This window comes from Ancylobacter mangrovi, assembly GCF_024752355.1.
GTDB classification, from domain to species: Bacteria; Pseudomonadota; Alphaproteobacteria; order Rhizobiales; family Xanthobacteraceae; genus Ancylobacter; species Ancylobacter mangrovi.
In genome coordinates this window covers 57672-113690 of sequence record NZ_JANTHZ010000004.1, presented here as the reverse complement: position 1 = coordinate 113690, position 56019 = coordinate 57672, and the positions used below count along the sequence as shown (strand labels likewise).

Here is a 56019-nt window from a genome sequence, read left to right as displayed (position 1 = left end):
CGACGATGGCGGTGGTGAAGACGACGAGGCTGGCGTTGATCAGGCCGTAGCGCACGCTCGGGAAGGTGATGGTCCAGAAGACGCGCCAGCGCGAGGTGTTCAGCGTCTCCGCCGCCTCGTAGAGGCGCGCATCCGCCGTCGCCAGCGCGGTCGTCATGATCAGCACCACGAAGGGCAGGCAGTGGAACACCTGCGCCATGATGATGCCGACCGGCCCGTAGATGCTGTGGCCGAACATCAGCCATTTCAGGTAGCCCTGATTGCCGAAGATGTAGATCAGCGCGATCGCCGGCAGCAGCGAGGGGGCGAGGATCGGCAGCAGCGCGATGCCCTTGAACAGCCCCTTCAGCGGCATGCAGCTCCGCGTCAGCGCGTAGGAGAAGAAGAAGCCGAGCGGAACCACGATGGCGACGGTCAGCACCGCCACCCACAGGCTGTTGAATACCGACAGGCGCAGGATCGGGTCCTGGGCGTAGCTGATGAAGTTGGCGAGGCCGACGAAGTTGCCCTCGTGGTCCTCGAAGCTCTGCGACAGCAGCGCGTAGAGCGGCAGCACGATGATGACGAGCGCGACCGCCAGCATGAGGGCGCCGACGAGGAGCCGGACCACGTGCTCCCAGTCGATGCCCGGGCGGAAGGATGTGCCGTGATCGGCGGCAGCGCCGTGGCGGGTGGCGAGGTCCGTCATTGCCGCACGCTCTCCCGGACCTGGCCGGACTGGGAGGCCGGGAACACGGCGAAGCGGTCCTCCGGCAGCGCAACGCCGACGCTCTCGCCGATGGCGACCGGCATGTCGGCCATGTCGCGGCTGGTCAAATCGACCGAGATCTCGGCGTCGCCGAGCGCGGGAACGACGAGGGTGGCGCGCCAGAACGAACCGAGGAATTCGAGCTGCATCACCCTGGCGGGCAGGGCGTCGGCGGCGCCGGCGGCCTTGAGACGCATCTGCTCGGGCCGCAGGCAGGCGATCACCTCGCCCTGGTTCTCGGGCGTGTCGTAGAAGGCGGGCATCGCGAAGCTGAGGCTGCCGATGCTGAGTCGCCCGCCGCCGACGCGCCCCGGCAGGATGTTCATCTTGCCGACGAAGCCGGCGACGAACAGGCTGCGCGGCGTGTGGTAGACCTCGGTCGGGGTGCCGATCTGCTCGACCTCGCCGTCGCGCATCGCCACCACCCGGTCGGCCATGCTCAGCGCCTCTTCCTGATCATGCGTGACCATGATGGCGGTTAGGCCCAGCCGGCGCTGCAGGTCGCGGATCTGCTGGCGCAGATGCACGCGCACCTTGGCGTCCAGCGCGCTCAACGGCTCGTCGAGCAGCAGCAGGCGGGGCGAGGGGGCGATGGCGCGGGCGAGCGCGACGCGCTGCTGCTGGCCGCCGGAAAGCTGGGCCGGATATTTGCCCTCGGAGCCCTTCAGGTCGATCAGCTCGATGAGCTCGTTAAGCCGGGAATCGATTTCCGCGCTGCGCATGCGCCGGTTGCGCAGGCCGTAGACGATGTTCTCCCGCACATTGAGGTTGGGGAACAGCGCGTAGGACTGGAACAGGATGCCGAACTGGCGCTGGGCCGGTGGCAGGTCGGAGATGTCCTGGTCGAGGCTGTGGATCATGCCGGCGTTCTGGCGCTCCAGCCCGGCGATGATGCGCAGCAGGGTGGACTTGCCGCATCCGGACGGGCCGAGAAAGCAGATGAACTCGCCCGCCTGCACGTCCAGCGTGACGTTGGACAGGGCCCGGAAGCTCCCGAAATGCTTGTCGATGCCGGTGATGCGCAGGAACGGGGCGGCGCTCGCGGCGCCGTTGCCGTTATGCGTGAGATGCGCCGCGGAGCGTGAAGTATCAAGCATGGCGAACGGGCTCTTGGAGGATGGAGAGGATCGCGAAGGTGCGGCAGGGGACCGGTCCGGCAGCGGATTCGTGCCCCCGCGCGGATGGGCGGCCGGCGCCGGGCGACGCATGACCGGACCTTTCCGGGACACCCGCGGGCGCCTTCGAAAATGACGGGGGCTGGAATGTTTCGGCGAACGGGGCGCACGCGTCCGCTCGTCCGCACGGCTCTCCCGGCTGGGACATGGCTTCCTCCTGGTTCGCGCCGCCTTGTTGCCGGGTCCCGCATCGCGGCGGGCCCGTCGGCGACGTCATATGCCTGCCGTGGCAGGTCGATTTTACGGAACGATAAGCCCAGCCACCGGACGTGGCAATAACGAAATGAAACGGTTCATCACCTAATTGCGAGTCGCCGGACAAACGTCCCCGCCGGGGCCACCGGCGCAAACGGGCCGTGCGGCGCCCTATCCCACCCGGGCGGCGGGGCAGGCGGGCGGGGCGCAGGAGCCGCGGATGATGAATTCGTGGCTGACGATGGTGCGCTGGCGCGAGGGACCCTGGCGCCCCGCCAGATGCTCCAGCAGCAGCTCGGCCGCGCAGCGTCCCGTCGCCGGCCAGTCGTAGCGTATGGCGGTGATCGGCGGCTCGATCAGCGCGGCGAGCTCGGTGTCGCCGAGCGTGACCAGCGAGAGGTCCTGCCGGATGCTGAGATTGAGCAGGCGCACCGCCTCGATCACCCCGGCGAGATGGCCGCCGCTCACCACGATGGCGGTCGCCGGCGCGCGGCCGATGAGCGAGGCATAGGCCGCGTCGCGGCCATAGGGATGCTGGCGGCCCTGCGAATGGATGAGGTCGCGCGGCACCTCGGCGCCGACATCGGCGAAGGCCGATTCGAAGCCGCGCACCCGCTCGCGCCCCGAATGGGTGATCGCCGGCACGGTGATGAGGGCGATGCGCCGGTGGCCGAGGCCGAGCAGGTAGCGGGTGGCGCGGTAGGTCCCCTCATACTGGTTGGTGAGCACGCAATCGACGTCGAGGTCGATCACCCGCTCCATCATCACCATCGGCACGGAGAAGTCGCGCAACTGCGAGCGCGTCGTCTCGTCATTGTCGTCGGCGACCATGGCGAGCAGGCCGTCGACATGGCGGCGCTTGAACTGCTCGAGAATGTCGCTCTCGAGCTGGCGGTCGGAATGCGAATTGGCGAGGAAGAGCGTGTAGCCGGCGCGCGCCAGCACCGGTTCGAGCCCGGTGACGGCGGCGGCGGTGAGCGGGTTCTGGATGTCGGGCATCAGCACGCCGATGACCCGGCTCTGGCGCGAGCGCAGGCTCTGCGCCACCGGGTTGGGCTTGTAGCCGAGCTCGGCCATGGCCTGCGTGACGCGCTGGCGCAGCGCCGGATCGACATTGGCGGCGTTGTTCAGGACGCGCGAGACGGTGCCGAACGAGACGCCGGCATGCTGGGCCACATGCTTGATGGTGACGGATGCCGGGGCGGCGGACGGCTTTTTCACGGCTTGGATCGACCGGCTGACACGGGGTCTCGACGCGGCGGGTTCCGTCGCGGAAAGCCTACTCTAGGCCCGCCGGAGGGCGCGCGGCAAGGGGAGGTGGCAACCCAGGACGCGTGGCGGGGCGCGAGCGGAGGAACGCGACCGGGTGGTCTTGACAGAAGGCGATGAGGTGTCAAATCTGTCGACACTATGTGAAGAGGCGCCCGGTTCTGGGCCGCCGATACGCCAAAACCTGACGGAAGGCCGCGCCTATCCGTCGACATAATCGACCCGAACGACCCACGCCAAATGGGCGTCAAACGGGCGGCAAGAGTGCACGGGGCATGGAAACGGTCAATCTGCACGGCATCGTCGAAGGCGCGGGCGAGGGGCTCGTCCTGCTGCACCCCATCGGCCTCGACAGTTCGTTCTGGGGCGCGATGCCGACCATGCTCGCGCGCAGCCATCGCCTGCTGCGGCTCGATCTGCGCGGCTTCGGTGGTTCGCCGATGGGCGCGCAGGCGGCGCCGATCGAGGCCTATGCGGCCGATGTGCACGAGGCGATCCGCCGTCATGGGCTGGAGCGCCCGGCCGTACTCGGCCTCTCCTTCGGTGGCATGATCGCCCAGACCCTGGCGCTCGAATTTCCCGGCAGCGTCGGCCGGCTGATCGCCTGCGGCTGTCCCGGCGGCATACCGGCATCGGCGCGCGAGGCGTTGCGCGAGCGCGGGCTGGCGGCGGAGCGCGCGGGCATGGAATCCATCGTCCCGGCGACCATCGAACGCTGGTTCACGCCCGGCTTCGTCGGCAATCCGGTGGTCGAGCGGGTGCGCGAGCGGCTGAGCGGCGATTCCGTGCGCGCCTGGTCGGAAGGCTGGCGGGCGATCAGCGGCTTCGACGCGCTGCCCCGCCTCGGCGGCATCGACGTGCCCGCGCTCGTCATCGCGGGCGAGCGGGACGCGGCGACCTCTCCCGAGGCGGCCGCCGCGCTCAAGGCGGCGATCCCCGGGGCCCGGCTCGTCACCATGCCGGGCGCCCCGCACATGATGCAGCTCGAGACCAGCGGGCTCTTCACCGAGGCGGTCAGCGACTTCCTCGCCGGCCGGCCGGTCGGCGAGGCGTGACCGCGATGAGCGATCTCCTCAACCATGTGCTGACCGGCGATCGGCACGAGCCCGTGATGCTGCTGGTCCATCCGCTCGGTGCCGATCTCACCTTCTGGGACGATTTCGTCCGCGCCGTGGACGGGCGCGCGACGACGCTCGCGGTGGATCTTCCCGGCGTCGGCGGCTCGCCGGGGCCGGAGCGGCCGGTGTCGCTCGGCGAGCAGGCGGCGGCGCTGGAGGTGCTGCGGCACGAACTCGGGATCGAGCGCTTCGCGATCGTCGCCTGCGCCATAAGTGCCATGACCGCGGCCGTCTATGCGGCGGAGCATCCCGCGCGGACGACGGCGCTCGTCCTCGCCAACCCGACGCCGGCCAGCGCGCCGGGCGCGCGGCAGATGCTCGGCGAGCGCGCGCAGGCCGTGCGCGAGGGTGGAATCGGCGTCGTGCTCCCCGGTGCGGTGGAGCGCGCCTTCCTCAACCTGCCGCACGATGCGCTTTACGAGCGCTACATGAAACGTTTCTCCGCGCAGGATCCGCATGCCTATGCCTGGGCGCTCGAGGCGGCGGCCGAGGCGGATGCCTCCGAGGCATTCGGCCGGATCGCCTGCCCCACCCTGCTGGTACCCGGCCGGCACGACGTGCTGCTGCCGATGGACCGTACCGAGGCCGCCGCCCGGCTCGCGCCCGGCGCGCGGATCGTGGTCATGGAACAGGCCGCCCATTTCGTGCCCTACCAGCAGCCCGCCCGTTTCGCCGAGCTGGTGCTCGATTTCGTCGGCCGCGAGGCCATCCCCGTCCGATCTTCCGGAGCACACGCATGAGCAAGAAAGGCTTTCTCCTCGTCCTGATGCAGCCGCCGCCGGCCTTCGAGGAGGAGTTCAACGCCTGGTACGACACCGAGCACGTTCCCGATCGGCTCGCGGTGGACGGCTTCGAGAGCGGCCGCCGCTATGTCTGCCTCGACGGCCACCCGAAATATCTTGCCATGTACGACATGGAGAACGAGGCAGTGCTGGAGACCGAGGCCTACCGGCGCGTTTCCGGCGAGCGGGCGAGCCCGTGGACAAAGCGCGTCACCGGCCGGGTGTCGGTCTATCGCTCGATCGGCGAGCAGCTCTATCCGGGCGGCGAGCTCACGCGGCCGACACCGCGCAGCGTGTTGATGCGCTTTTCCGGCACCCCGGACGGTCTCGCCGACGCGGTCGTCGCCGGCGCCCGGGCCACGTTCGAGGGCCGGGTGAACACGCTCCAGCTGCGCGTCTTCGCCTATCATCGCGACGGGGTGGTCGACTTCCTCGTCCTCGCCGGCCTCAAGGTGCCAGAAGAGATCGCGCTCGACATGGGCGCCTTCGGCGAGGCCGCCGGCCATCTCGACATGGTCAACAGCTACGCGCTCTATTGAGGCGAGGCGGGGAAGCCGGCGCGCGCCGGCTTTCCTTTTATGCGCTTCAGTGCAGCACCGCCGGATCGAACGGATAGGGCACGCCGGGCCCGCCCTTCAGCGGCAGCACCACGCTGGCCGTGCCGGGCGAGCCTTCCCTGCCGTTCTGGTCCTTCAGTCCGATCTCGAGCTCGACCACGCCGTAGTCGGCGCGCCGGCGCGTGCCGGTGACGCGGCCCCAGGCGGTGAGCGTGTCGCCGGGAATGTTCATACCGCGATACTGGAAGTTCATCTTCCAGAGCCAGCCGGTCTCGCCGGCCCAGTCGACGAGGAGTTGGGCCAGCACATGCTGCTTCCAGGAGCCGTTGACGAGCACGTCGGGCAGGCCGTCATGCCCGGTCGCGTAGCGCCAGTCGTAGTGGATCTTGTGCCAGTTCTCCATCGCGGCGGACCAGCGGATGATGTGCGCCGTGGTCATCGGGCCCTTGGCGAGCACGGGGATGTCGTCGCCGACCGCGACGCTCTCGAAATACACGGGTTCGGCCATCGTCTATCTCATGATCATGGTGTTGAGCGACTTGAGCAGCGGGCGGCCGTCCGCGGTGCGGTACTCGTCCTCGATCACCACCATGACCATCGGGCCGGACTTGCCCTGCTTCTGGTAGATGTCGAGATAGGCGGAGCGGCACAGGATGCGCTCGCCGACCTTCGGGTAGCTGAAGAACTCGTATTCGTAGCCCCCGTTCAAGATGCCCGAGAGCGGCACCGGCAGCTTGGGCAGGCCCGGACGCATGGCGCGCGAGACGCCGTCGAAATCCGGGTCGCCGGCCGCCGCGAGCGAATCGTTCAGCTCGCCTGCGGGGCGGCGGAAGGCGTGCACGGCGAAGGCGGGCGGGGTGACGACGCCGCCATAGCGCGTGGTCCGCGCATGGGCCTCGTCCCAGAAGCGCGGATTGGGGTCCATCAGCGCCTGGAAGAAGCGGCGGTTCTCGCTCGCCTCCACGGGATGGGGCGCCTCGATCCAGTCGGAGCGGGCGCCGATGACGGCGCGCACCTCCGCGGTGATGTAGTCCACCAGTTCGTCGACTGCCATGGATGTCTCCTCGCCTTGCGATCTTCTTGTTGGGGCGGGCGACCCGCTGGCGGGCGCCGCCATGGAGCTGGTACTGTAGCTTCTGGTGAAACGTTTTCAATATGATCTCGCCATGGCAAAGTGGCGAGCAGCTCGACCCAAAGCCCAGCGTGTGTTGCCTGCCGGAAACCTGGCAGGGAGACGCCCGACAAAAATCCCGAGCGGGAGGAAGATTCGTGAAAATCGTTTTCATTGGCGCCTCGCACTGGCACCTCGACCTCTATCTTGTGCCGCTGCTGGAGGTGCCGGGGGCGGAGCTGGTCGGCGTCGCCGATCCCGACCCGGCCGTCGTGGTGCGGCTGACGGAGCGTCTCGGCTGCGCCGGCGACACCGATTTCCGCGCCCTGTGCCGCCGCCTCAGGCCGGACTTCGTGTTCGCGCTCGGCCGGCACGCCGACATGCCGGAGGAGGCGCGCTTCCTGATCGAGGAGGGCATTCCCTTCGCGCTGGAGAAGCCCTGCGGGCTCGACGCGCCCGCCGTCGCCGACATCGCCGCGCTGGCGGCGCAGCGGGGCGCCTTCGCCGCCGTGCCGCTGGTGTTCCGAAACGGCGACTTCGCGCGCCATCTCGAGGGGCTGAAGGCGGAGGGCGATCTCAGCTATGCGAGCTTCCGCTTCATCGCAGGCTTTCCGGCCCGCTACCGGCAGGCCGGCTGCTCTTGGATGCTTGACCCGGCGCTGTCGGGCGGAGGCTGCACGATCAACCTCGCCGTCCATTTCTTCGACCTGGCGCTGCGGCTGCTGGGCGAGGAGGTGCGGGTGCTGAACGCGACCATGGCGAACCATGCCTGGCGCGAGCGGGTGGAGGACTATTCGGTCGTCACCTTCGAGCGCGGCGGGGCGCTGTGCGTGGTCGAGACCGGCTATCTCTACCCTGCGCCCACCAGCAATTTCGACATGCACTACGCGTTGCGCTCGCCCGCGCACTACACCATCGCCCACGACCCGCAGACGGTGGAGAGCCTCGACAATGAGGGCGCCGCGCGCCGGTGGCACTCGGTCACCACCAACGTCCCGCACTACCGGACCTTCGTGTTCGACGTTCTGGAGCGCGTGCGGAAGGGCCACCCGCCGCTCGCGGACCTGTCCGACATGGTGCCGGTGATGCGGCTGGTGGACGAGGCCTATGGCAAGGCCGGCGCCCTGCCGCTGCTGCCGGCGCGCGCGTTCTGATTCCCGGCGCGAGTCTCGCTCAGCCGGCGGGCACCAGCTCGCGGCAGGATTCCCGCAGCATGAATTCGTAGGGCACGAGGGCGCGGTCCGGCGCCACGTCGCTGCCGCTGATACGCGCAATGGCGAGGCGGGCTGCCACCCGGCCGGTCTGCGCCCAGTCGTAGCGTATGGCGGTGATGCCGGGCCGCATGAGCGCGGCGAGCTCGGTGTCGCCAAGCGCCACGATCGACAACTCGTCCGGAATCGACAGGTTGAGCTGGCGCGTCGCTTCCAGCGCGCCGGGAAGCATGCCGCCGGAGACGATGAGCGCGGTCGGCTTGTCGCGCATCGACAGCACCGAATAGGCGGCGTTCACCGCATAGTCGTGCGTGTAGCCCCCCATGCGTACCAGCTCCTCGGCGAGCGGCACGTCGAGGTCGGCGAGCGCCTTCGCATAGCCCTCGAAACGGTAGCGGCCGGACATGTTGTCGGTCGGCACGGTGATGATGGCGATGCGCCGGTGGCCGAGCGCGAGCAGGTAGCGCGTCGCCCGGTAGGTGCCCTCGACCTGGTCGGTGCGCACGGCGTCGAACTCGGTGCCGATCTCGCGCTCCAGCAGCACCACCGGCATCGGCAGGCGGCGCAGCTGCTCGACCGTGCGCGGGTCCTGGTCGCGCGCCAGTATGGCGATGATGCCGTCGACCCGGCGGCGGGCGAACTCGTTGATGATGTTCTCCTCCCGCCCGCGCTCGTAGCGCGAATTGGCGAGGAAGAAGGTGTAGCCCTGCTGGGTCAGCTCCTCCTCCAGCCCGGCGACCGCCTCCGAGGAGAGCGGGTTGCGCAGGTCGGGGACGATGACGCCGATGACATGGGTCTTCTTGGCGCGCATGCCCTGGGCGAAGCTGTCCGGGCGGTAGTCGAGCGCGGCGGCCGCGTCCAGCACGCGGCGCTGCAGCGCGGGCTGCACGTTGCGCGCCTTGTTGAGCACACGCGACACGGTGCCGATCGACACGCCGGCCCGGCGGGCGACGTCGCTGATGGTCGCGCGGGCGGGCACCGCCTTGCCGGTCTTGATCTCGTCCATCGCCTCACTTCGCTCGCCGGCGCCCCGGGGCGGGCGCGAGAACGTTCCATGCTTAGCCGATTTTGCCGCGCTCCGCGATCCGCCTCATGTCGCGTGCGTGACATCGCCCGGCATGACGCCGGCACGGTATGGCAGATCGAAAATTCCGTTCGGTTAAGGGCGCTAGGCGACGCGCCGCGCGCGACGACCGTCTTGACCAGAACACGCGCGCGTCTTTAACGTCGGACTGGAAAACGTTTCAAAATAAATGCCGAAACGGGAGGATCATCATGGGTGAGCCGGTGAGCATATGCGAGGTCGGGCCGCGCGACGGGCTGCAGATGCAGAAGGCGATCATGCCGACCGCCGTCAAGATCGAGTGGATCGTCGCGCTGGCGCGGGCCGGATTGCGGGAGATCGAGGTCGGCAGCTTCGTGCCGCCGAAGCTCATCCCGCAAATGGCCGACACGGGAGAGGTGGTCGCGGCCAGCCGGACGCTGGAGGGCGTGTCGATCGTAGCGCTGGTGCCGAACCTCAAGGGGGCGCAGCGCGCCTATGAGAGCGGCGCCGACGCCATCAACGTCCCGGTCTCGGTCAGCGAGGCGCACAGCCGCGCCAACACCAACAAGGGAAGCCTTGAGCAGGTCGCCGAGGTCCGCGCCATCGTCGACTGGGTGCGGGCGCAGGAGCGGCCGATGAAGATAGATGCCGGCTGCGCGACCGCCTTCGGCTGCTCGATCGAGGGTACGGTCCCGATCGACCGGGTGGTGACGGTCGCGTCCGCGCTGGCGGAAGCGGGCGTCGACGGCATCGTGCTCGCCGACACGGTCGGCTACGGCAACCCGGCGCAGGTGCGCGCGGTGGTGCGGGCGGTGCGGGGCGCGGTCGGCGGCGTGCTGGACCGGCTTCACCTGCACGACACGATGGGGCTCGGCATCGCCAACGCGCTGGCCGGGGTCGAGGAGGGCATACGCTGTTTCGACTCCGCGCTCGGTGGGCTCGGCGGATGCCCGTTCGCGCCCGGCGCCTCCGGCAACATCGTGACGGAGGACCTCGTCTTCATGCTGGAAAGCATGGGTTTCGAGACCGGCATCGATCTCGACCTGCTGTTCGCCGCGCGCGAGGTGCTGCAGCGGGGCCTGCCGGAGACGGCGCTTCTCGGCAATGTCGCGAAGGCGGGTATCCCGAAAACCTATCATCGCGCGGCGTGACGCCTCCGGGCCGCACCCCTACATGCCGGGGACGCCGGCCTCGGCGAGGAACGGGCGCAGCGCCGGGTTGAGATTGGCCGGGCGCCAGGCGACCACATGGGCGACGCTCGGCGCATCCTCGAGCTCGCGAAAGACGACGTCCGGATAGCCGATCCGGCTCATCGACGCGGGGACGAGCGCGATGCCGAGGCCCTCCGCCACCAGGCTCACCACGGTCTGCTGAAGCTGCGCCTCCAACCGGAAGCTCGGCTCGATGCCACCCGAGCGGAAATAGCGGACGATGGCGTCGTGGAGCGTGGGCACCGCCTCGGCCGGCGCGGCGATCAGCGGCTCGCCGGGGAGGTCCTCGGGGCCGACCGCGGCCTTCCCGGCAAGGCGGTGGCCCGGATTGAGGGCGAGGCACAGCCGCTCCTCATGGAGGCGATGGGCCGCCACCCCGCGCATCGGGCCGGGATCGAAGGTGATGACGGCGTCGAACCGGCCCGCCAGCACCGCATCGACCAGCAGGCTCGGCACCGCCTCGCGCAGTTCGATCCGCACCAGCGGGTGCTTGTCGACGAAGCGGCGCGTCAGCCTCGGCACCACCGTATAGGCGGCGTGCATCATGAAGCCGATGGAGAGCTCGCCGAGCTCGCCGAGATCCGCCAGGCGCGCATTGCGGCAGGCCTGGTCATAGGCCGCGAGCACGGCGCGCGCGTCCTCCAGGAAACGCCGGCCGGCATGGGTCAGCGTGGCACGCCGCGAGCCGCGCTCCAGCAGGCGCACGCCGAGCTCCTTCTCCAGCGCGGCGATCTGCCGGCTGAGCGGGGGCTGGCTGATGTGCAGGCGCTCGGCCGCGCGCCCGAAATGGAGCGTTTCGGCCAGCGCCACGAAATAGCGCATCTGGCGAATGTCGATCATGATACCGAACGGGTATGGATCCGGCCGTCAATCGGCATTGGATGGCATGAAGCGGGTGGGCTAGTCCAATCGCGTCCCTCAACGCCCGGCCCGCACCCATGCTTTCGACGCTTATTGTCGTCCTTCCCGTCTTCGCGCTGATCTTCGCCGGCTGGCTCGCCCGCCGCATCGGCGTGCTCGGGCCGCACGCGACGACCGAGCTGAACCGCTTCGTCGTCTACCTCGCCCTGCCGGCGCTGCTGTTCGACATCATCGCCCATGCGCGCTGGGCCGATGTGTGGCAGCCGGGCTTCGTCGCCGCGTTCGGGCTCGGCAGCGGGCTGGTCTTCGCGCTGACGGTCGCGGTGCGGCTGCGGCGTCCGCGCCACCTCGCCGACGCGGCCATCGACGGGCTGAATGCGGGCTATGCCAATACCGGCTTCATCGGCTTCCCGCTGGCGCTGGTCGCGCTCGGGCGCGAGGCGATGGCGCCGACGCTGGTGGCGACCATCATCACCGTCTGCGTCATCTTCGCCGGGGCGATCGTCCTGATCGAGGTCGGGCTGCAGACCGAGAAGCGCCGCTCGCATCTGGTGCTCAAGGTTGGGCGTTCGCTCGTGCGCAATCCGCTGCTGGTCGCGCCGGTGCTTGGCGCCGTCGTCCCGCTCTGCGGCCTCGAGATTCCCGCTCCGGTGGAAAACTTCCTGAAGCTGCTCGGTGGCGCGGCCTCGCCCTGCGCGCTGGTGGCGCTCGGCCTGTTCCTCGCGGATCGGCGCGAGCATACCGAGCCGAATGCCGGCCCGGTCGCGCTGCTGGTCGGGTTCAAGCTGGTGGTCCAGCCGGTCGTCACCTGGGTCCTCGCCACCGCCGTCTTCGGGCTGCCGCCGCTGTTGACGCACACCGCCGTGCTGCTCGCCGCGCTGCCGACCGGGACCGGCCCCTTCATGCTGGCCGAGTTCTACCGGCGCGAGGCGGGCATCACCGCGAGGGTGGTGCTGGTGTCGACCATCATCTCGGTCCTGACCATCAGCGGCTATCTCGCCTTCGCCATGTGAGGGGCGGCCCGCCGGCGCTCAGGGATAGGCCTCGCGGCAGACCGCCGCGACGGTGGCGCGGAGCCAGCGCTGGGCCGGCTCGGCATCGAGGCGAGGATGCCAGATGGCGGAAATGTTGAACGCGGGCGTGCGCACCGGCAGCTCGAAGCTGCCGAGGCCGAGAAGGGCGGCATGATCGCCGGTGAGCGCGTTGCCGAGGCACGAGCGCGGCACCAGCGCCACCAGATCCGAATGGCGCGCCACGCGCATCGCCTCGGGATAGCCGGGAACGACCAGCATCGCGGTGCGGCGCAGTCCCGCCTGCGCCAGCGCCTCGTCGACAGGGCCGGCGAAGTCGCCGCGGCGCGAGGCCACCACGTGGCGGCAGGCGGCGTAGCGCTCGGCCGTCACCGGGGCGGCGAGAAGCGGATGGCCGAGCCGGGCGACGCCGACGAAGCCGTCGCGGAACAGGAGCTGGGTGCGCAGTTCCGGCGCCGAGGTGCCCAGCACCCCGATCTCCAGGTCGATCCGCCCGTCGCGCAGCGGCTCGGCGTCCTTGTCGGGCTTCGGCACGAAGCGCAGGCGCACATGCGGCGCCGCGCTCGCGATCCGCGTCGCCAGCGGGGCGGCGACCAGTTCGACGAAGCCTTCGCCGGCGCGCAGCGTGAAGGTCCGTTCCAGCGAGGCGAGGTCGAGCGCGCTGCCGGCCGGGCGCAGCACCGCCAGCGCGTCGCGGGCGAGGACGTGGACCCGCCCGCCCAATTCGTCCGCATAGGGAGTGGGAACGAGCACGCGGCCGGCCTGCACAAGCAGCGGGTCGCCGGTCACGCGGCGAAGCCGCACCAGCGTCCGGCTCATGGCGGACGGGCTGAGGCCGAGCCGGCGGGCGGCCCGCGTCACGCTGCGCTCGGCGAGCAGCGCGTCGAGCGCGACGAGGAGGTTCAGGTCGACGTCCTGCATGGCGCGGTGGTAGCGCGCCTGCGCACCGAGGCATAGCGCCGGACGCAATCATTCATTGCAGGGAATGCGTCTGGTGCATCATCGAGGCGCCGCTCATATCGGCCGCGAACCCTGTCAGCGAAAGGATCGAGGCCATGCCCCTCTCCCCCGTCACCGCTCCTTCCCCCACCATCCTCATCATCGGCGCGTCGCGCGGCCTTGGCCATGCGATGGCGGCCGAGTTCGTGACGAAGGGCTGGCACGTCATCGGCACCGTCCGTGGCGGCGCCCGTACCCTGCTGCACGATCTGGCCGATGAGAACGAGGGCCGGGTGGAGATCGAGACCCTCGACATCAACGAGCCGGGCGAGATCGCGGCGCTGCGTACCCGCCTGTCGGGCCGGGTGCTCGACATGCTGTTCGTCAATGCTGGCACCACCACGCATGAGGAGCATGTCCACATCGGCGAGGTCAGCACGGAGGAGTTCGTGCGCGTCATGGTCACCAACGCGCTCAGCCCGATGCGCGCGATCGAGGCGCTGCAGGATCTCGTGCCGGCGGACGGGCTGATCGGCGCGATGTCCTCCGGGCAGGGCAGCGTTGCCAATAATGTGAAGGGCCTGCGCGAGGTCTATCGCGGCAGCAAGGCGGCGCTGAACATGTTCATGCGCAGCTTCGCCGCCCGCGAGGCCGGGTCGCCGCGCGCGATGGCGCTGATGGCGCCGGGCTGGATCCGCACCGAGCTCGGCGGCGCCTCGGCGCCGCTCTCGGTCGGGGACAGCATTCCGAACCTCGTAAACGTGCTGCTCGCCAAGCGGGAACGGCCGGGCCTGGAATATCTCGATTATCTCGGCCGGACCGTGCCCTGGTGACGCGCCGCGCCGGGCAGCCTCCGCCGCCCGATAGCGCAACGACATAGCGGGGCGGGCGGAAGCTCGCCAGCCATCCGGAAGGTGCCCGCCGGCCGCAATTCGGTCGGCATTGCGGCGTCCTGCTGGCGCTCATCGACCGTTTTACAAGCCGTTTCGCCGTTCGCGGGAATGGATTGCGAGATGGTTGTGCCCATATTATAAGGGTGCTTATCATATGGGTGCTTCCAGCCATGGACAATGAACCGACGTTGGGCTTCCTGCTCCACGACGTCGCGCGTCTGTTGCGCAAGCGTTTCGAGCAGCGGGCGAAGGAGTCCGGCCTGACCCGGACGCAGTGGCAGACGCTTGCCTATCTGAGCCGGAACGAGGGCATCCAGCAGGGCTGCCTCGCGGACATGCTGGAGGTCGAGCCGATCACGCTGGCGCGTGTCGTCGACAAGCTCGAGCAGCGCGGGCTGATCGAGCGGCGCGCCCATCCGACCGACCGGCGGGTCTGGCTGCTCTATCTGCGCGAGGGGGCCCGACCCCTGATCGAGCAGATGCACGTGGTCGGCGACGCGACGCGGCACGACGCGCTCGAGGGCCTGTCGGCCGAGAAGCGCCGGAGCCTGGTGGAGGCCCTGTCGATGATGAAGTCCAATCTTGTCGCGGCCTGCGCCCAGACGAATGACGAGGAAGCTTTGAATGGCTGACACATCGCTCACCGAGCGACCCGCCGATCCGGCGGCGCCGGTGGAAGACCGGATCGCTGCGCCGGTGGAGCCCGACGAACCGAGCGCCAACGAACCGCGCACCAACGAGCCGCGCGCGGGCGCCTCGGCCGCTGCCGGCCCGGCCGCCGGCGCGCCGGCGAAGCCGCGCCGCTCGGCCGTGCGCCGCATCCTGTTCCTGCTGCTGCCGGTGCTGCTGGTGGCCGGCGGCTACTGGTACGTGACCGGCGGTCAGGTGGTCTCGACCGACAACGCCTATGTGCAGGCCGACACGGTCGGCATCACCTCCGACGTCGCCGGCATCGTGCATTCGATCGACGTGCGCAACAACGAGCTCGTCAAGAAGGGCCAGGTGCTGCTGCAGCTCGAGCAGGAGCCGTTCGAGATCGCGCTCGAGGGCGCGCGGGCGCAGCTCGGCATGGCGCGCAACCAGATCCTGGCGCTGAAGGCGCAGTACAAGCAGATGGTGGCCGAGATCGCCCAGGCCGAGGCGGACATTCCCTTCTACCAGAAGGCATTCGAGCGGCAGAAGGACCTCGTCGCGAGCGCCGCCGCCTCCAAGGCCGCCTACGACCAGGCGAAGCAGAACCTCGACAGCGCCGAGCAGAAGGTCGAGGTGGCGAAGGCGCAGGCCGCTGCCACCCTCGCCCAGCTCGGCGGCGATGCCGGCAAGCCGGTCGAGGCCTACCCGACCTACCTGCAGGCGAAGTCCGCGGTCGACAAGGCCGAGCGCGACCTGAAGGAGACGGTGCTGCGCGCGCCCTTCGACGGCATCGTGACCAACGTGCCCTCGATGCAGGTCGGCGCCTATCTCGACGCCGCCCAGCAGGCCTTCAGCCTGGTGTCGACCTCGAACATCTGGGTGACCGCGAGCCCGAAGGAGACCGAGCTCACCTATGTGAAGCCGGGCCAGCGGGTGACGGTGAGCGTCGACACCTATCCCGATGTCGAATGGCACGGCCGGGTGGAGAGCATCAGCCCCGCCTCCGGCTCCAGCTTCTCGCTGCTGCCGGCCCAGAACACCACCGGCAACTGGGTCAAGGTGGTGCAGCGCATCCCCATGATCGTGCGGTTCGACGATCTCGCCGGCAAGCCGGACCTGCGCGTCGGCATGAGCGCGACGGTCTCGGTCGATACCGGCCACGCCCGCGGCATTCCCACTCTCGTCTCCGACCTCGCGGGCTATTTCCAGAACATCAAGCCGGCGGCCGCCGCGAGCGGCCCGCGCGAGGGGCGCCCCAATGGCTGACGCCGCCTCGGCGGGCGGAGCGGACGCGCCTGTCGCCAACCGGGGCGCGATCACGGCCTGCGTCATCCTCGCCGTGATCATGCAGGCGCTCGACACGACGATCGCCAATGTCGCGCTGCCTTATATCCAGGGCAGCGTGTCGGCGAGCGCCGACCAGATCAACTGGGTGCTGACCTCCTACATCGTCGCGGCGGCGATCATGACCCCGCCCTCCGGCTTCCTGTCGAACCGGTTCGGCCGCAAGCGCGTGCTGCTGACCGCGATCGCCGGCTTCGTGGTTGCCTCGATCCTGTGCGGCATCGCCCAGTCGCTGCTGGAGATCGTCGGCTTCCGCCTGTTGCAGGGCCTGTTCGGCGCCGCGCTGGTCCCGCTGTCGCAGGGCATATTGCTCGACATCTACACCCATGAGGAACGCGGGTCGGCGATGGCGCTGTTCGGCGTCTCGGTCATGGTCGGCCCGGTGCTCGGCCCCGTCATGGGCGGCTGGCTGACCGAAAACCTGAGCTGGCGCTGGGTATTCTATATCAACCTGCCGATCGGCATCCTCGCCTTTGCCGGCATCGTCGCCTTCGTCACCGAGACCAAGGCGAACATGCAGGCCCGGCTGGACTGGCTCGGCTTCGGCACGCTCAGCGTCGCCATCGGCGCGCTCCAGCTCTTCCTCGACCGCGGCGAGCAGCTCGACTGGTTCGCCTCCGGCGAGATCATGATCTGGGCGCTGGTCTGCGCGTCGGCCACCTACCTCTTCCTGGTCCACACCTTCACCGCGCCGCCGCAGACGAGCTTCGTCAATCCACGCATGTTCCTCGACCGGAACTTCGCGGTGAGCATGTTCTTCATCTTCATCGTCGGCGTTACCTATCTCGCCTCGCTGGCGCTGATGACGCCCTATCTGCAGACGCTGATGGGCTATCCGGTGATGACGGCGGGCATCGTCATGGGGCCGCGCGGCCTCGGCACCATGGTCTGCATGTTCATCGTCGGCCGGCTGATCGGGCGCGTCGACACCCGCATCCTGCTGTCGCTCGGGCTCGGGCTGACCGCCTGGGCGATGTATGAGATGACCGGCTGGACGCCCGACGTCTCGCAATGGACCATCGTCTGGGTCGGGTTCGTGCAGGGAGCGGGGCTCGGCTTCCTGTTCGTGCCGTTGACCACGGTCGCCTTCTCGACCCTGCCCGCTCATATGCGCGGCGACGGCACCGGGCTCTACAACCTCTCGCGCAACATCGGCTCGAGCGCGGGCATCGCCTATGTTACGGCGCTATTGTCGGACAATGTGCAGATCAACCACGAGAACATCGCCGCCTATGTGACGCCGTTCAACCGCGCCTTCGACGACCCGGCGGTGCATGACAATCTCAACCCGCTGCTGGCGAGCGGGCGCGCGGCGCTCGACGAGATCATCACCCACCAGGCGACGATCATCGCCTATATCGACGACTTCAAGTTCATGATGCTGCTCACGCTGGTGGCGATGCCGCTGGTGTTGCTGCTGCGCCGCCCGGCCCAACCGGCGCCGGCGGACCACGCCGTCGTGATGGAGTGAGCCCGCGCGGGGCGTCCCGTCTACAGCCTCAGGTGGACAGGTCGATCAGCGCGATGCCGAGCTCCGGCCGCTTGCGCCGGCGCAGATGCGCGGGCGTCTCGACCAGCATGACCTCCAGCGTGGGGTGGACGATGCCCTCGAGGCAATGCCCGCCGCGCGTCGAGCCGTCCGACAGGCCGAGCACGGCGTGGATATGCACGCTCGGCCCGCCATCGTCGCCCTCGGCGATGTCGCCGACCGCGCTAAGCACCTCGCACTGCTCGTCCACGGCGATGCGGCGATAGCTGCGGGTGTCGAAGTCGAACCAGCCGACCGTCGCCCGGCTGAACGCGCCGAGCGCGGTCAGCGAACCGCCGAGGATCTTCTCGCGTTTCGCAAACTCGGTGATGGCGGCGAACGCCTCCTCCTTGGGATCGAGCACGAGGATGAAGCGGCGCTCGTCCACATCTCCGGAAACCTGCCTAGCCTTCATGGGGCTTCTCCGCGTGGCGTGTTTCAGTGGCCTAGGGCGCGTTCAAGCTCGCCCTTCGACATCTTCGAGCGGCCGGGGACGTTTCGCCGCCGGGCCTCCGCGTAGAGGTCGCTCTTGCTCTCGTCTCCCCGCGCGGAGGCACGGCTTCCCCCGGAGGAGCGGCTTCGGCGCCCGGCGCCATGCAGGGTGCGCTCCTGCGCCGCCTTGCCCTCGGTCTCGGCCTCGGCGGTCTCGCCGCGACGCTCCTTGCCCTTGGTGCGGCGCAGGTTTCGCCGGTTCTCGGCCGGGCTTTCCTGGTTGGTGGCGCCGGCCTCGTTCAGCGCGATCGCGATCGCCTGCCGGCGGCTCTTCACCTTGGGGCCGCTGCCCCGAATCTTCAGCTCGCCCTGCTTGTATTCGTGCATGACGCGCTCGACGGTCTCTCTCTGGGCTTCGGACTGTTTCGGCATGGAAACCTCCTTGCTCGAATGCGCCCCCGGATGAACGATTTTTCGGCGGTTCCGGCGCGACGGGATGCCGGTCCGGCTACGCGCTGCGGACGGTGATGATGGCCGTGTCCGCTTCCCGCCCGTGCCGCGCGCCAATGGCACCGCCGGGAGGCTAACCGGGCATGGCGGGGGATGTTCCGGCGGGCGGGAAGATCGCGAGACGGTGCCGCAAAAAAAAGAGCGCGGCCGAAGCCGCGCTAATACCGACCATGTCCCCACATGGCGGATTCCGGCAGGCCGGAATCGGGGTGCATCGGGCTTTTGCCGATGCTGTCCTTCCGTCCGCTCCGGCGCAGCTGCGCGCGGGGGCGGACATGTTCGTAGGGCGCGGCTCCTAGCCGGCCTCGCCGCGAAGCTGCTTGATCCAGCTCACCGTGCGGGCAAGGCCGCCGAGCGGGAACAGGTGGAAGCCGCGGAACAGGCTGTTGGGGTCGCTGGCGCGCGCCTCGGCGATGGCCCGCGCCAGCGCGTCCGGCGTGCGGATCTGCGCGAACTGGAGCATGCCGCCCGAATGCGACGACAGCGCCTTGATCGAGGCGCCGATGCCGCAGGCCAGCGCATGCTTGAGCAGGCTGGGCACGCCCGTCACCCCGTGCAGGCCGGGATCGACCGGCAGGCTGTTGCCCTGCTGGCGCAGTCGTTTCTCCCAGGCGATCACCGGCGCGGCGTCGAAGAAGAACTGCGTGACCAGCGCGCAGGGCAGGCCGGTGCGGGCGGCGAATTCGTTCTTCAGGTCGAGCGCGCGCTGCAGCTCGCCGGCGTCGGCGCTGGGATGGCCTTCGGGATGCCCGGCGAAGTTCACCGCCTGCAGCCCCGACGCCTCGACGATGCCGGTGCGCAGCACGTCCGCCGTCTCGGCGAAGGCGCCGGCCGGCTGCTCGTTGGAACCCGCGATCAGCAGGATCTCGCGCACGCCGGCCTCGCGCACGAAGCGCGCCAGCCAGGCCTCCAGCGTCGGCGCGTCGGGAATGGTTCGCGCGGTGACGTGGGGGACGGGATCGAGCCCGGCCCGCTTCAGCGCGATCGCCGCCGCCAGCGTTTCCTCGAAGCTTCCCTTCGGAAGGCGGGTGACGAAGGTGCGCGTTCCCGCCGGCACGTCGAGCTCGGCGGCGCTGCGCAACGCCTCCTTCGGCGAGACCTCGATCGAGAAGCGCTGCGCCAGCGCGGCGAGGGCGAGCGCGTGGTCCGGGCGGCCGACCGTTTCATCCGCATGCGCGCGATCGCGCTCGGCAGAGCTGAATTGCATGGAGTTTGCCCCTTGGGCTCTGGCGTTTCCGTTATTGTTTCTTACGTTAAAGTTGGATTTTGTGCTGTCAAGCACGTCGTTCGACGGGCGGACCTGCCTTGTCGGGCAAGGCGTTGAGGTCTCGTCCCGGACGCGGTAGGCTTGAAAAGAGCGAAACGACGGTTGGATTTTATGGACGTCAAGACAGCCCGACGCAGCGGCCTGAAGAAGGTGGGCGAGGTGGCCGACATCTTCGGCACCACGCCGCGCACGCTGCTCTATTACGAGGAGCAGGGCATCCTGTCGCCGATGAAGACGGCGCGCGGGACGCGCATGTATTCGGACGCCGACATCAAGCGGTTCGAGGTCGCCTACAAGCTCTCCTGCCTCGGCGTGCCGCTGAAGACGATCCGCGACCTCGCGACCACCCGCCCCAATGCGCAGACGGGCGACGAATCCGGCCGCAAGCTGTGCGGCATCCTCGACGGGCTGGTCGAGGACATTTCGCGCCAGATCCGCCACCTCGAATTCATGAAGCAGGACCTCGAGCGCGGCCGCCTCATGATCCGCATGTGCTGGGACTGCCCCAACCGCCCGACCCGGCGTACCTGCCCGAAATGCCCCTGCGAGGTCCAGATGGACCAGTCGCAGCTCATGTGGCTGACCTGGGACCCGGACCGCCCCAACCTGCCGCCGTCAAATCCCGGCGAGCCGCCGACCAAGTGCATGGAGGCGAGCTTCCCGGACGTCGCCGACGCGGAGCCCGGGCTCACCGAGCCGGTGTCCGTCCAGCCGGTACCCGCCGAGCCGGAAGGGCCGCAGCCCAAGCGCCGTCCCGGCCGGCGGAATCTGGGCGAGCGCCAGCGCAAAACCACCGCAGCCGCGGACTGAGCCGGGGTCGCCCGCGGGTCGGGCGGGCCGCCGCGGGCTGACGCGCCCGTGGCCCGGGCGGCCGGTCGGGGCCGGCAGACTTCCGCTCGTTTGCCTCCGTGTAGGGGCGGGAAGGGACGGCGGCGCACCGGCCGCCTCTCACAAGTCCTCCGTCCCGCGAGTCCCCCCGTCCACCCCCGTCTTACCCCCATCGATACCGACCTGCCGGCCGCCAGCCGACGGCGCGCCTGCGCCATAGCCGATCCATGCCCGGCCGGCGAAATCGGACGCGACCAGCAGGTGCGGCCGCAGCGGGCCTATTGACGATCTCAAAAATCCTACGTTAACGTTGTAAAAAATGCGCCAGATACTGGCCGTTGACGGGAGGAATGAGATGGCTCGCTACAATCTGGTGGTCGTCGAGAAGATCCATGAGGCGGACGACACCTGCTCGCTTCGCTTCGAATTGCCGGCCGAGGTGGCCGACGATTTCGCCTACAGCCCCGGCCAGTTCGTGCATGTGCGCGCCGTGGTCGACGGAGCGCCGGTCGAGCGCAGTTATTCGCTGAGCTCGGCGCCGCAGGTCGACCCGCACTTCCAGCTCACCATCAAGAGGGTCGAGAGCGGCGCGCTGTCGCCGTTCCTTGTCGAACAGGTGCAGCGCGGCGACCGGCTGGAGGTCTCCGAGCCGCAGGGCCGCTTCTTCGACGAGAATGCCGGACCGGCGCGCCACTACCTGCTGTTTGCGGCGGGCAGCGGCATCTCCCCGCTCTATTCCATCCTCAAATGGCTGCTCGGCCGCGAGCGCGGCGACAGGGTCACGCTGGTCTATGCCAGTCGCTGCGAGAGCGGCATCATCTTCCGCGCGGAGCTCGACGCGCTCGCCGCCGCCCATGGCGAGCGGCTGCGCCTCGTCCATGTGCTCTCCCGCCCCGCGCCGGGCTGGACCGGCGAGAGCGGCCGGCTGGTCGCCGACGCGATCGAGCGGCTGCTCGGCCCGCGCGATGCCGGGGGGCTTCCCGAGATCGCCTATCTGTGCGGGCCGGAAGCCTTCATGGCATCCGTCGCCGAAGCGCTGGAGCAGCGCGGCCTCGCCCCGCGCGACATAAGGCGCGAGAGCTTCGCGACCGCCGAGGCGGTGTCCGCCGACGCGCTGGACGACGAGACCACGGTGCGCATCCTGCCCGAAGGCACGGCCGAGGATACGCCGGTCGCCGCCGCGCCGCAGACCGAGCTCACCGTGGCGATCGACGGCGAGGAGCATTCGATCGTCCCGCAGCCGGGCGAGACCATCCTCGCCGCCCTGCAGCGGGCGGAGATCGACGCGCCGTTCTCGTGCCAGGAGGGCACGTGCCTGTCCTGCATGTGCCGGGTCGAGCAAGGCGCGGTGCGGATGCGCCGGCACGAGCTGATCGGCCTCACGCCTGAGGATCTGGGCGAGGGCATTGCGCTGGCCTGCCTCAGCAAAGCGGAGGGCACGCGGGTGCGCGTGTCGTTCGAGGATGTCTGAAGCCATCGCCATGGACCAGGCCGTTGCGGCGCCCGGCCTCGAGCGCTTCGCCCGGCTCGCGGAGACCGCGCCGGAGCCGGACGAGGCGGCGGCGCGCGCCGTGCGCGCGCGTCAGGCCAACCTGACCAAGCCGCCCGGCTCGCTCGGCCGGCTCGAGGAAATCGCCGAATGGCTCGCCGCCTGGCAGGGCCGCGAGATGCCCGCCGCCGACCGCGTGCTGGTCGCCATCTTCGCCGGCAATCACGGCGTGGCCGCGCGCGGGGTTTCCGCCTATCCCGCCGAGGTGACGGCGCAGATGGTGGCGAATTTCAGCGCCGGCGGAGCGGCCATTAACCAGCTCGCGCGCGCCTTCGGCCTCGCTCTCAAGGTGGTGCCGCTCGACCTCGCCCGCCCGACGCAGGACTTCACGCTCACGAGCGCGATGAGCGAGGAGGACTGCGCGCAGGCCATGGAATGCGGCGCGCAGGCCCTCGACGACGAGATCGACCTGCTCTGCATCGGCGAGATGGGCATCGGCAACACCACCGCCGCGGCGGCGCTCTTCCACGCCCTGTTCGGGGGCGAGGCGGCGGCATGGGTGGGGCCGGGGACCGGCGTACAGGGGCCTGCGCTGCAGGCCAAGGTCGAGGTGGTCGAGGCGGCGGCGCGGCGGGCAAGGCAGTCGAGCGGGCCGGGCGAGATGCCGCCGCTCGGGGCGCTGCGCCAGCTCGGCGGGCGCGAGATCGCGGCCATGGCCGGCGCCATCCTCGCCGCGCGGCACCGGCGCGTGCCGGTGCTGGTCGACGGCTTCGTCGCCACCGCCGCGGCGGCGGTCGTGCACCGCATGGCACCGGGCGCCATCGACCATTGCCTCGTCGGGCACCTGTCGGCCGAACCGGCGCATGAGCGCGCGGTGCGAGCGATCGGCAAGCGCCCGCTGCTCAGCCTCGACATGCGCCTCGGCGAAGGTTCCGGCGCCGCGCTCGCCGTCGCGGTGGCGAAGGCCGCGGTGGCGACGCATTCCGGCATGGCGACGTTCGAGTCCGCCGCCGTCAGCCGGGAAAGCGGGGCCGGATCATGAGCGCCCCGCGCCCGTGTCTGGCTCGCCCGGCCATGCGCCATCCCGCTACAGCGGACGCCGCCCGCCAGCGCTTGACTTGCAGCTTCAAATATCTCCATCATACGTTTGATAATGAAAATGCCGTCGCAAACGGCGGATGGGGGCGATGCCAGGTAAGGACCGCAAGTCCAACCCCTAGCGGGTCCCCGACCGGCTCTGGGCCCGGAGGAAACGCGATGCACGCCATGATGCAGGCCATCGAGGATCGTCATTCCGATCGGGCGAAGGCCGCCCGCACCCGTCCGTCCTCGCCACCGGCCGCCCCGCCGCGCCCGTTTACCCGTCGCAGCGCTCCGTCGCGGCACTGAGCGCAAGGCGGAGCCGGGTCGATGGAAGCATTCCTGCCCCGATATCCGATGGCCGACTGGCTCGAGCGGAGCATCCCGGTCGAGATCGGCTGCACCGCCCGCAGCGGCCTGCGGGTCGACCCTGCCGGCGCGGACCGGGCGGGGCCGTTCATCGACCCGATCGAGGCGGTGATGCCGCTCGCTCACGACGTCGCCCGCGCCCATGGCAGCGATTTCGCCCGTTGCGGCGTGCTGAGGCCGCATCCCGCCGGCGGCGCGAAGGACTTCCGCGACGAACTGGGCGTGACGTGGCGGATGAGCTCGCTGGGTCCTTCGCCGGTCGAGCATCCGCTGGCCGAGGCGGGCCTCTCCGAGGTGGCCGCCCATCCCTTCCCGCCGCTGCCACCCGATCTTCAGTTCGCCGACGCGGCCGGCATGAACACGGTGCTCGACGCGCCGACGCCCGGGGTGGTCGGCACCGCGCTCGCCCTCGTCGGTTCCTGGCGTTTCCTCGAGATTTTCATCGACGAGCCGGCGCTCGCCTCGGCGCTGCTCGACTGGGGCGCGGCCTGTGCCCGCCAGCATTATGCCGAGCTCCTGCGGCGGCTGCCGCGCACGCCCGATCTCGTCCTCTATCAGGACGTGGTCGGCACCGACCAGGCGCCGTTCTTCTCCGAGGCCGAGTTCCGGCGGTTCGTGCTGCCGCGCCTTGCCGGCGTGGTCGACGTCCTTCGCGGGCTCGGCGGCGCGCGTATCGGCATCATGCTGCGCGGGGCGACGCTGCCGCTGCTGCCACTGATCGCCGATCTCGGCGTCGAGGTGATCGGGATCGACCACTGCGCGCGCGGCATGGTGGCCGAGCGCGTGCGCGGCGCCGTCGGGCGCGAGGTGGTGCTGCACGGCACGGCGGACCTCGTCGCGCTCGGTGGCTGCGTCGCGAGCGGGGATCTGCGCGGCACCGCGCTGCTCGCCTGCGAGCTCGCCGAGGCGATGCCGGTCATCGCCGCGCCCGGCGCGCCGATGGACGAGGGCGAACTCGCCGATGCCGCCTGCGGCGCGGCGTTCCTCGCCGCCCTCGCGCCCGACGAACTCGGCGACCTCGCGCGGCTCGGCCCGGTGCGCGCGCCGATCGAGCGCGCCATGGAGCACGTGCGGCTGCTAGTGCGCGAAGGTGCGCTTTCCGGCGTCTCGCCCGACCGGCTGGCGAGCCTCGCCGTCCCGGCACCGACCCGACCTCACCGCGCCCGCCCGCCCGAAGGCGAGGCGCGCGCGCGGGCCGGAACCGATCCGATCTGAGATCACAACCAACAACGGAGGAAGACGCTATGGCTGGAGCAGGTGGCAGGATGACGAGCCGCGAGCGCATGTTCGCGGCGGTGACGATGACCGATCTTCCCGACCAGGTGCCCTGCGTGCCGCTGCTCATGGCGCGCGGCATCCGCGAGGGGGGCATCACGGTCGACGAGGCGCTGCGCGACGGCGAGGCCTCGGCGCATGCGAAGGCCAAGGCGCTGGCCAAGTTCGGCGGCGACGTCATCATCGCCGGCACCGATCTGTTCACCCCGGTGGAATGCGTCGAGGGTTGCGAGCTCGACTATCTCCCCTATGCCCAGCCCTCGCTGGTGAAGCACCCCACCCCGACCCGCGAGGCGTTCTACCGCTTCAAGGAGAAATATGAACGGGAGGGCTTCCAGCCTTCCGCCCGCGTGCTGGAGATCCAGAAGGAAGCGCGGACCATGGTGAAGCTGGGGCTGAAGGACACGCATGTCATCCCGACCCCGGTCGGTGGGCCGATCACCACCGCCCAGCTCATGACCGGCTCGTCCGAGTTCCTGCAATATCTCAGCGACGACCCGGATTATGCGCTGGAGGTCACCGAGCTCGCGCTCGACATCGTCAAGAACGTCTGCCGCATGATGTTCGAGGCCGGGATCGACGTGTGCAACATCCTCGACCCGTTCAACTCCTCCGACATCCTGCCGCCCGACGTCTATCGCAAGCACGGGCTGCCGTTTCAGAAGCGCCTGTTCGCCTATATCCAGGAGATCGGCGGCATCGGCTTCACCCATACCTGCACCTTCACCCAGCCGATCTGGCGCGACATCGCCGAGAATGGCTGCCTGAACTTCAACGGCGACATGTATCCGGGCATGGACCACGCCAAGCGCGCCATCGGCGGGCAGATTTCGCTGATGGGCACGCTCTCGCCGTTCTCCACCCTGATGCACGGCTCGCCGGAGGATGTGCGCAACGAGGTCAAGAAGCTCGCGGCCGAGGTCGGCTACAATGGCGGCTTCATCTGCATGCCGGGCTGCGACATCGACTGGACCATCCCGGACGAGAACCTCCACGCCATGATCCAGCAATGCGCGGAGATCCGCTACCCGATGGACATCGCCGCCCTCGGCGACCTCTCCAGCGTCTATATCGCCGGCCATCCCAAGCACATCGGCAAGCGCAGCTCCTCGGTGGCGGGCGACGAGAAGGTCGAGGCGGCGAAGGAGCACAGGGGCGAGAAGACGCCGGAGGACGAGGTCTACGAGAAGCTCGTCGAGGCGATCATGGACTACGACGCCGAGAAGGCGAAGGAGTGGGTTCAGGTCGGCCTCGACCGGGGCATCTCGGCGCAGAAGATCGTGTTCGACGGGCTCTCGCTCGGCATGAAGATCGTCGGCGACATGTATGAGCGCAACGAGCGCTTCGTCACCGACATGCTGAAGGCGGCCAAGACGATGGACGCCGCCATGCCGCTGCTGACCCCGTTGCTGGAATCCTCCGGCAATTCCGGCGGGCCGAGCGGCACCATCGTGGTCGGCCTCGTGCGCGGCAACACGCAGGACATCGGCAAGAACCTCGTCTGCCTGATGCTGAAGGCGAACGGCTACAAGGTCATCGACCTCGGCAAGAACGTGAAGCCGGAGCAGTTCATCGACACCGCCGAGCGCGAAAGCGCGGTGGCGATCGGCATGTCGGTGATGACCAACTCCTCCACCGTCTATGTCGAGAAGGTGGTGGAGATGCTCAAATCCCAGGGCAAGGACGACAAGTACCTGCTGATGATGGGCGGGGCGGCGGCCAATCGCGGCATCGCCGACAAGTTCGGCGTGCGTTACGGGCTCGACGCGAACGCGGCGGTGAGCCTGGTGAAGGAGTATCTTGAGCACCGCGTCGCCGCGTGATGGATAGGGGTCGCCGCGGTTCCGGTCCGCCGGGCCGCGGCGCCGCCGTCCTGCCGTCGCGCCGCTATTCTCGCGCGAGGGCCAGAGAAGGAGGCAGGCATGCCGGCCTATGAATTCCACTGCGGCGAGTGCGACGCCGCGCGCGATGTCCTCGTCGACTTTGAGCGCTCGCGCGAGCTGGAACTGATCTGCCTCGCCTGCGGCGGCACGATGCGCGTCGCGCCGGTGCTGTCGGTACGCGTGCAGGGCTTCTCCGCCACCGCGGTGGAAGACGGGGCGGAGGCGGGTGCGGGTGCCCGATCATGCGGGCACAGCTATGCCTGCCGGTGCAATGCGGTCAGACTGACCCGGCCCAACCCGCTGGTCTCCCGGCCCTCGCCGGCCGAGTGAGAAGGTACCCTCTTGAACATCAAGGCTGATCGTCCCCGCAGCGTATGGTCCGGCCCGGCGGTCGCCCATGGCGGCAACCTGTCCGCGGCGCGCCGGCTCTTTCCGGACGCGGCCGGGCCGTGGATCGACCTTTCGACCGGCATCAATCCGCTCGCCTATCCGATGGAGACGCTGAACGTTCCGGCGAGCGCCTGGACGCGGCTGCCCGAGCCGGCGGAGATCGAGCGGCTCGAGGCGAGCGCGGCCGCCGCCTATGGCGCCCCCGACCCGCGCGGCCTCGTCGCGGCGAGCGGCACGCAGCCGCTGCTCCAGCTCCTGCCGCAGCTCCTGCCGGCGCGGCGGGTCGCGATCCTCGGCTTCGGCTACCAGGAGCACCCGGCCAGCTGGCGGGCGGCGGGGGCCGAGGTGCGGATCGTCGACAAGGTGGACGAGCTTACCGCGCCCGGCACCGAGGTCGCGCTGGTGGTGAACCCGAACAACCCGGACGGGCGGCTCATCGATGCCACGGTGCTGCGGGAGGTCGCAGAGAGCCTCGCCGCGCGCGGCGGGCGGCTCGTCGTCGACGAGGCGTTCATGGATGTGGTGCTGCCCTCGCAGAGCCTCGCCCCGCAGCTGCCGCCCGGCACCATCGTGCTGCGCTCCTTCGGCAAGGCCTACGGGCTGGCGGGGCTCCGGCTGAGCTTCGCCATCAGCGATCCCGCAACCGCCGGGCAGATCCGGGCCCGGCTCGGCGCCTGGCCGGTCTCCGGGCCGGCGCTGGCGATCGGCACCGCCGCGCTGGCCGACCGCCACTGGATGGAAGCCGAGATCGCCCGGCTGGAGGCCGCCGCCGCGCGTCTCGATCGCCTGCTGGAACGCGCCGGGCTCGACGCTGTCGGCGGCACCAGCCTGTTCCGGCTGGTGCGCAGTTCCGACGCCGCCGGCTGGTTCGAGCGGCTCGGCCGGGCCGGCATCCTCGTCCGGCGCTTCGACGAGCGGCCGGAATGGCTGCGCTTCGGCCTGCCGGGTCCCGAGGCGGACTGGCGGCGGCTGGAGACGGCGCTGCGCGACTGACGTCGAAGCTACGATTTCATTCGGGCAGCAGCATCGCGGCGAGCGCGTCGTCGAGCACGCCGGCAAGGTCCCCGGCGAGCAGGCGCGGCACGTCCAGCGTCTCGAGAAAGGCGGTGGCGAGCCGGATGTCGGCGTGCGGGCACTGCGCGGGGATGTTGTCGCGCGGGGCGGCGATCATCGGCCAGCCGACGACGATGTCGTCGAGCGTCGCCATCAGCCGGTCCCGGTTCTGCCGGCGCAGCGCGGCGGCGAGGCCGGGAAAGTCCAGCACGCCGTGGAACACGATGTCCGGCCCGGCGGCCGCGCGCACCTCGGCGATCGCCATGCCGGACGCTTCCGGCTCGAAGTTCAGCACCCGCACGCCGAGCGCGAGGATCTGGCCGAGGATCGGCCGGATGGCGCCGCAGGAATGGAACAGGAGAGGGGCGGGGCAGGCGGTGCGGATGACCGAGAACAGGCGCGCCATGCGCGGGCGCAGGAAGAAGGCGAACCGCTCCCCGGACAGATAGAGGCCGGTCCGGTGCGCGAGGTCGTCGCCATAGACGATGAGGTCGGGCGCACCCGGCAGCGCCGAGAGCATCTGCCGGTAGTCGCGCGCGATCAGGTCGGCGGCGCGGTCGAACACCGCATTGGCGACCGGCCAGCGCTCGGCGGTGTCGTCGAGCAGCTCGTAATAGCCGCGCAGGCGGAAGGCGGTGTCGATCAGCCCGGGCGAGGGGACGTCGGCAACGATGACCTGCTCGCGCGCGGGATCGGCCAGAAGCCCGGTGCCGGCGAGGGGAGGAAGGGGTGCACGCGGCGCGCGGGCGATGGCGCCGATGCCCGCCCCGGCGAGCGGATGGTCGAGCGGGGCCGGCTCGCCATCGGCCCAGATCCACGACACGCCGTCGCGGTCGGTGAAGCCGTCCTCGTCCGGGTCGATCGCGGCGCCCGCAAAGGCGGGGCCGACGCGGCGGGTCTGCGCGCCGAGCGCGTCGAGCTCGGCCGGCGAGAGCAGCGGCAGGTGCATGACCGGATCGCCATAGGCCCGGCCGCCGCCGGGCACCGGGCGTTCGCGCGGGCGCAGCGCGGTGAGGGTCGAGGTGCCGACATCGACCAGCAGCCGGTCGACCGGCCGCCCCGCGAGCAGGGCGGCCAACCGCGCCCGGGGCGTCATTCCGCGGCGGCGGCCGGCGGCGCGCTCGGCGAGGCCAGCTTGAACATGGAGAGCACCGGATGCGGGCTCGGCAGCTTCTGGCCGTCGAGCTCCTGCGCCGCGAAGCCGAGGAACACCTCGCCGCTCGCCACCGCATGGGCCGCCGGCACGGTGCGCTCGATCAGTCCGTAATGCAGGAAATCGCCGCCATGGAAGCGGATCGACAGCAGGCTGGCGCCGAGCGAGAGGTTGACGAACTCCTTGCCGAGCGACTTCAGCCCGGTCCATTGCGGGAAGCAGTTCGCCACGGCGCCGCCGGCGGGATAGCCGAAGGTCTCGCGCACCAGCTTGATGGCGCGGTTGGTGATGCCGATCGAGGGCGGGTCCATCACGCCGCAATCGACGATCGGCGCCGTCACACCGATCTCGTCGAGCCAGGGGCGGAAGGTGTTCTCGATCATGTTGACCGTGCCTTCCGGCGTGGGGTCGGCGACGTCATAGGCGAGGATCATCACCGCGCCGGGCTTGTATTCCTTCAGCGCGTCGATCTCGAACGGCTCGGTGTCTTCGTTGAGCGAGGCGAAGATGCAGCGGTCGAGGCAGCCGATCTCGGCGGCGGTCTTCAGCCCCTGCACCCGCGCCTCGCCCTCGGTGGCGTTGATCAGCATCGGCAGGTCGGTGCGGGCGGCGACGAAGCGCAGGAAGCGGTCCATCGCCTCCTCCGAGGCTGCGATGACGTCGAACGCCATCTGCATGCCGTAGGTGCGGTGGGTGTCGTTCACCCGCTGGATCAGCTTGGCGGCGCGCGCCTCGTCGAACGTGCCGGCGAAGGCGTCGGTGACGATGGAGTGCTTGTCGTAGAAGATCGAGCCGACCAGCATGCCGGTCCGCCCGCCGAGAGGGCCGCCGATGGTGACCTTGCCCAGGTTGATCTCGTGAAGCTCGGCCATGCGTTCCTTCCTCCCTCTCGCGTGCCCCGGGCCGCCGCCGGCGCGGCCGGCGCCGGGTCGGTCCCGCTGCCGTCCCGGGCTTTGCGGGCGGCGAAGAGCGACGCTGTGCTGTTTCCTGTCGGGCGTTGAGCGCACGACGATTATGACGTGAACGTTAGATTATCTTCCTTTTAAGTCAACAGTCTCCTCCGGCTAGCTCCGGCCGTGATGCACGCGGTTTGGCTATGATACGCCTTGTGCCGGCAAGGTGCTTGACAAAGCGGCACGCAACAAATCATACGTTAACGTAATAAAATGAATAAGCGACGCCACCGACGGATCGGCGTCGCATGGAGGAGCCCGCCGTGGAGACGTCCGCCTTTATCCTGAAGCTCGCCTGCCCCGACCGCCCCGGCATCGTGGCGGCGGTCTCGCATTTCCTGCTGCATGCGGGGTGCACCATCGTCGAGGCGCAGCAGTTCGAGGACCCGACCGAGAAGCGATTCTTTATGCGGGTCGTGTTCGCCGGTGCCGGCGGGGAGGTCGAGCCCGCGCGCCTGCGCGCCGCCTTCGAGCCCGTCGCCGCCCAGTTCGCGATGCAGTGGAGCCTGACGCGGCAGGGTGAGCACAAGAAGGTGCTGATCCTGGTCTCGAAGTTCGACCACTGCCTGGTCGACCTGATCTACCGCGCTCGCATCGGCGAACTGCCGATCGACATCACCGCGGTCGTCAGCAATCACGGGGCGGAGAACTACCGCCACATCGACTTCGGCGGCCTGCCGTTCCACCACCTGCCGGTGACGAAGGAGACCAAGCCCGCGCAGGAGAGGCGCATCCTCGAACTGGTCGAGGAGACCGGCGCCGACCTCGTCGTCCTCGCCCGCTACATGCAGGTGCTCTCGGCCGAGCTGTCGGCAGGGCTGGCGCGGCGGTGCATCAACATCCACCACTCCTTCCTGCCCGGCTTCAAGGGCGCCAAGCCTTATCACCAGGCGCATGAGCGCGGCGTGAAGCTGATCGGCGCCACCGCCCACTACGTGACCGACGACCTCGATGAGGGGCCGATCATCGAGCAGGATGTCGAGCGCATCAGCCACTACGATTCACCGGAAAACCTGGTCCGCAAGGGCCGCGACATCGAGCGTCGCGTGCTGGCCCGGGCGGTGCGCTACCACGTGACCGACCGCGTGCTGCTCAACGGCCACCGCACCGTCGTTTTCCCGGACTGACCGCGACATCGTCCGCTTTTCAAGAAGGTTGCACAGACATGACGGCCAGGATCATCGACGGGAAGGCGGAAGCCACCCGCCTCGTGGAAGGCGTGAACAGCCGGGCGGCCCTCTTCGCGCAGCGTGCCGGCCGGCGGCCGGGGCTCGCGGTGGTGCTGATCGGCGAGGACCCGGCGAGCGCCGTCTATGTCGGGGCCAAGACCCGGCGCGCGGCGGAGGCGGGGCTGGCCTCCTTCAAGCACCACCTGCCGGCCGACACCAGCGAGGCAGCGGTGCTGCGGCTGCTCGACGAACTCAACGAGGACCCGGCGGTCGACGGCATTCTGGTCCAGCTCCCGCTGCCGCCGCAGATCTCGGCCGAGCGGGTGCTGAACCACATCAACCCGGCCAAGGATGTCGACGGCTTCCACCCGCTGAATGCCGGCCTGCTCGCCACCGGCCAGAAAGCCGGGCTGGTGCCCTGCACCCCGCTCGGCTGCCTGCGGCTGATCGAGACCGTGCACCCCGACCTGACCGGGCTCGACGCGGTGGTCGTCGGGCGCTCGACCATCGTCGGCCGCCCGGCCTCCCAGGTGCTGCTCAATGCCGGCTGCTCGGTCACCGTGGTGCACCGGGAAAGCCGCGACGTGCCCGGCCATTGCCGCGAGGCTGATATCCTTCTGGTCGCGGTCGGCCGGGCGGGGCTGGTGCGCGGCGACTGGGTGAAGCCGGGCGCGGTGGTGATCGATGTCGGCATCAACCGGGTGGCGACGCCGGAAGGCTCGGTCATCCGCGGCGACGTCGCCTTCGACGAGGTGGCCCCCATCGCCGGCGCCATCACGCCGGTGCCGGGCGGGGTCGGCCCGATGACGGTCGCGGCGCTGATGGAAAACACGCTGCACTGCGCGGAGAACATCTTCGCGCAGTCCGCCGGCTCGCTGGCGCTGGCGTCCGCCTGATCCCGCGCGGAGCCCGGGAGATGGAAACGACCGCAGCGCCCCCGCCCTTGCCCCCGCCGGCGCCGGAAGCCCGGACCGGACGGCCCCGTCCGGCGGACCGGGACGCCGGGCGCGAGGTCGCCCGCGCGCTCGGCGAGCTCACCCGCCTGCACGGCGCCGTCATCGACTATTCGCTGGAGCGGATGGACCGCCTGCTGGCCGATCTCGGCCGGCCGGAACGCCGGCTGCCGGCGGTGATCCATGTCGCCGGGACCAACGGGAAGGGTTCGACGCTCGCCATCATGCGCACGCTGCTGGAGGCGGGCGGCCGGCGCGTGCACAGCTACACCTCGCCCCATCTCGTGCGCTTCAACGAGCGCATCCGGCTCGCCGGCGCGGGCGGGTCGGCGCCGGTCACGGACGCGGTGCTGGCGGAGGCGCTCGGCGAGGTGCTCGACGTCAATGGCGGCCAGCCGCTGACCTTCTTCGAGGGCACGACCGCCGCCGCGCTGCTGCTGTTCGCGCGCCTGCCGGCCGAGGTGGTGCTGCTGGAGACCGGGCTCGGCGGGCGCTGCGACGCCACCAATGTGGTGCCGGAACCGGCGGCGACGGTCGTCACCTCGCTCTCCTACGACCACCAGGCCTTTCTCGGCCGCACCATCATCTCCATCGCGCTCGAGAAGGCCGGCATCTTCCGGCGCGGCGTGCCGGCGGTGCTGGCGCGGCAGGATTTCAGCGAGGCCGCCCGTGCGATCGTGCGGGCGGCGGCGCAGATCGGCGCCCCGCTCCGCTCGGCAGGCCCGAACTTCTACGCCGAATCGTGCGGCGACGGCTTTCGCTACGTCGCCGATGGCCGCACCATGGACCTGCCGCTGCCCGGCCTCGCCGGCCGCTACCAGATCGACAATGCCGCGGCCGCCATCGCCGCGCTGGAGGCGGCGGGCCTCGCCCCGTCGCGGGAGGTGCTGGCGCGCGCCCTGCCGCTGGTGCGCTGGCCGGGCCGGCTGCAGCGGGTGGAAGGCGGCTTAGGCGGCCGGCCCGGGCGCGGGGCGAGCCTCCTCGTCGATGGCGGTCACAATCCCGGCGCGGCGCAGGCGGTGGCCGCCGAGATCGCCCGCCTCGACGCCGCCGACCCGCGCCGCAACCTGCTCGTCTTCGGCATGCTGGCGACCAAGAACCCCGCCGGCTTCCTGCGCCCCTATCGCGGCCTCGTCGAGCAGGCCATCGCCGTGCCACTCGCCTTCGCCGAGGGGCCGGCCTTCTCCTGCGAGGAGCTGTGCGCGAGTGCCGCCGATGTCGGCATCGCCTGCCGACCCGCCCGTTCGCTCGACGAGGCGATGGAACTCGCCGCCCGGCGGGCAGGCCGGAACCCGGCCCGGATCGTCGTCTCGGGCTCGCTCTACCTCGCCGGCGAAGTGCTCGCCCGCGCCGGGCTGGCGACCGGCTGAAGGCGCCCGACGAAATGACGCCCGCGAACCGCCTGTCGGCGCTGGAATTTCCGGGCGGCATGAATACAAGGTGACCGTGGCCTGCGCCCGGCATGACGAGCCGGAGGGCAGGCCAAGTTGAGGGAAGCGATCCCTGCCGGCCCATAGCGACGGGCGGCCGGGATCGGGCGCTATCATTGGAATAGCGAGGTGTGCGTTGATCGATCTCGGGCCGCTCCGCCAGCATATGCCCACCTTCGAGCCCGGCACGGTCTGGCTCGTCGGGTCGGGGCCCGGCGACCCGGCGCTGCTGACGGCGGCGGCGATCCATGCGCTGCAATGCGCCGACGTCATCGTACATGACGCGCTGGTCTCCGAGGCGGTGCTGGCGCTGGCCGCGCCCGGCGCCGCGAGGGAGTTCGCGGGCAAGCGCGGCGGCCGGCCGTCGGCGCTGCAGCCCGACATCACGCGGCGGCTGATCGAGCTGGCGCGCGAGGGCCGGCGCGTGCTGCGGCTGAAGGGCGGCGACCCGTTCGTCTTCGGCCGGGGCGTCGAGGAGGCGATGGCGCTCGGCGAGGCGGGCATCGCCTTCCATGTCGTCTCAGGCATCACCGCCGGTATCGGCGGCCTCGCCTCGGCCGGCATCCCGCTCACGAGCCGGATGACCAATCACGGGGTGATCTTCCTCACCGGCCATCTGGCGAGCGCGGAGGGCATGGCGATCGACTGGAAGGCCATCGTCGATTCGCGCCTGCCCGTCGTCTTCTACATGGCGATGGCGGTGCTGCAGGAGATCGCCGGCGGCCTGCTCGGGGCGGGCATGGCGCCGCTCACGCCGGCGGCGGCGGTCGCCCGCGCGAGCCTGCCCGACCAGCAGGTGCTCGTCACCACGCTCGGCCGGCTGGTCGAGGACGTGCAGCGCGCAAACCTCGCCACGCCGGCCATCGTCGCCGTCGGCTCGATCGTGTCGCTTCGCTCGGTGCTCGCCCCGTCCGTGCCGTGACGGCCGGCGGGGCGTGCCGGCTCACGCCGGGACGGACAGGAACGCCTCGACCTGCCGCGTGAACTCGCCGGGCTGCTCGACATTCGAGACATGGCCGGCATCGAGGCGCGCGAGCTGCGCACCGGCGATCCTCCCGGCGATGAACATGCCGGCTTCCGGCGGCGTCGAGCCGTCCCTCTCACCGACGATGACCAGCGCGGGATGGCGGATCTTCCCGACCTCGTCGCGGAAATCGAAATCGCGCAGGGCGGCGCAGCAGCCGGCATAGCCCTCGACCGAGGTCGCCGCCACCACCTGGTGCAGGCGGGCGATGGTGTCCGGCTCGCGGTCGGTGAAGGCGGGGGTGAACCAGCGCGCCATAGTCGCGGTGGCGATTGCCTCCATGCCCTGCTCGCGGGCCATGGCGGCGCGCTGGTCCCACAGCTCGGGCGGGGGCATGCGCACCGCGGTGTTGGCCAGCACGAGCCGGCCGAGCCGTCCGGGCGCGTTCACGGCAAGCCACATGCCGGTCATCCCGCCCATGGAGATGCCGCACCAGTCGGCCTGCGCGAGGCCGAGATGGTCCATCAGCGCGAGCGCGTCGGCGCCGAGCCCGGCCATGGAATAGGGGCCCGCCGGCGCGTCGGAGCGGCCGTGGCCGCGCTGGTCATAGCGCACGACGCGCCGATTGCGCGCCCAGGACGGGACCTGTGCGTCCCAGAACGAGACGTCGGCGGCGAGCGAGTTCGAGAGCAGGAGCACGGGAGCGCCGTCCGGGCCGTCGACCCGGTAGTGCAGGCGCCCCCAGCCGGTCGGGCAGAAGCTCATGCCGCCCCCGCGCCGCGTATCTCGATGGTCTCCATCGCCTCCAGCTTCGGCAGGGTCAGGCGCAGATACGCGCCCTGCCGCTCCACCGGAATGTCCCGCTCGGCGAAGACCAGTCGCGCGGTGCCGGCCTCGAAGCCCTCTGGCGCGCGGATATCGATGACGAGGTCGTGCAGCGGCACCAGCTCCTCGATGATGCGCCGCTGCCCGGTGTTGAAGCTGCCGGGCGAGGAGAAGTTGATGAGCGACAGTACCAGCCGGTCCTCGCGCCGCAGCAGGGCGAGGTCGACGAGGCCCGGCCCGGTGACGCGCAGCACGTCCTGGAACCCGTCCGCCGCCTTCACCGCATTGGCGAGCAGGCGGAACAGGTCGCGCAGCCCGTAGCGGAAGCCGATCAGGTCCGGCTGCCACGGGAAGTAGACCACGCGGCCCTCGCCGACGGGCCGGTCGACGACCATCGGGTAGTCGGTGACATGCTTGATGACGTTGAACTCGGGCACGCTGATGCCGCTGCCGACCTCGCCCTCGACCGGCGGCACGAGGGTGAGCGGCGCCGTCTTGCCGTCGCCCTCGCCGTCCGGCGTGCGCACGAACACGATGTCGCCGGCGACCGGGATGAGGTCGGTGCCCTCGAAGCCGGCCATCAATGGGTTGTCCGGATCGCGGATGACGCCATAGGCGGCGCGCAGGTTCGTCCACGTCACCCCGGTCTGGGTGATGCCGGCGAGGCGGCCCAGCAGCGTCTGCGCGCGCGGGTTGCCGAGCGCGTCGAAATTGCCCGAGAGATGGGTGGCGACGAGATGGCCGCCCCCTCGCACATAGGCTTCCAGCGCGTCGCAGGCGGCGTCCGACAGGCAGGCGGCGTTCGGCAGCACGACAGCGCGGTAGCGCTTCAGCGCCTCGAGGCTCAGCCGGTGGCCAGAGAGGATGTCGAACGGGACGCGCTGGTCCATCATCGCGTTGTAGGCGCCGCGGAAATGGTCGAGATAGCGTCCCGTCGGGTCCTGCTGGCCGATATTGTCGAGGCTGTGCCGCGAATAGACCAGCGCCACCTCGGCCCCCGAGCGGTTGTCGAGATAGGTGTCGCGGTTGGCGCGGAAGCGGGCGAAGGTGGCGCGCAGGCTGTCGAGGCCGCGCTTGTCGAAATGGGTCTCCTGATAGCCGGTGACATGGATCCACGGCATCACGCCCTGCGCCATGATCTGGCCGGCCCACATGCGGTTCTCCGCCGCCGGCACCGCGTAGAAGCGCCACCAGGGCAGGAAGTAGCTCACCGTGATGCCGCCGCCCTTCTCCGGCGCGAGGTCGCGCATGTAGCGCGCCTCCAGGCCGGGCCAGAACATGTTGGCGTAGCGGCGCTGGGCCTCCAGCACGATGCCGTCCTGATGCGGCTCGGTATAGTCGAGGTCCCAGCCGCCGACGCGCGAATGGTCCCAGGATTCCGCCACCTGGCTGAGCGGGATCCACGCCGCCTCCGGCCGCACGCGGTTCTTGAGCGCCTGAACCTCGGCGTTCCACTCGGCGATGCACTCGTAGCGCCATTCATTGTACTGGCGCCAGGTCTCGTCGCCCCAGTTCTCGGCTGGCAGCGCCTTGCCGGTGCGGGCGCGGAACTTCGACCGGCATACCCCGCAATGGCACTGCGGCGTATGCCAGGGCGAGAACTGCGCGGCGTTGGCCCACACCGCGTCGAAGGGATAGCGGGTCAGCATCTCCTCGATGACCCGCATCATGAAGTCGCGGTAGTAGCCGCCGTTCGGGCAGGTGATGAAATGGCCGTGCACGCCGATCGGCTTGCCGTTCTTGTCCTGCGCGAACCATTCGGGCCGCTCCTCATAGAGCTTGCGCGAGGCCATGGAGGGGTCGATGCGGGCGACGGGGCGGATGTCGCGCTTCTTGAGCGCCGCGATCATCTCCGCCGCGAGGTCGCGATCGCCCAGCGTCGCGGCGCGCGGATGGTGCTTCACCTGCGTCGGGTAGAAGGCGACGATGCCGCCGACCGAGAAGCCGAGTGCGTCGAGCGAGAAGGACTGGGCGAAGTCGGCCATCTTCTCGGCGTCCCAGGTCCCGGCGTCTCCCTCGCGCAGCGTCATGATCATGACGAGCGAATGCTTCAGCCAGCTATGGTCGATGTGGGAAGTCATGCGTGTACCTATGTCGGTCGGCCGCGCCCGCCGCGCGGTGAACGGCGCGCGGCGGGTGGAACGGGGTGGGCTCGGGTCAGGCGGCGTGGTGGCTCAGCAGCGGGTCGGCGTTCAGCAGTTCGCGCGTGTAGTCGTGCTGCGGGTTCTCGAAGATCTCGCGGGTCGGGCCCTGCTCGACGATCATGCCCTTGTGCATGACCAGCACCCGGTCGGCGAAGCTGCGGACCACCGGCAGGTCATGGGCGATGAAGAGATAGGAGAGGCCGAACTCGTCCTTCAGCGCCTTGAGCAGCGCGATCACCTGCGCCTGCACGGAGACGTCCAGCGAGGACACCGCCTCGTCGCAGATGATGATGTCGGGTTTCAGCGCCAGGGCACGGGCGATGGCGATGCGCTGGCGCTGGCCGCCCGAGAACTGGTGCGGATGGCGGCCGGCATGCTCGCGCTTCAGGCCCACCTCCTCCAGCAGGTCGCCGACCCGCTGCTCCCACTGCGCGCGGGGCAGGGCGTCGCGATGGATCGCCCAGGGCTCGGAGACGATCTCGAACACGCTCATGCGCGGGTTGAGCGAGGCGGTCGGGTCCTGGAACACCATCTGGATCTGGCGCTGCGCCAGATCGCGCGTCTCGGCCGTGGGGTCGATCAGGCTGCGGCCGCGGAAGAAGGCGTCGCCCGAGGTCGCTTCCTCGAGCCCGATCAGCGTGCGCACCAGCGTTGACTTGCCCGAGCCGCTCTCGCCGACGATGCCGAGCGTCTCGCCCTGCGCCAGCGTGAACGACACGCCGCCGAGCGCGCGCACCGGCGGGCGGGCGGGGCGGAACAGGCCGGCCGGCGTCACATATTCCTTCGTCAGCTCCTCGACACGCAGCAGCGGCTCTGCCGGCGCCGCGCGCTCGGCGATGTCGGGGAAGCCGTGGCGGCCGGGAATGGCGTCGAGCAGGCTGCGCGTATAGGGGTGCTGGGGAGACTCGAACACCTGCTTGACGGTGCCGGCCTCGACGATGCGGCCGGCATTCATGATCACCACCCGGTCGGCCATGCCGGCGACGATGCCGAGGTCGTGGGTGATCATCAGGAGACCCATGCCACGCTCGCGCTGCAGCTCCTTCAGGAGGCCGAGGATGCGCGCCTGCACCGTGACGTCGAGCGCGGTGGTCGGTTCGTCGGCGATCAGCAGATCCGGGTTCAGCGCGATCGCCATGGCGATCATGATGCGCTGGCGCTGGCCGCCCGAGAACTGGTGCGGATAGTCGCGAAAGCGGGCCGCGGCGTTGGGCAGGCCGACCCGCTCCAGCAGCTCCAGCGCCTTCGCGTTGGCTTCCGCGCGGGCGACGCCGTGGGTGCGGAAGGTCTCCGCCACCTGCCAGCCGATCGGGTAGACCGGGTTGAGCGCCGCGAGCGTGTCCTGGAACACCATGGCGATGCGCGAGCCGTTGATCTCGCGCTGGCGCTCGGGCGTGGCCTTGAGCAGGTCCTCGCCGCAATAGAGCACCTCGCCGGAGGTGATGCGGCCGGGCGGGATGTCGATCAGCCCCATCAGCGCCGAGGAGGACACGCTCTTTCCCGAGCCGCTCTCGCCGAGGATGGCCAGCGTCTCGCCCCGGTCGATGTGCCAGGAGACGTCGCGCACGGCGGGCACGACGCCGTTCCGGGTGTGGAACTCGACCGAGAGATGCTTCACCTCGACGAGATGGCCGGAGGTCTCACTCATTGCCGCCGCCATTGCTGCTGCTCCGTGCTTCGAGCCGCCAACGCTGCACCGGGTCGGTGACGATGCGCAGCCAGTTGGCGACGAGGTTCAGGGACATGGCCGTGAGGGTGATGGCGAGGCCGGGCCAGAACGCCACCCACCAGGCGGTGCCGAGATAGCTCTGGCCCTGCGCCACCATGGCGCCCCAGGTGAATTCCGGCGCCTGGATGCCGAGGCCGAGGAAGCTGAGGCTGGACTCGGACAGCATCACGAAGGCGAATTCGAGCGTGGCGATGGTCACCAGCGTCGGCGTCACGGTCGGGCGGATGTGGCGCCAGACGAGGCGCAGCGGGGACGCCCCCATGACCTTCGCGGCGACGACGAAGGTGCGCTCGCGTATCTCCAGCACCTCGGCACGGGTGGTACGCAGGTAGATCGGGATGCGGGTGATGGCGAGCACCAGCACCAGATTGGCGATGCCGGCGCCGAGCACGTAGAGCACGATCATCGCCAGCAGCAGCGAGGGAAAGCTCATCAGCACGTCGGCGACGCGCATGATGACGCCGGTGGTCCAGTCGGCCCGGTAGCCGGCTATGAAGCCCAGCAGCGAGCCGATCAGCAGCGAGGCGATCACCGACAGGCCGGCCACCATCATGGTGTTGCGGGTGCCGACGGCGATGCGCGCGAGGATCGAGCGGCCGAGCGAATCCGCCCCGAGCACGTAGTGCCAGCCGAGATGCATCGACATCGGCGGCGCGTTGCGCGCGGCGAGATTGATGCGCGTGGCGCTCTGCCCGAAGATCGTCGACCCGAACAGGGCCGCGAACACGACCAGCAGCAGGAACAGGACCGCGACGAAGGCGAACTTGTCCCGCCACAGCAGGCCCAGCGACTGGCGCCAGAGCGAAGGCTCGGTCATGGCGATGGGAGGTGCCGTCATGGTCATTGGGCCCTCATGCGTGCTTGATGCGCGGGTCGAGCAGCGCGTAGGCGAGGTCGATCGCGATGTTGAGCAGGAAGATGGCGCAGGCGGTGAGGATCACGCCGGCCTGGATGACCGCGAAGTCGCGGTACTGGATCGATTCCATCATCAGCCGGCCGATGCCGGGCAGGCCGAAGATGACCTCCACCACCACCGCGCCGTTGATCATGCCCGACGCCTGGTCGCCGGCCACGGTGATGATCGGCAGCATGGCGTTGCGCAGGGCGTGGACGAAGACGATGACCCGCTGGCTCACGCCCTTGGCGCGGGCGGTCTTCACATAGGCGGAGGAGAGCGCGCTGATCATCGAGCCGCGCACCACCTGGGCCAGCAGGCCGCAGGGCCGCACCGCCAGCACGATCACCGGCAGGACCCAGTATTCCGGCCCGCCCATGCCGGAGGTCGGCAGCCAGCGCATCCACACCGCGAAGACGAGCACGCTCACCAGAGCGAGCCAGAAGTTGGGCACGCTCGCCCCGCACAGCGAGATCACGTTGATGAAGCGGTCGAGCACGCCGTTCGGGCTGCGCGCGGCGAGCGAGCCGGCGACGATGGCGATGACGAGCGCCAGCGCCATGGCCAGGACGGCGAGGGTGAGCGAGACCGGGAACGCCTCCAGCACCAGGTTGAGGGCGGGGCGCTCGAGACGCATCGAGCTGCCGAAGTCGAGATGCACCAGATTGGCGAGGAAGTGGCCGAATTGGACGATCATCGGGTCGTCGAAGCCGTGCGCCTGCGAGAAGGCCGCGCGCACGTCCGCCGGGGTGTCGATCGGCAGATAGAGGTCGCTCGGATTGCCCGTCAGCCTCGACAGGAAGAAGACCAGAATGATCAGCCCCATCATCGAGATGAGGCTGTGGAGCATTCGCTTCGTGACATAGCCGTTCACGGTCGCTCTCCGCTGTTGCCAGGGCCCGGCGACGCATCGGCGCCGCCGGCGGTACGGGGGACGCCACCGTTCATCCGGTGGCGTGGCTCACTTGGTGTCGGCGTACTCGCCGTTCCGGCGGCGGATCACCTCGCGCTCGGCGGGGGTCTCCCATTGCTGGGCGTACTCGCTCTTTTCCCAGGCTTCGAGGTCCATCAGGCCGATGCCCATGCCGAACCCCGGCTCGCTGGTATAGGTGTTGACCATGAAGGCCAGCCACTTGCCGTCCGGGCTGACGTTTGAGTTGCTCGCGCGCCAGGGCTGGCGGTCGAACATGCGGGTCATGCGCACGCGCCGGCCGGAGCCGTCGAGCTTCAGCTTCCACAGGTCGATGGGCGGAAACTGGTCGACGAAGTCGCAGGAGGATTCCAGGCAGATGTGCTGCTGGTCCGGGAAGATGCCTTCCGGCTCGTTATGCGTCAGCGGCTCGTCGATATAGGTCTTCACGTCGAGCGTCTTCAGGTCGATGCCGCGGGTCTGGGTCTTCCAGGTCGTCGAGCGGTCGCGCGGGCCGATATACTCGGCCATGATCACCTCGGTATCGTTGTTGCGGAAGTCCTGCGGCTCGGGCCGGCGCAGGCCGGTCGGCGAGCGGTAGATCGGCCGGGTGGCGCCGAGCTCGGCCCCGTTCGGGCCGTAGTCGAGCTCGGAGACGTAGCACTCGAAATCCTCGAAGCCGCCGAGGCGCGGGTCGTGCTCGCCATGGCGCGAATAGGTGATGCGGTCGGCGATGGAGGAGACGCCGATGCCCTCGAAGAAGGTCAGGCCCATGGGGCGCGGCGGCTCGTTCGCGTCCTTGTCCATGTACCAGAGCTCGGATTCCACGTAGCGGCTGACGTGGTGGTGCTTGAACTCCTTCGGGCCGATCAGCAGGTAGTCGCCATTGCGCAGGAACAGCACGCGCAGGAAGCTGTGGTGCTTGCCGAGATTGCCGGTGAGGTTGCGGATCTGCCGGGTCTCGAGGTCGATCTCGTGCACGTCGCCATAGGCCTTCTCGACGAAGGCGATGCGCTTGCCGTCCGGCGACCAGTAGGGCCGCGCGCCGTAATTGCTCAGCTTCTGGTGGAAGGGCGGCGGGTTGTCGAGGACATGCTCGCCCGCGAAGGCGGCATTGTCCCACTTGTAGATGGGCATGGGTCTTCCTCTCTCGGCGGATCGTGGCGCAGGCCGTGGGCGGCGTGCGGAATCCGGGCGGCGCGGCGGGCGCACCGGCGGCCTGGCCGCCCGGATCGTCTCGGTGCCGGCGCGGGGCGTGCCCGCGCGGCCTCGTTGCGCGGGGCCTATTTGAAGGTGATCGCGCTCAGCTCGAGCTGGCCCTGGGTCGTGAAGTTGGGCTCGTAATGCACCCGCTTGCCCACCCGGATGTAGCTGACCATGTGGTACAGCATGACATCGGGAATGATGTCCTGCTGGATCATGCGGTTGGCTTCCTGGAACAGCTTGGTGCGCTTCTCGCCGGTGGCGAGCGAGGCTTCCTTCAGCAGCTTGTCGAGCTCGGGATTGGATATGTTGGAGAGGCCGCCATCCGACGTGTAGTAGACGATCATCGTGTAGAACGCGTCGCCGGCCGTGTTGTCGTGCAGCTCATGCACCATTGAGGGCGGGCGGTCGGCCGGATACGGCTTGCGGCGCATGGCCGAGTGCTGGATCTTGTCGACCATGTTGATCTTCACGTTGAGGCCGACTTCCTGCCAGTACTGGACCAGGGTCTCGAGCATCTCCGACAGGTTGGCCTGCATGAATTCCGAGCCGTAGAGCTCGATCTCCGTGTCGACCGGCACGCCGTCCTTGCGGGCCTCCTCGATGAGCTGCTTCGCCTTCTCCGGGTCGTAGGGCCACGGCTTCAGGTCGGGGTTGTAGCCGTTGACGCTTGGCAGCATGTACTGGCTGGCCGGGACCGAGAGCGGGCTGACGATGGTGCCGATGAAGGCGCTGCGGTCGATGGCGAGGTTCATCGCCTCGCGCACGCGCTTGTCGTTCAGCGGCGGCTTGTCCATGAAGATGCGCACGCGGCTGGTATCGGCGTTGAGGTAGCCGATGTCGGTGTCCTTGTTGGTCGCGTCCTGCACGGCGAGCTGCAGGGCGATGTCGGCCTCGCCGACCGCGACCATCGAGGCGCGCAGCGCCGGCTCGGAGCGCCAGACATAGGTCGCCTTGGCGACTTCCGGCTTCTTGCCCCAGTAGCCGTCGAAGCGCGTCAGCACCAGGCTCTGCGCCGGGTCCCAGCTGGTGAAGACATAGGGGCCGGTGCCGATCGGGTGGCGCTCGGCCTCCTTCATCGAGGTGCTCGGCGCGGTCATCCCCGTCTGCGCCAGGCTCAGCGGCAGCAGCGGCATCGGCTCGCTGGTGACGATCTCGACCGTGTCCTTGTCGATCGCCTTCGGCTGGATGGTGATGCTGCCGAAGGAGCGGATCTTGTCGCGGCAGGCCAGCTCGGGGACGAACTGGCGCTTGAGCGCGGTCACCACGGCGTCGGCGTCGAACGGCGTGCCGTCGTGGAACTTGACCCCCTCGCGCAGCTTGATCCGCCAGGTGGTCGGGTTGACCTGGTTCCATTCGGTGGCGAGGTTCGGCAGCGGCTTGCTGGTCTTGGGATCGAGTTTGAGCAGCGTCTCGACCACGTTCTCCTTGAGCACGAGGCCGATATAGCCGGTCGAGTTCATGTGGCAGGGCTCGACCACGTCGACCGCGGAGGGCAGGACGATCTTGATGTCCCGCGACGTGTCCTGCGCCTGCGCGGGGGCGAACATCGCCCCGAGGAGCAGCAGGGCGCCTGCCGATAAGGCTCTTGTCGTCGTCACTTGCGTTTCTCCCGTGGGTTTTTCCCGGGCTCGGTACCCGGTTGTCGTTTTGAGATGGCGGCGGCCGGTCGAGCGGCCGCCGGGATGCGTCGGGGGCGCGGCTCCCGAAGGAGCGGCTCCTAGAGGGTGCTGGCCTGGCGTTCGGCGCTTGCCAGCCATTCAGGGCTGATCTCGACGCCCCAGCCGGGGCCGGAGGGGACGGCGATCTTCCCGTCGACGACCTCGAACGGGTCGGAGGTGAACAGACCGTCGATCCACGGCGCCTCCTCGATGCTCAGCTCCATGTAGTGGCCGGCATTGGGCAGCGCCGACTGCAGGTGCACGGTGAAGAGCGAGACCATGGAGCGGTTGGCGGCGTGCGGCGTGCAGGGCAGGCCGGCCTCCTGCGCCATGCGCGCGACCCGCAGGGCCCGGCTGATGCCGCCGACATAGCAGATGTCCGGCTGCACGATGTCGGCCGCGCCTATGCGGATCATGCGGCGGAACTGGGCGAGATCGACCTCCTGCTCGCCCTGCGAGACCGGGATGTCGAGAGCGGCGGCGACCTCGGCGGTCCATTCCAGCTCGGGGTAGGGGCAGGGCTCCTCGAAATGGCCGACGCGGTAGTCCTCGAGCATGCGGCCGACCTCGATGGCGCGCTTCGGCGTGAAGCCGCTATTGGCGTCGCACAGCAGCTCGCTGTCGTCGCCGATCGCCTTGCGCACCGTCGGCACGATCGCCTCGGTGCGGCCCGGCCAGCGGTCGACGTCGTTGCCGAAATTGTTGCCGATGCGGATCTTGAAGGCTTCGAAGCCGCATTCCTGCTGGAGCTTCGCGAGCCGGGCGGCCTCGTCCTCCGGGGTGATGTCGCGGCGCATGCTGGAACCGTAGACCGGCTGGTGGGTGCGGGTGCCGCCGAGCAGCGCCGCGACGCTCTGGCCCTCGCGCCGGCCCTTCAGGTCCCACAGCGCGGTGTCGACGCCGCCGATGGCGCGGCAGGTATAGGAGCCGGGAAATTTGTGCGCGCCGATCCAGCATCTGTCGACCAGCGCGTCGATGTCGTCGGCCTGCTGGCCCAGCACCACGGGAGCCATCTGCCGGTGCAGTATGGCGGCGGTGATGTCGGCATTGTAGGGGGCGACCTGGCCGTAGCCCTCGAGCCCGTCCTCGGTCCTGATACGCACGATGCTGATGAATTGCGTGGAGAAGGTCTCCACGCTCGCGATCCTCGACATTTCCGTCCCTGCTGTCCCGATCCGATTGCCCGGATCATTTTCCAGCGACGCTACTGCCAAACTTTTGGATTGATAATTGGACAAATACGTCTTTCATTATTGACGAAATATACGGAGTGCGGTGCCGGCATGGACAAGCTGCGCGACATCGAGACCTTCGTCGGCGTGGTCGAGGCCGGCAGCTTCGCCGCCGCGGCCGAGACCGCGGGGGTCACGCCGGTCATGGTCGGGCGGCGGATTTCCCTTATCGAGCAGCGGCTTGGCGGCAAGCTGCTGGAGCGCACCACGCGCCGCCTCACCCTCACCCCGGCGGGCGAGCAGTACTACCGCCACGGGCTCGACATGCTGGGGCGGCTGCGCACCGCCGAGCGCCTCGTGCGCACCGGGCGCGACTTCGCGACGGGTCAATTGACCGTGACATGCTCGTCGAATTTCGGGCGCGAGCACGTCGCCCCGCATCTGCGCGACTTCATCCGCGCCAACCCGGACGTGCACATCTCGCTCAATCTGAGCGACTATGTCGTCGACCTCATGCGCACGGGCTACACGATCGGCATCCGCACTGGTCCGGTCACCGATCCCAATTTGGTGGCCGCCCGGCTGGCGCCGAACCGGATGGTGGTGTGCGGCACGCCGGCCTATTTCGCGCGCCATGGCGTGCCGCGCACGCCCGAGGACCTCGCCCACCACAACTGCCTCGCCTATAACGAGCATGGCGGCCAGCCGCGCGGCTGGCATTTCCAGAATGGCGGCCATCCGGTGACGATCCGCCCGAGCGGCAGCCTCACCAGCAATGACGGCGCCATGCTCACCCGCTGGGCGCTGGAAGGGGCGGGCGTCGCCTGGCGGCCGGAATGGGAGGTGGCGGGCGCGCTGGCGCGCGGGACCGCGCGGACGGTGCTCGACGACTTCACCCTCGCCAACCAGGACATCTTCGCCACCTACCCGCCGCAGAACCCGGTGCCGGCCAAGATCCGCCTGTTCATCGCCTGGATGCGCGAGGTCTATGCCCGGCCCGGCTACTGGACCGCCGCGCCCGCCGGGGAGGGCGGGCAGTGAACCGCTATCGCGAGATCAAGGCCTTCGTCGCCGTGGCGACGGAAGGCTCCATGGCGAGGGCGGCGATCAAGGAGAAGATCTCCTCCGGCATGCTCGGCCGGCGCATCGACGAGCTGGAGCGCCGGCTCGGGGTGAAGCTGCTGCACCGCACGACGCGCCTCCTCACCCTCACCGAGCAGGGGCGGCTGTTCCTCAAGCATTGCGAGGACCTGCTGCTGGAACTGGAGCTCGGCGAGACCGAGCTGTTCCCCGACACCTCGGAAGTCTCCGGCCAGATGCTGGTGCTGGCGCCGCCCTATTTCGGGCGCCGACATGTCGCCGCGCATGCTGCGAGCTTCCTCGCCACCTATCCGGCGGTGCGGCTGTCCTTCAACCTGACCAACGACTATCTCGACCCGGTGCAGGCCGATTACGACCTGTGCATCCGCATCGGCAACGTCATTGATCCGCATTTCGTCGCCACCACGCTTGCCACCAACCGGCGCGTGGTCTGCGCCACGCCGGCCTATTTCGCCAAGCACGGCAAGCCGCGCACGCTCGAGGAACTGGTGCACCACAACTGCCTCGCGGTGAACCTGCAGGCTGACAGCCATCGCGACTGGCAGTTCCAGAAGGGCGGCCGGCCGATCGCGGTGAAGGTGGACGGCAACATCGACTGCAGCGACGGCGAGGTGCTGGTGCGCTGGGCGCAGGAAGACGACTGGCTGGCCTGGCGCTCCACCTGGGAGGTGGGCGCCCAGCTCCGCTCCGGCGCGCTGGTCAGCGTGCTCGACGAGCACGCCCTGCCGAGCTTCGACATCACCGCCGTCTACCCGCGCAACAGGCCGGCGCGGCTCTCCCGGCTGTTCATCGCCCATCTGCAGGCGATCTACTCCCGGCCCGGCTACTGGGACGAGGCGGAGGAGCCGGGCGACGCAGCTCCGGGCTTGCGTTCTGTGCAGGCGTCCTGAACGGCCTCACCTGCGCCGGTGCAGCATGCCGAGATGGGCGCCGATCTCGGCGGCGCAGTCGATCGCCGCCTGCCCGAACCAGGCGTGGCGCTCGGGCGGGAAGCGGTAGAGCGGGACGGTGGCGGTGACCGAGCCGATCACGCGGCCGGCGCTGTCGAGCACGGCGGAGGCGACGGCGCCGACATCGGCCTCGAACTCGCCGACATTCACCGCATAGCCGCGCCGGCGGGCGAGATCGAGCTCCTCGGCGAGGGCCTTCGGATCGGTGATGGTGCTGCCGGTGTAGCGGTGCAGCGGCGTGCTGCAATAGGCCGCCAGCGCCGCCTCACCCAGATAGGCCAGCAGGATCTTGCCTGTCGCGGTGGCGTGCCCGGGCTTGCGCCGCCCGGGCTGGGAGAAGGCGCGCACCGAATTCGAGCCCGCGACATGGGCGATGGAGACGGAATCGCGCCCGTCCCAGATGTTGAAGCTGCAGGTCTCGCCGGTGCGGGCGGCGAACTGCGCCAGGATCGGCTCCACCGCGTCGGTCAGCGCGAAATCGGCGAAGAGCGGCGCCGCCAGCGCCATGAGGCCGGGGCCGAGCGCGAAGCGTCCGGTCGCCGGCTCGCGCCGCAGCAGGCCGGCATTCTCCAGCGTCGCCGCGAGCCGCGAGATCGAGCTCTTGTGCAGCCCCATGCGGCGGGCGAGGTCGTTGGTGCCGATCGGCGCCTCCGCCGCGGCGAGGCAGCGCAGCAGCTCGATCGCGTGCTCCACCGAGCCGATCGTGTTCCGGCGGGCGGCCGGCTCCGCCCCCGGCGCCGCGCCCGCTTCCCCGCCTGATGCCATCCCGGCCTGCCCCTTCACGCGCGCACCCAAAAGCCTGCTCCCTGTGCCTGTCCATAATTTCAGCTTGACAAGATATGCCGTCAACTGAAGCCTAATAATTGAAACACCGTTGCGCAATACGCAACACCAGAGAGAGTCGCACCCGAAAACGGGACGATGGGGAACGGAGAAAGCCATGAAATCGATGACGAATTTTCGTGCGGCCGTGGCGGCGCTGGCGCTGCTGACCGGATCCTTGCCGGCCGCGGCCGACACGACGGCGCCGAAGAAGATCACCTTCCTGACCAACTACGTGTTCAACGGGCGGCACGCGCCGTTCTTCGTCGGGGTCGAGAAGGGCTTCTACAAGGACGCCGGCTTCGACGTGACGATCGCCCCGGCGACCGGCAGCGGCTTCGTCATCACGGCAGTGGACAGCGGCAAGGCCGATTACGGCATGGCCGATTTCAGCTCCGTCACCCAGAACGTCGCCAAGGGCGCGAAGGTGAAGGCCTTCACGGTCTACACCGACGTCACCACCAACGGCCTCGCCTCGCTGTCGCCGGTCGCCGAGCCGGCTGATGTCATCGGCAAGAAGGTCGCCGCCGGCCAGACCGACAGCGTGCGGGTGATCCTGCCGATCATCTTCGACGCCCATAAGCTCGACCTGTCCAAGATCGACTGGCAGTCGGCCGATCCGAGCGTCTACTTCTCGCTGCTGCTCTCCGGCCAGGTCGACATGTTCACCGCGACTTCCGACGGCGACGTGCCGGCGCTGGTGAAGGCCGCCGACAAGCAGGGCAAGAAGGTGCACTTCGCCTCCTTCGCCGACTGGGGCTACGACATGTTCGGCTACGTGCTGCTCGGCGCGCGCGACTCCATCGAGAAGAACCCGGAGGACGCGGCCCGCTTCGCCGAGGCGACCAAGAAGGCGGTCGAGTACTCCATCGCCCATCCCGACGAGGCGGCCGAGATCATGGTCAAGTACAACCCGACCATGTCGCTCGACACGGTGAAGGCCCAGCTCGCCGGCGCCCTGCAGTCGATGCAGACGCCCTACACGAAGAAGAACGGCTACGGCACCGCCACCGAGGAGCGCCTCAAGGAGTCGATCGACCTCGTGAAGACGGCACTCAAGCTCCAGACCGACGTGACGCCGTCCGACGTCTTCGTCCAGCTCGGCAAGTAGGGCCGGCGGGGCCTCCGCCCCATCTGGCAGCCGGGGCGCCGCGTCGCCCCGGTCGGTGCGGAAGGCGGCGCGACGCCCTGGTCGCCGCGCTGCCGTGATGCGAGTTTTCCATGTCGGTCGACATCCGAAACGTCTCCAAGAGCTTCCGGTCGACGCTGGCGGTCGACGACGCCTCCCTCGCGCTCGAGGAGGGCAGCTTCGTCTCGATCGTCGGGCCGAGCGGCTGCGGCAAGTCCACCCTGCTGCGCCTCGTCGCCGGCCTGATCCGCCCGAGCAGCGGCACCATCGACGTGCGCGGCGTGCCGGTGAAAGGGCCGCTGCGCAACATCGGCATGGTGTTCCAGTCGCCGGTGCTGCTGCCCTGGCGGCGCACCCTCGACAACATCCTGTTCGTCGCCGAGATGGGCGGGCTGAAGACCTCGCAATGGCGCGAGCGCGCGCTCGAGCTGATGCAGCTCGCCGGGCTCGGCGGCTTCGAGGCGAGCTATCCGCACGAGCTTTCGGGCGGCATGCAGCAGCGCGCCTCGATCTGCCGGGCGATGCTGCTCAAACCGCCGCTGATCCTGATGGACGAGCCGTTCGGCGCGCTCGACGTCATCACCCGCGAGCGCATGGGCTACGCCCTGCAGACGCTGTGGGACGAGAGCCGCAGCACGGTGCTGTTCGTCACCCACAGCATCACCGAGGCTGTCCTGCTCTCCGACACGGTGGTGGTGATGACCCCGCGGCCCGGCCGCATCCGCGACATCGTGCCGATCGACCTGCCGCGGCCGCGCCATCCGGGCACGCTGCGCGAGCCGCGTTTCCTCGAACTGTCCGAGCGCGTGCGCGAGGGCATCGAAGCGCAGTGGATGGAGTGAGACCATGAGCGAGTCCATGTCGAAGCGGCTCGCCGCGATCGCCAAGCCGCTCGCGTGCTTCGCGGTGCTGGTGCTGATCTGGCAGTACGGCGCCCCGCTCGCGGGCATCCCTTCCTATGTGCTGCCGTTGCCGACCGAGATCGCCCAGCGCTTCATCGAGACCTTCTCGGTGCAGATGCAGGGGCTGGCGATGACGGCGTTCACCACGCTCGCCGGCCTCGGGCTGGCGCTGGTGGTGGGGGTCCTGCTGGCGCTGCTGATCATCTACGTGCCGCTGCTCGGCTCGATGATCACGCCGCTGCTCGCCGCCTTCAATTCGATCCCGAAGATCGCCATCGCCCCGCTCTTCGTCATCTGGTTCGGCCTCGGCTACGAATCCAAGGTGCTGCTCGCCTTCCTGCTGGCGCTGTTCCCGATCTTCGTGAACTCGGTCACCGGGCTCGGCGAGATCGAGGCGGACCTGATCGACCTGTCGACGCTGGCCGGCGGCAACAGGTGGCGGATCTTCGTCAAGGTGCGGCTGATGAACGCCGTGCCCTACATCGCCGACGCGGTGAAGGTCGCCTTCCCGCTGGCGCTGGTCGGCTCCATCGTCGGCGAGTTCATCGGCGGCAACAGCGGCATCGGCCACATCATCCTGTCGGGCCAGTTCAACCTCGACACGCCGCTGGTGTTCGCGACGCTGCTGTCCATCACCCTGTTCACGACGCTCGGCATCGGCGCCGTGTCCCTGTTCGAGAACGCCTTCCTGACCTGGCGACCCTCCCAGCGCCGGCGGTGACGCCACGCCCCGCGCCCCTGTCTTCCGGAGTATCTGACGAATGCGCGACTACATCTCACGCCTGCGCGAACGCGGCGACCTGCTCGTGGTCGACAAGGAGATCGACCCGTTCCACGAGCTGGCCGCCGTCACCCATGCGGCGCAGAAGCGCTGGGGCAAGCCCATCCTGTTCACCAATGTGAAGGGCACCCGCTTCCCGGTCGTCACCAATGTCTACGGCTCGCGCGAGCGCCTGGCGGAGGTGATCGGCATCGATGCGAAGGATTTCTGCCGGCAATGGAGCAACCTCGCCAGCCTCGGCAAGGGCACCGGCGAGCCCTTCGTCGAGGTCGAGGACGACGAGCTGACCGAGGTGAAGCTCTCCGAGCTGCCGCTGATCACCTATTCGGACCGCGACGCCGCGCCCTATTTCACCTCGGCCATGTTCATCGCCAAGGACCCCGAGACCGGGGTCGGCAACCTGTCCTATCACCGCTCGATGTTCGTCAGCGACGACGAGCTGCGCTGCCGCCTCGCCCCGCGCCACCATCTCACCATCTATCACGAGAAGGCCGAGAAGATGGGCAAGCCGCTGGAGGCGGCGATGCTGATCGGCGCGCCGGCGACCTCCTTCCTCACCGCCGCCGCCCCGCTGCCCTACGACGTCGACGAGCTCGAGGTCGCGGCGCGGCTGAAGGGCGGCCCGATCGCCATGCGCAAGTGCAAGTACATCGATCTCGAGGTGCCGGCGGACACCGAGATCGTCATCGAGGGCCGGTTCCTGCCGAACGAGCGCCGCCCGGAAGGCCCGTTCGGCGAGTTCATGGGCTACTACGTGCCCGAGGGCCCGAACGCGGTGTTCGAGGTGCTCGGCGTCACGGTGCGCAAGGACGCGATGTTCCACTCCATCCTGTGCGGCTCGCCGGAGGAGGTGCTGACGCTCGAGCTCTCGGTCTCGGCCAACATCTACCAGCGCCTTTCCGCCGCGCTGCCCGGCATTCTCGATGTCACCTGCCAGCCCTTCGTGACCCATGCCATCGTCAAGATCGACCCGCAGTTCGAGGGCCATGCCCGGCAGGTGATGCTGGCGACCATCGGCGCTGAGCCGATCTGGGCCAAGGTGATCACCGTCGTCGACGAGGACGTCGACATCTACAGCATGGACGACGTGATGTGGGCCGTGCTCACGCGCTGCCGGCCGGACAAGGACATGATCATCATTCCCGACACGCCCTCCTTCTACCGCGACGAGCACAAAGACCATTGGGGGCGGCTGCTGATCGACGCCACCAAGCCGTTCGCCCGCCGCACCGAGTTCGAGCGCAAGAAGATCCGCCTCGCCGACCAGGTGAACCTGGCCGACTGGTTCGAGAACGCCTGAGCGTGGGCGGGGACGCAAGTGCCATGGAAGAGCGCCCGCGCATCGTCGTCGGCATCAGCGGCGCCTCGGGCGCCGTCTACGGCGTGCGGGCGCTGGCGCTGATGAGGGCGGCGGGGGTGGAGACGCACCTCGTCGTCACCCGCTCCGCCCATCTCACCCTGTCGCAGGAGCTCGGCCTCGGGCCGTCGGCGTTGGCCGAGAAGGCGGACGTGGTCCACAACGTGGCCGATGTTGGCGCCTCCATTTCCAGCGGCTCGTTCCGCACGCTCGGCATGCTGATCGCGCCCTGTTCGGTGCGCACCATGTCGGAGATCGCGACCGGCGTGACCTCCAGCCTGATGAGCCGCGCCGCCGACGTGGTGCTGAAGGAGCGCCGCCGGCTGGTGCTGATGGTGCGCGAGACGCCGCTGCATCTCGGCCATCTGCGCACCATGACCGCACTCACGGAGATGGGCGCAGTCATCATGCCGCCGGTACCGGCCTTCTACGCACAGCCGGCCTCGCTGGAGGAGATGGTCGACCACTCGGTCGGGCGGGCGCTGGACCTGTTCGGCATCGATCACGATGCCTGCCGGCGCTGGACCGGCATGGGCGCGGCGCGGCGCGGGCAGACCTCGTGAGCGCGGGCGGGGTCTTCGTATCGGGGCTCCGGCGCTGACGCCGAGCGTGTCGTCGACCCCGTCCAGGACCCGCCGATTCAGCAGAGACGGCGATCAGGCGACATCGACGGCCGAGCTCGGCGGCGTCCGCGTGGGGGAACTGCGGGCCTTGAGCTGGTCGCCGACCCAGCGCCGGACCGGCGCGTCGAAGAAGCGTGCGACGAGATAGCCGAGCGCCACGATCGTCGCCACGTAGACGAGGCAGCTGGCGGCGATGCCGAGCCGCGCCTTCGCCAGGATCGGCCCCATCAGCGCGATCAGCGGCCAGCGGATGGCGTAGATCGGGTACGACAGGTCGCCGAGCAGGTCGGCCGTTCCCTGCAGGGCGGGCATCATCTCGTACCTCGCGCCCGCGATCACCAGCAGCGGGAACAGGACGAGCACGAAGGCCAGCTCGCCTTCGGGCCGCACGCCCTGGGGAAGGGCCAGCGCCATGGGCGCGATCATCAGGACGACGACGAGCGCGGACAGCGGGGAGACGCGGCGCGAGCCTATGTCCAGGAAACGGAAGATGAGGATGCCGACCGAGAAGGAGTAAAGTGCGCGGGCGAGACCGCCGAGCGCGGTCTCCCACGACCAGCCGACATTGAAGTATTCGGGCGCCCCGATCGTCGCGACGAGATAGACCGCGGCGATGGCCGCGACGGCGACGATCTCCCTGCCGCGCGCGCGGCAGAGCGCCAGCGCGAACAGGATGTTGACCACCATCTCAAAGAACAGCGACCAGGCCGGCCCGTTCAGCGGGAACAGCACGGGGCTCGCCGGCGTCGGCAGCATCAGCAGGTTGCTGACGAGCGCGACGGCAAGCCGGGGCCACGCCATCGCCCGTTCGTCGCCGATCAGATGGCCGACGATCTGCTTCGCCGACCCAAGCATCCAGCCGGCGAGGAACAGCGGGAACAGCCGGACGAGCCGGGCCTCGACGAAGCGCGGGACCGAAAGTCCCGCTGCGAGGCGGTGACTATAGTTAAGTGCAATAACGAATCCGCTGAGCGCGAAAAAGAGATCCACCGCGAGATAGCCAGGGATCACCCGTCCCGGAAAATATTGCTGAAGGTGATAGACGACGACAAGCAATGCAGCGAAGCCGCGCATGGCGTCCAACGTACGGAAACGACGTGCCTCGGCTGCCATCGATCGACCTCAAGGAACATGTCGAAGCATATCCGAACGAGACGCCGATTCTATTCTCCCTAGGAGGGCAGCCTTTATGGGTAGAGAAGGGTTCTTCGTTGCCTTCGAGATGCACCCATGGCGGGATGAGGGGTGACATGTCGTAACGTTAGCCGGACATGCTTCCGGCGCTGTCCGGCACCAGATCCGGACCAGTCCGCGCGGCTACTGCTCGACCTGGCAGACCAGCTCATGCTGCCCGCCGGCATGCGAGCGCGTCGTCAGCCGGTCGGCCAGCCGCGTCATCAGCGCCAGCGCGACGCCGTTCATGATCGCGTCTTCGTCGGCCGTCTCGTCGAGGCTGGGCGCCGCACCGCCCGTCAGCGGCCGGCCGTGCCAGGAGAAGGCGAGTTCGAGCGTATACTCGTCGAAGCGCGTGGCGACCTCCATGCGGTCGTCTGCGAGCTGCGGGGCGGCCTCGGCGAATTCCTCGGCGATCTGCGACAGGCGGAGCACGGCCGTCCCGCGCGCGCCGTCCTGGCTGCCGGCGTCGGCCAGAAACTGCAGCAGCGGCGCGACGCCCGCCGCGGGTTGCCAGCTCAGCCGGTGCCGCTTGCGCGTGCCGATGCGGAACAGGGCGTTCAGGACCAGCGCCGTCAGCAGCGCCAGCACCAGCGAGGAGGTGATGAGCGGATGCAGGGCCGGCGGCAGATGGTCGGCATAGAAGCCGGGCATCTCGTCGAAGGAGATGCCGAGGAAGAAGCTCAGCCCGACCGCCAGCGTGCGACGCGCGTCGAGCAGGCGCTGCCCGAGGATCGACATGCCGGACAGCACCACATAGGTCGAGGCGAAGAGAAGGGCGGCGCCGAGCACGCCCTGGGGAATGGCGATCAGCACGCCCGCCGCGCGCGGCAGGAAGGCGAGCACGATCCAGCCGATGCCGACGCCGATGGCGACGCGGCGGGCCAGCACCTCGGTCGCCACCGAAAGGCCGACGCTGGCCGAATAGGTGTTGAGCCCCATCGTGCCGATCACGCCGGCTATCAGCGTGCCGATCCCGTCCGCCAGCACGCCGGCTTCGATATTGGCGTAGTCGGGCCGCTTCCAGTCGCGGTCATTGACCTTCTGGCTGGCCACCATGTCGCCGAAGGCGCGCAGCGTGCAGGCGAGCGCACCGACGAGGAATCCCGGCAGCAGCGCCGCCTCGAAGTGCGGCGTGACGAGCGGCCAGGTGAACAGCTCCGGCACGATGACGGGAACGTTCAGGTGCGCGTCGCCGGCGGCGAAGCCGTAGCCCATATGCAGGCCGATGCCCGCCGCAAGCCCCACCAGGACCGCCATGCTGCGCAGGCGCGCGCCGCCCCATATGGCGAGGGCGACCATGATGGCGAGCGCCGCGAGGGCGGGTCCCGTCTCCGTGACGGCGAGCGGCTGCGACCGGTCGTAGCCAAGCATGAGCTTCAGCGCGACGATGCCGAGGATGATGCCGATCATGAGCACGGTCAGCCCGACGATCTCCACCGGCAGGTAGGGCCGCAGCCGGCCGATGAACCGGCTGAGGACGATCTCCGTCAGGCCGGCGGCGATGGTGAGCCCGGCGACGGCTTCGAGCCCGCCGCTGCGCGCCGCCGCCAGCGCGGCCGGCAGATAGGCCGCGGTGAACACGGCCGGCAGCAGGAAGCCGCTGCCGATCCGCGCCCGGCCGAACAACACTCCGCCCCACGCCTGCGCCAGCGTCGCAAGGCCCATGGCCAGCATGGAAAGCTGGAGGTAGTGGACCTGTACGGCTTGCCCGACGCCGGCCGTCTGGGCGACGAGCAGCGGAAAGACCAGCGTGACCGCCATCAGCCCCATATGCTGCGCGACCGCGGCGA

Annotated in this window: 52 protein-coding genes (2 of these 52 running past the window's edge); 28 read left to right on the top strand and 24 right to left on the bottom strand. The window is 69.5% G+C overall.

Translation table 11 applies throughout. From position 1 onward, the window contains the following. The 3 genes from NVS89_RS11260 to NVS89_RS11250 form a co-directional block, all read right to left on the bottom strand. Positions 1-688: the 5' end (the start) of a putative 2-aminoethylphosphonate ABC transporter permease subunit gene (locus NVS89_RS11260; protein WP_258732843.1), read on the bottom strand. The gene continues 1043 nt to the left of window position 1, outside the view; 688 of the gene's 1731 nt are visible here — the first part of the coding sequence; it begins with the start codon at positions 686-688; the stop codon falls past the left edge of the window. Continuing rightward, the gene (locus tag NVS89_RS11255; protein ID WP_258732842.1) at positions 685-1845 is read right to left on the bottom strand and encodes a putative 2-aminoethylphosphonate ABC transporter ATP-binding protein; all 1161 of its coding nucleotides are present in this window, start codon (positions 1843-1845) and stop codon (positions 685-687) included. Before NVS89_RS11255 ends, NVS89_RS11260 begins: the two co-directional genes overlap by 4 nt. A gap of 444 nt (positions 1846-2289) precedes the next feature. Further along, positions 2290-3339: a LacI family DNA-binding transcriptional regulator gene (locus NVS89_RS11250; RefSeq protein ID WP_258732841.1), complete on the bottom strand. Its 1050-nt coding sequence runs from the start codon at positions 3337-3339 to the stop codon at positions 2290-2292. Positions 3340-3662: 323 nt separating this feature from the next. Between NVS89_RS11250 and NVS89_RS11245 the strand changes: the two genes are divergently transcribed. Genes NVS89_RS11245 through NVS89_RS11235 form a run of 3 tightly spaced genes read left to right on the top strand, consistent with a single transcriptional unit; the run spans position 3663 to position 5826 of the window. After that, complete coding sequence (locus NVS89_RS11245) at positions 3663-4442, top strand: alpha/beta fold hydrolase (RefSeq protein WP_258732840.1); 780 nt, start codon at positions 3663-3665, stop codon at positions 4440-4442. Between the two features lie 5 nt (positions 4443-4447). Continuing rightward, a complete protein-coding gene (locus tag NVS89_RS11240) occupies positions 4448-5245 on the top strand; it encodes an alpha/beta fold hydrolase (protein WP_258732839.1) in 798 nt (265 codons plus the stop codon). Further along, the gene (locus tag NVS89_RS11235) at positions 5242-5826 is read left to right on the top strand and encodes a DUF4286 family protein (RefSeq protein ID WP_258732838.1); all 585 of its coding nucleotides are present in this window, start codon (positions 5242-5244) and stop codon (positions 5824-5826) included. Before NVS89_RS11240 ends, NVS89_RS11235 begins: the two co-directional genes overlap by 4 nt. A 46-nt stretch (positions 5827-5872) precedes the next feature. On the opposite strand, the gene NVS89_RS11230 is transcribed toward NVS89_RS11235, so the two are convergent. Together NVS89_RS11230 and NVS89_RS11225 are read right to left on the bottom strand one after the other, a co-directional pair. Further along, positions 5873-6352, bottom strand: coding sequence for a hotdog family protein (locus tag NVS89_RS11230; RefSeq protein ID WP_258732837.1), 480 nt, complete (start codon positions 6350-6352; stop codon positions 5873-5875). A 3-nt stretch (positions 6353-6355) separates the two neighbouring features. Then, positions 6356-6898: an FAS1-like dehydratase domain-containing protein gene (locus NVS89_RS11225; protein ID WP_258732836.1), complete on the bottom strand. Its 543-nt coding sequence runs from the start codon at positions 6896-6898 to the stop codon at positions 6356-6358. Between the two features lie 215 nt (positions 6899-7113). Between NVS89_RS11225 and NVS89_RS11220 the strand changes: the two genes are divergently transcribed. Continuing rightward, positions 7114-8109 (top strand): Gfo/Idh/MocA family protein, encoded by a 996-nt coding sequence (locus tag NVS89_RS11220; protein ID WP_258732835.1) that lies wholly within the window; start codon positions 7114-7116, stop codon positions 8107-8109. Between the two features lie 19 nt (positions 8110-8128). Here NVS89_RS11220 and NVS89_RS11215 read toward each other — a convergent pair whose 3' ends face one another. Further along, positions 8129-9172, bottom strand: a complete 1044-nt coding sequence (locus tag NVS89_RS11215; RefSeq protein ID WP_258732834.1) for a LacI family DNA-binding transcriptional regulator — start codon at positions 9170-9172, stop codon at positions 8129-8131. 269 nt (positions 9173-9441) lie between these two features. Between NVS89_RS11215 and NVS89_RS11210 the strand changes: the two genes are divergently transcribed. Further along, positions 9442-10362, top strand: coding sequence for a hydroxymethylglutaryl-CoA lyase (locus tag NVS89_RS11210; protein WP_258732833.1), 921 nt, complete (start codon positions 9442-9444; stop codon positions 10360-10362). Between the two features lie 18 nt (positions 10363-10380). Here the strand turns inward: NVS89_RS11210 and NVS89_RS11205 are convergent, their stop codons facing one another. Then, positions 10381-11262, bottom strand: coding sequence for a LysR family transcriptional regulator (locus tag NVS89_RS11205; RefSeq protein ID WP_258732832.1), 882 nt, complete (start codon positions 11260-11262; stop codon positions 10381-10383). A gap of 98 nt (positions 11263-11360) precedes the next feature. Between NVS89_RS11205 and NVS89_RS11200 the strand changes: the two genes are divergently transcribed. After that, complete coding sequence (locus tag NVS89_RS11200; protein WP_258732831.1) at positions 11361-12296, top strand: AEC family transporter; 936 nt, start codon at positions 11361-11363, stop codon at positions 12294-12296. Between the two features lie 18 nt (positions 12297-12314). Here NVS89_RS11200 and NVS89_RS11195 read toward each other — a convergent pair whose 3' ends face one another. Then, positions 12315-13235, bottom strand: coding sequence for a LysR family transcriptional regulator (locus NVS89_RS11195; RefSeq protein WP_258733021.1), 921 nt, complete (start codon positions 13233-13235; stop codon positions 12315-12317). 134 nt (positions 13236-13369) lie between these two features. Between NVS89_RS11195 and NVS89_RS11190 the strand changes: the two genes are divergently transcribed. The 4 genes from NVS89_RS11190 to NVS89_RS11175 all read left to right on the top strand — a co-directional run bounded on the left by NVS89_RS11190 (position 13370) and on the right by NVS89_RS11175 (position 17594). Next, positions 13370-14086: an SDR family NAD(P)-dependent oxidoreductase gene (locus tag NVS89_RS11190; protein WP_258732830.1), complete on the top strand. Its 717-nt coding sequence runs from the start codon at positions 13370-13372 to the stop codon at positions 14084-14086. Between the two features lie 230 nt (positions 14087-14316). Then, entirely contained in the window at positions 14317-14778 is a 462-nt protein-coding gene (locus tag NVS89_RS11185; protein ID WP_258732829.1) for a MarR family winged helix-turn-helix transcriptional regulator, read from the top strand. Continuing rightward, positions 14771-16045, top strand: coding sequence for an HlyD family secretion protein (locus NVS89_RS11180; protein WP_258732828.1), 1275 nt, complete (start codon positions 14771-14773; stop codon positions 16043-16045). The genes NVS89_RS11185 and NVS89_RS11180 overlap by 8 nt, the downstream gene beginning before the upstream one ends. Continuing rightward, entirely contained in the window at positions 16038-17594 is a 1557-nt protein-coding gene (locus tag NVS89_RS11175; protein WP_258732827.1) for an MDR family MFS transporter, read from the top strand. The genes NVS89_RS11180 and NVS89_RS11175 overlap by 8 nt, the downstream gene beginning before the upstream one ends. 28 nt (positions 17595-17622) lie before the next feature. Here the strand turns inward: NVS89_RS11175 and NVS89_RS11170 are convergent, their stop codons facing one another. The 3 genes from NVS89_RS11170 to NVS89_RS11160 all read right to left on the bottom strand — a co-directional run bounded on the left by NVS89_RS11170 (position 17623) and on the right by NVS89_RS11160 (position 19800). Then, positions 17623-18066, bottom strand: coding sequence for a PPC domain-containing DNA-binding protein (locus tag NVS89_RS11170; protein WP_258732826.1), 444 nt, complete (start codon positions 18064-18066; stop codon positions 17623-17625). Between the two features lie 23 nt (positions 18067-18089). Continuing rightward, positions 18090-18515, bottom strand: coding sequence for a DUF6496 domain-containing protein (locus NVS89_RS11165; protein ID WP_258732825.1), 426 nt, complete (start codon positions 18513-18515; stop codon positions 18090-18092). A gap of 373 nt (positions 18516-18888) precedes the next feature. Then, complete coding sequence (locus NVS89_RS11160; RefSeq protein WP_258732824.1) at positions 18889-19800, bottom strand: methylenetetrahydrofolate reductase; 912 nt, start codon at positions 19798-19800, stop codon at positions 18889-18891. A gap of 171 nt (positions 19801-19971) precedes the next feature. Between NVS89_RS11160 and NVS89_RS11155 the strand changes: the two genes are divergently transcribed. The 7 genes from NVS89_RS11155 (at position 19972) to cobD (ending at position 28167) form a co-directional block, all read left to right on the top strand. After that, positions 19972-20670, top strand: coding sequence for a MerR family transcriptional regulator (locus NVS89_RS11155; protein ID WP_258732823.1), 699 nt, complete (start codon positions 19972-19974; stop codon positions 20668-20670). A gap of 373 nt (positions 20671-21043) precedes the next feature. Further along, positions 21044-22159, top strand: a complete 1116-nt coding sequence (locus tag NVS89_RS11150) for a ferredoxin--NADP reductase (RefSeq protein ID WP_258732822.1) — start codon at positions 21044-21046, stop codon at positions 22157-22159. A 10-nt stretch (positions 22160-22169) separates the two neighbouring features. Further along, positions 22170-23219 carry a nicotinate-nucleotide--dimethylbenzimidazole phosphoribosyltransferase gene (gene cobT, locus NVS89_RS11145; RefSeq protein WP_258732821.1) on the top strand — a complete coding sequence of 350 codons (1050 nt, stop codon included), beginning with the start codon at positions 22170-22172 and terminating at the stop codon, positions 23217-23219. 395 nt (positions 23220-23614) lie between these two features. After that, positions 23615-24841, top strand: coding sequence for a uroporphyrinogen decarboxylase family protein (locus tag NVS89_RS11140; protein ID WP_258732820.1), 1227 nt, complete (start codon positions 23615-23617; stop codon positions 24839-24841). A 50-nt stretch (positions 24842-24891) separates the two neighbouring features. Beyond that, positions 24892-26724: an MtaA/CmuA family methyltransferase gene (locus NVS89_RS11135; RefSeq protein WP_258732819.1), complete on the top strand. Its 1833-nt coding sequence runs from the start codon at positions 24892-24894 to the stop codon at positions 26722-26724. A 99-nt stretch (positions 26725-26823) separates the two neighbouring features. After that, positions 26824-27114: a zinc ribbon domain-containing protein gene (locus tag NVS89_RS11130; RefSeq protein ID WP_258732818.1), complete on the top strand. Its 291-nt coding sequence runs from the start codon at positions 26824-26826 to the stop codon at positions 27112-27114. A 12-nt stretch (positions 27115-27126) separates the two neighbouring features. Further along, positions 27127-28167 (top strand): threonine-phosphate decarboxylase CobD, encoded by a 1041-nt coding sequence (cobD, locus tag NVS89_RS11125; RefSeq protein WP_258732817.1) that lies wholly within the window; start codon positions 27127-27129, stop codon positions 28165-28167. 16 nt (positions 28168-28183) lie between these two features. On the opposite strand, the gene NVS89_RS11120 is transcribed toward cobD, so the two are convergent. Both NVS89_RS11120 and NVS89_RS11115 read right to left on the bottom strand, forming a co-directional pair. Beyond that, the gene (locus NVS89_RS11120; RefSeq protein WP_258732816.1) at positions 28184-29305 is read right to left on the bottom strand and encodes a uroporphyrinogen decarboxylase family protein; all 1122 of its coding nucleotides are present in this window, start codon (positions 29303-29305) and stop codon (positions 28184-28186) included. Between the two features lie 14 nt (positions 29306-29319). Continuing rightward, positions 29320-30252, bottom strand: a complete 933-nt coding sequence (locus NVS89_RS11115; protein WP_258732815.1) for a tetrahydromethanopterin S-methyltransferase subunit H family protein — start codon at positions 30250-30252, stop codon at positions 29320-29322. A gap of 344 nt (positions 30253-30596) precedes the next feature. Between NVS89_RS11115 and purU the strand changes: the two genes are divergently transcribed. The 4 genes from purU to cobA all read left to right on the top strand — a co-directional run bounded on the left by purU (position 30597) and on the right by cobA (position 34807). Next, on the top strand, positions 30597-31460 hold the full coding sequence (purU, locus tag NVS89_RS11110) for a formyltetrahydrofolate deformylase (protein ID WP_258732814.1): 864 nt from the start codon (positions 30597-30599) through the stop codon (positions 31458-31460). 38 nt (positions 31461-31498) lie between these two features. After that, positions 31499-32398 carry a bifunctional 5,10-methylenetetrahydrofolate dehydrogenase/5,10-methenyltetrahydrofolate cyclohydrolase gene (locus NVS89_RS11105; protein ID WP_258732813.1) on the top strand — a complete coding sequence of 300 codons (900 nt, stop codon included), beginning with the start codon at positions 31499-31501 and terminating at the stop codon, positions 32396-32398. 20 nt (positions 32399-32418) lie between these two features. Then, on the top strand, positions 32419-33825 hold the full coding sequence (locus tag NVS89_RS11100; RefSeq protein WP_258732812.1) for a bifunctional folylpolyglutamate synthase/dihydrofolate synthase: 1407 nt from the start codon (positions 32419-32421) through the stop codon (positions 33823-33825). A 196-nt stretch (positions 33826-34021) separates the two neighbouring features. Continuing rightward, on the top strand, positions 34022-34807 hold the full coding sequence (cobA, locus tag NVS89_RS11095) for a uroporphyrinogen-III C-methyltransferase (protein ID WP_258732811.1): 786 nt from the start codon (positions 34022-34024) through the stop codon (positions 34805-34807). Between the two features lie 21 nt (positions 34808-34828). Here the strand turns inward: cobA and pcaD are convergent, their stop codons facing one another. From pcaD to NVS89_RS11055, 8 genes are all read right to left on the bottom strand, one after another. Then, a complete protein-coding gene (gene pcaD, locus NVS89_RS11090; RefSeq protein ID WP_258732810.1) occupies positions 34829-35614 on the bottom strand; it encodes a 3-oxoadipate enol-lactonase in 786 nt (261 codons plus the stop codon). Continuing rightward, complete coding sequence (locus tag NVS89_RS11085; protein WP_258732809.1) at positions 35611-37755, bottom strand: alpha-amylase family protein; 2145 nt, start codon at positions 37753-37755, stop codon at positions 35611-35613. The genes pcaD and NVS89_RS11085 overlap by 4 nt, the downstream gene beginning before the upstream one ends. A 76-nt stretch (positions 37756-37831) precedes the next feature. Continuing rightward, positions 37832-39466, bottom strand: coding sequence for an ABC transporter ATP-binding protein (locus NVS89_RS11080; protein WP_258732808.1), 1635 nt, complete (start codon positions 39464-39466; stop codon positions 37832-37834). Continuing rightward, complete coding sequence (locus NVS89_RS11075) at positions 39459-40385, bottom strand: ABC transporter permease (protein WP_374114560.1); 927 nt, start codon at positions 40383-40385, stop codon at positions 39459-39461. The genes NVS89_RS11080 and NVS89_RS11075 overlap by 8 nt, the downstream gene beginning before the upstream one ends. 13 nt (positions 40386-40398) lie before the next feature. Then, positions 40399-41316 (bottom strand): ABC transporter permease, encoded by a 918-nt coding sequence (locus NVS89_RS11070; protein WP_258732806.1) that lies wholly within the window; start codon positions 41314-41316, stop codon positions 40399-40401. Between the two features lie 87 nt (positions 41317-41403). Continuing rightward, positions 41404-42489: a TolB-like translocation protein gene (locus NVS89_RS11065; RefSeq protein ID WP_258732805.1), complete on the bottom strand. Its 1086-nt coding sequence runs from the start codon at positions 42487-42489 to the stop codon at positions 41404-41406. 146 nt (positions 42490-42635) lie between these two features. After that, a complete protein-coding gene (locus NVS89_RS11060; RefSeq protein ID WP_258732803.1) occupies positions 42636-44156 on the bottom strand; it encodes an ABC transporter substrate-binding protein in 1521 nt (506 codons plus the stop codon). A gap of 119 nt (positions 44157-44275) precedes the next feature. Further along, entirely contained in the window at positions 44276-45370 is a 1095-nt protein-coding gene (locus tag NVS89_RS11055) for a mandelate racemase/muconate lactonizing enzyme family protein (RefSeq protein ID WP_258732802.1), read from the bottom strand. A 129-nt stretch (positions 45371-45499) separates the two neighbouring features. Here NVS89_RS11055 and NVS89_RS11050 point away from each other — a divergent pair, with 129 nt between their 5' ends. Next, complete coding sequence (locus tag NVS89_RS11050; protein ID WP_258732801.1) at positions 45500-46429, top strand: LysR family transcriptional regulator; 930 nt, start codon at positions 45500-45502, stop codon at positions 46427-46429. Beyond that, on the top strand, positions 46426-47379 hold the full coding sequence (locus tag NVS89_RS11045) for a LysR family transcriptional regulator (protein WP_258732800.1): 954 nt from the start codon (positions 46426-46428) through the stop codon (positions 47377-47379). Before NVS89_RS11050 ends, NVS89_RS11045 begins: the two co-directional genes overlap by 4 nt. Before the next feature lie 6 nt (positions 47380-47385). On the opposite strand, the gene NVS89_RS11040 is transcribed toward NVS89_RS11045, so the two are convergent. Beyond that, the gene (locus tag NVS89_RS11040; protein ID WP_258732799.1) at positions 47386-48204 is read right to left on the bottom strand and encodes an IclR family transcriptional regulator; all 819 of its coding nucleotides are present in this window, start codon (positions 48202-48204) and stop codon (positions 47386-47388) included. A gap of 175 nt (positions 48205-48379) precedes the next feature. On the opposite strand from NVS89_RS11040, the gene NVS89_RS11035 reads away from it, so the two are divergent. The 5 genes from NVS89_RS11035 (at position 48380) to NVS89_RS11015 (ending at position 52993) form a co-directional block, all read left to right on the top strand. After that, positions 48380-49372 carry an ABC transporter substrate-binding protein gene (locus NVS89_RS11035; RefSeq protein WP_258732797.1) on the top strand — a complete coding sequence of 331 codons (993 nt, stop codon included), beginning with the start codon at positions 48380-48382 and terminating at the stop codon, positions 49370-49372. A 110-nt stretch (positions 49373-49482) separates the two neighbouring features. Next, positions 49483-50232, top strand: coding sequence for an ABC transporter ATP-binding protein (locus tag NVS89_RS11030; protein WP_258732795.1), 750 nt, complete (start codon positions 49483-49485; stop codon positions 50230-50232). A gap of 4 nt (positions 50233-50236) precedes the next feature. Next, positions 50237-51013 (top strand): ABC transporter permease, encoded by a 777-nt coding sequence (locus tag NVS89_RS11025; RefSeq protein WP_258732793.1) that lies wholly within the window; start codon positions 50237-50239, stop codon positions 51011-51013. A gap of 40 nt (positions 51014-51053) precedes the next feature. Continuing rightward, complete coding sequence (locus NVS89_RS11020) at positions 51054-52373, top strand: UbiD family decarboxylase (RefSeq protein ID WP_258732791.1); 1320 nt, start codon at positions 51054-51056, stop codon at positions 52371-52373. Positions 52374-52396: 23 nt separating this feature from the next. After that, complete coding sequence (locus tag NVS89_RS11015) at positions 52397-52993, top strand: UbiX family flavin prenyltransferase (RefSeq protein ID WP_258732790.1); 597 nt, start codon at positions 52397-52399, stop codon at positions 52991-52993. Positions 52994-53086: 93 nt separating this feature from the next. Here NVS89_RS11015 and NVS89_RS11010 read toward each other — a convergent pair whose 3' ends face one another. Next, a complete protein-coding gene (locus NVS89_RS11010) occupies positions 53087-54127 on the bottom strand; it encodes an acyltransferase family protein (RefSeq protein ID WP_258732788.1) in 1041 nt (346 codons plus the stop codon). A 243-nt stretch (positions 54128-54370) separates the two neighbouring features. Beyond that, positions 54371-56019, bottom strand: the 3' portion of a protein-coding gene (locus NVS89_RS11005; RefSeq protein ID WP_258732786.1) for a uracil-xanthine permease family protein. Its footprint extends 49 nt past the window's final position; 1649 of the gene's 1698 nt are visible here — the last part of the coding sequence; the start codon falls outside the window, past its right edge — the gene reads right to left on this strand; it ends in the stop codon at positions 54371-54373.

What these genes read in the sequence shown, in the direction of transcription:
- NVS89_RS11255 (WP_258732842.1), bottom strand. Translation starts at nt 1,845, where the DNA reads ATGCTTGATACTTCACGCTCCGCGGCGCATCTCACGCATAACGGCAAC.
- NVS89_RS11245 (WP_258732840.1), top strand. Translation starts at nt 3,663, where the DNA reads ATGGAAACGGTCAATCTGCACGGCATCGTCGAAGGCGCGGGCGAGGGG.
- NVS89_RS11240 (WP_258732839.1), top strand. Translation starts at nt 4,448, where the DNA reads ATGAGCGATCTCCTCAACCATGTGCTGACCGGCGATCGGCACGAGCCC.
- NVS89_RS11235 (WP_258732838.1), top strand. Translation starts at nt 5,242, where the DNA reads ATGAGCAAGAAAGGCTTTCTCCTCGTCCTGATGCAGCCGCCGCCGGCC.
- NVS89_RS11230 (WP_258732837.1), bottom strand. Translation starts at nt 6,352, where the DNA reads ATGGCCGAACCCGTGTATTTCGAGAGCGTCGCGGTCGGCGACGACATC.
- NVS89_RS11225 (WP_258732836.1), bottom strand. Translation starts at nt 6,898, where the DNA reads ATGGCAGTCGACGAACTGGTGGACTACATCACCGCGGAGGTGCGCGCC.
- NVS89_RS11215 (WP_258732834.1), bottom strand. Translation starts at nt 9,172, where the DNA reads ATGGACGAGATCAAGACCGGCAAGGCGGTGCCCGCCCGCGCGACCATC.
- NVS89_RS11210 (WP_258732833.1), top strand. Translation starts at nt 9,442, where the DNA reads ATGGGTGAGCCGGTGAGCATATGCGAGGTCGGGCCGCGCGACGGGCTG.
- NVS89_RS11205 (WP_258732832.1), bottom strand. Translation starts at nt 11,262, where the DNA reads ATGATCGACATTCGCCAGATGCGCTATTTCGTGGCGCTGGCCGAAACG.
- NVS89_RS11200 (WP_258732831.1), top strand. Translation starts at nt 11,361, where the DNA reads ATGCTTTCGACGCTTATTGTCGTCCTTCCCGTCTTCGCGCTGATCTTC.
- NVS89_RS11195 (WP_258733021.1), bottom strand. Translation starts at nt 13,235, where the DNA reads ATGCAGGACGTCGACCTGAACCTCCTCGTCGCGCTCGACGCGCTGCTC.
- NVS89_RS11190 (WP_258732830.1), top strand. Translation starts at nt 13,370, where the DNA reads ATGCCCCTCTCCCCCGTCACCGCTCCTTCCCCCACCATCCTCATCATC.
- NVS89_RS11185 (WP_258732829.1), top strand. Translation starts at nt 14,317, where the DNA reads ATGGACAATGAACCGACGTTGGGCTTCCTGCTCCACGACGTCGCGCGT.
- NVS89_RS11180 (WP_258732828.1), top strand. Translation starts at nt 14,771, where the DNA reads ATGGCTGACACATCGCTCACCGAGCGACCCGCCGATCCGGCGGCGCCG.
- NVS89_RS11175 (WP_258732827.1), top strand. Translation starts at nt 16,038, where the DNA reads ATGGCTGACGCCGCCTCGGCGGGCGGAGCGGACGCGCCTGTCGCCAAC.
- NVS89_RS11170 (WP_258732826.1), bottom strand. Translation starts at nt 18,066, where the DNA reads ATGAAGGCTAGGCAGGTTTCCGGAGATGTGGACGAGCGCCGCTTCATC.
- NVS89_RS11165 (WP_258732825.1), bottom strand. Translation starts at nt 18,515, where the DNA reads ATGCCGAAACAGTCCGAAGCCCAGAGAGAGACCGTCGAGCGCGTCATG.
- NVS89_RS11160 (WP_258732824.1), bottom strand. Translation starts at nt 19,800, where the DNA reads ATGCAATTCAGCTCTGCCGAGCGCGATCGCGCGCATGCGGATGAAACG.
- NVS89_RS11155 (WP_258732823.1), top strand. Translation starts at nt 19,972, where the DNA reads ATGGACGTCAAGACAGCCCGACGCAGCGGCCTGAAGAAGGTGGGCGAG.
- NVS89_RS11150 (WP_258732822.1), top strand. Translation starts at nt 21,044, where the DNA reads ATGGCTCGCTACAATCTGGTGGTCGTCGAGAAGATCCATGAGGCGGAC.
- cobT (WP_258732821.1), top strand. Translation starts at nt 22,170, where the DNA reads ATGGACCAGGCCGTTGCGGCGCCCGGCCTCGAGCGCTTCGCCCGGCTC.
- NVS89_RS11140 (WP_258732820.1), top strand. Translation starts at nt 23,615, where the DNA reads ATGGCCGACTGGCTCGAGCGGAGCATCCCGGTCGAGATCGGCTGCACC.
- NVS89_RS11135 (WP_258732819.1), top strand. Translation starts at nt 24,892, where the DNA reads ATGACGAGCCGCGAGCGCATGTTCGCGGCGGTGACGATGACCGATCTT.
- NVS89_RS11130 (WP_258732818.1), top strand. Translation starts at nt 26,824, where the DNA reads ATGCCGGCCTATGAATTCCACTGCGGCGAGTGCGACGCCGCGCGCGAT.
- NVS89_RS11115 (WP_258732815.1), bottom strand. Translation starts at nt 30,252, where the DNA reads ATGGCCGAGCTTCACGAGATCAACCTGGGCAAGGTCACCATCGGCGGC.
- NVS89_RS11105 (WP_258732813.1), top strand. Translation starts at nt 31,499, where the DNA reads ATGACGGCCAGGATCATCGACGGGAAGGCGGAAGCCACCCGCCTCGTG.
- NVS89_RS11100 (WP_258732812.1), top strand. Translation starts at nt 32,419, where the DNA reads ATGGAAACGACCGCAGCGCCCCCGCCCTTGCCCCCGCCGGCGCCGGAA.
- pcaD (WP_258732810.1), bottom strand. Translation starts at nt 35,614, where the DNA reads ATGAGCTTCTGCCCGACCGGCTGGGGGCGCCTGCACTACCGGGTCGAC.
- NVS89_RS11085 (WP_258732809.1), bottom strand. Translation starts at nt 37,755, where the DNA reads ATGACTTCCCACATCGACCATAGCTGGCTGAAGCATTCGCTCGTCATG.
- NVS89_RS11080 (WP_258732808.1), bottom strand. Translation starts at nt 39,466, where the DNA reads ATGAGTGAGACCTCCGGCCATCTCGTCGAGGTGAAGCATCTCTCGGTC.
- NVS89_RS11075 (WP_374114560.1), bottom strand. Translation starts at nt 40,385, where the DNA reads ATGACGGCACCTCCCATCGCCATGACCGAGCCTTCGCTCTGGCGCCAG.
- NVS89_RS11065 (WP_258732805.1), bottom strand. Translation starts at nt 42,489, where the DNA reads ATGCCCATCTACAAGTGGGACAATGCCGCCTTCGCGGGCGAGCATGTC.
- NVS89_RS11055 (WP_258732802.1), bottom strand. Translation starts at nt 45,370, where the DNA reads ATGTCGAGGATCGCGAGCGTGGAGACCTTCTCCACGCAATTCATCAGC.
- NVS89_RS11050 (WP_258732801.1), top strand. Translation starts at nt 45,500, where the DNA reads ATGGACAAGCTGCGCGACATCGAGACCTTCGTCGGCGTGGTCGAGGCC.
- NVS89_RS11040 (WP_258732799.1), bottom strand. Translation starts at nt 48,204, where the DNA reads ATGGCATCAGGCGGGGAAGCGGGCGCGGCGCCGGGGGCGGAGCCGGCC.
- NVS89_RS11035 (WP_258732797.1), top strand. Translation starts at nt 48,380, where the DNA reads ATGAAATCGATGACGAATTTTCGTGCGGCCGTGGCGGCGCTGGCGCTG.
- NVS89_RS11030 (WP_258732795.1), top strand. Translation starts at nt 49,483, where the DNA reads ATGTCGGTCGACATCCGAAACGTCTCCAAGAGCTTCCGGTCGACGCTG.
- NVS89_RS11025 (WP_258732793.1), top strand. Translation starts at nt 50,237, where the DNA reads ATGAGCGAGTCCATGTCGAAGCGGCTCGCCGCGATCGCCAAGCCGCTC.
- NVS89_RS11020 (WP_258732791.1), top strand. Translation starts at nt 51,054, where the DNA reads ATGCGCGACTACATCTCACGCCTGCGCGAACGCGGCGACCTGCTCGTG.
- NVS89_RS11015 (WP_258732790.1), top strand. Translation starts at nt 52,397, where the DNA reads ATGGAAGAGCGCCCGCGCATCGTCGTCGGCATCAGCGGCGCCTCGGGC.
- NVS89_RS11010 (WP_258732788.1), bottom strand. Translation starts at nt 54,127, where the DNA reads ATGCGCGGCTTCGCTGCATTGCTTGTCGTCGTCTATCACCTTCAGCAA.